The sequence below is a fragment of the Kutzneria buriramensis genome (genome assembly GCF_003387475.1).
GTDB classification, from domain to species: Bacteria; Actinomycetota; Actinomycetes; order Mycobacteriales; family Pseudonocardiaceae; genus Kutzneria; species Kutzneria buriramensis.
In genome coordinates this window covers 849,615-906,568 of the sequence record NZ_QUNO01000001.1, presented here as the reverse complement: position 1 = coordinate 906,568, position 56,954 = coordinate 849,615, and the positions used below count along the sequence as shown (strand labels likewise).

The 56,954-nt window shown below is 70.5% G+C and carries 54 protein-coding genes and 1 pseudogene (2 of these 55 cut by a window edge); 27 read left to right on the top strand and 28 right to left on the bottom strand.

Annotated elements, in window-relative coordinates:
• Positions 1-33 carry the 3' portion of a dTDP-4-dehydrorhamnose 3,5-epimerase family protein gene (locus BCF44_RS04380; protein WP_116172700.1) on the top strand. It extends 573 nt beyond the left edge of the window, so the window shows 33 of its 606 coding nt (coding positions 574-606); its start codon lies off the left edge, out of view; the stop codon is at positions 31-33.
• Here the strand turns inward: BCF44_RS04380 and BCF44_RS04375 are convergent.
• Positions 26-337, bottom strand: a complete 312-nt coding sequence (locus BCF44_RS04375) for a S24/S26 family peptidase (protein ID WP_281283074.1) — start codon at positions 335-337, stop codon at positions 26-28. The two genes, BCF44_RS04380 and BCF44_RS04375, sit on opposite strands and share 8 nt — an antisense overlap.
• An 87-nt stretch (positions 338-424) precedes the next feature.
• Between BCF44_RS04375 and sodN the strand changes: the two genes are divergently transcribed.
• Positions 425-832 carry a superoxide dismutase, Ni gene (gene sodN / locus BCF44_RS04370; protein WP_116172698.1) on the top strand — a complete coding sequence of 136 codons (408 nt, stop codon included), beginning with the start codon at positions 425-427 and terminating at the stop codon, positions 830-832.
• Positions 833-944: 112 nt separating this feature from the next.
• Here sodN and BCF44_RS04365 read toward each other — a convergent pair whose 3' ends face one another.
• The 3 genes from BCF44_RS04365 to BCF44_RS04350 form a co-directional block, all read right to left on the bottom strand.
• Positions 945-1,247: a hypothetical protein gene (locus BCF44_RS04365; protein ID WP_116172697.1), complete on the bottom strand. Its 303-nt coding sequence runs from the start codon at positions 1,245-1,247 to the stop codon at positions 945-947.
• 1,688 nt (positions 1,248-2,935) lie between these two features.
• Positions 2,936-3,826 carry a hypothetical protein gene (locus BCF44_RS54670; RefSeq protein ID WP_147328385.1) on the bottom strand — a complete coding sequence of 297 codons (891 nt, stop codon included), beginning with the start codon at positions 3,824-3,826 and terminating at the stop codon, positions 2,936-2,938.
• The gene (locus BCF44_RS04350; protein ID WP_116172695.1) at positions 3,823-4,143 is read right to left on the bottom strand and encodes a PadR family transcriptional regulator; all 321 of its coding nucleotides are present in this window, start codon (positions 4,141-4,143) and stop codon (positions 3,823-3,825) included. The genes BCF44_RS54670 and BCF44_RS04350 overlap by 4 nt, the downstream gene beginning before the upstream one ends.
• Positions 4,144-6,031: 1,888 nt before the next feature.
• On the opposite strand from BCF44_RS04350, the gene BCF44_RS04345 reads away from it, so the two are divergent.
• The 5 genes from BCF44_RS04345 to BCF44_RS04325 all read left to right on the top strand — a co-directional run bounded on the left by BCF44_RS04345 (position 6,032) and on the right by BCF44_RS04325 (position 12,234).
• The gene (locus BCF44_RS04345) at positions 6,032-8,842 is read left to right on the top strand and encodes an AfsR/SARP family transcriptional regulator (RefSeq protein ID WP_342775555.1); all 2,811 of its coding nucleotides are present in this window, start codon (positions 6,032-6,034) and stop codon (positions 8,840-8,842) included.
• Between the two features lie 106 nt (positions 8,843-8,948).
• Positions 8,949-9,347: a hypothetical protein gene (locus tag BCF44_RS55290; protein ID WP_170217315.1), complete on the top strand. Its 399-nt coding sequence runs from the start codon at positions 8,949-8,951 to the stop codon at positions 9,345-9,347.
• Positions 9,348-9,386: 39 nt separating this feature from the next.
• On the top strand, positions 9,387-10,394 hold the full coding sequence (locus BCF44_RS04335; RefSeq protein ID WP_116172693.1) for an ornithine cyclodeaminase family protein: 1,008 nt from the start codon (positions 9,387-9,389) through the stop codon (positions 10,392-10,394).
• Entirely contained in the window at positions 10,391-11,809 is a 1,419-nt protein-coding gene (locus BCF44_RS04330; RefSeq protein ID WP_116172692.1) for an aromatic amino acid lyase, read from the top strand. The genes BCF44_RS04335 and BCF44_RS04330 overlap by 4 nt, the downstream gene beginning before the upstream one ends.
• A gap of 56 nt (positions 11,810-11,865) precedes the next feature.
• Positions 11,866-12,234, top strand: coding sequence for a hypothetical protein (locus BCF44_RS04325; protein ID WP_116172691.1), 369 nt, complete (start codon positions 11,866-11,868; stop codon positions 12,232-12,234).
• Between the two features lie 14 nt (positions 12,235-12,248).
• Here the strand turns inward: BCF44_RS04325 and BCF44_RS04320 are convergent, their stop codons facing one another.
• Positions 12,249-12,872 carry a hypothetical protein gene (locus tag BCF44_RS04320; protein WP_147328384.1) on the bottom strand — a complete coding sequence of 208 codons (624 nt, stop codon included), beginning with the start codon at positions 12,870-12,872 and terminating at the stop codon, positions 12,249-12,251.
• 126 nt (positions 12,873-12,998) lie between these two features.
• On the opposite strand from BCF44_RS04320, the gene BCF44_RS04315 reads away from it, so the two are divergent.
• Positions 12,999-13,595 carry an acid phosphatase gene (locus BCF44_RS04315; protein WP_379801658.1) on the top strand — a complete coding sequence of 199 codons (597 nt, stop codon included), beginning with the start codon at positions 12,999-13,001 and terminating at the stop codon, positions 13,593-13,595.
• The gene (locus tag BCF44_RS04310) at positions 13,595-14,068 is read left to right on the top strand and encodes a GNAT family N-acetyltransferase (protein WP_116172688.1); all 474 of its coding nucleotides are present in this window, start codon (positions 13,595-13,597) and stop codon (positions 14,066-14,068) included. Before BCF44_RS04315 ends, BCF44_RS04310 begins: the two co-directional genes overlap by 1 nt.
• Here BCF44_RS04310 and BCF44_RS04305 read toward each other — a convergent pair.
• Positions 14,065-14,478, bottom strand: a complete 414-nt coding sequence (locus tag BCF44_RS04305) for a hypothetical protein (RefSeq protein WP_116172687.1) — start codon at positions 14,476-14,478, stop codon at positions 14,065-14,067. The two genes, BCF44_RS04310 and BCF44_RS04305, sit on opposite strands and share 4 nt — an antisense overlap.
• A 265-nt stretch (positions 14,479-14,743) precedes the next feature.
• On the opposite strand from BCF44_RS04305, the gene BCF44_RS04300 reads away from it, so the two are divergent.
• Positions 14,744-15,673, top strand: a complete 930-nt coding sequence (locus BCF44_RS04300) for a diacylglycerol/lipid kinase family protein (RefSeq protein ID WP_116172686.1) — start codon at positions 14,744-14,746, stop codon at positions 15,671-15,673.
• Between the two features lie 250 nt (positions 15,674-15,923).
• Positions 15,924-16,178 (top strand): WhiB family transcriptional regulator, encoded by a 255-nt coding sequence (locus tag BCF44_RS04295; protein WP_043722052.1) that lies wholly within the window; start codon positions 15,924-15,926, stop codon positions 16,176-16,178.
• Between the two features lie 103 nt (positions 16,179-16,281).
• On the opposite strand, the gene BCF44_RS04290 is transcribed toward BCF44_RS04295, so the two are convergent.
• Together BCF44_RS04290 and BCF44_RS04285 are read right to left on the bottom strand one after the other, a co-directional pair.
• Positions 16,282-17,775, bottom strand: a complete 1,494-nt coding sequence (locus BCF44_RS04290) for a sensor histidine kinase (protein ID WP_116172685.1) — start codon at positions 17,773-17,775, stop codon at positions 16,282-16,284.
• 86 nt (positions 17,776-17,861) lie between these two features.
• Positions 17,862-18,077: a biotin/lipoyl-binding carrier protein gene (locus BCF44_RS04285; RefSeq protein WP_116172684.1), complete on the bottom strand. Its 216-nt coding sequence runs from the start codon at positions 18,075-18,077 to the stop codon at positions 17,862-17,864.
• Between the two features lie 84 nt (positions 18,078-18,161).
• On the opposite strand from BCF44_RS04285, the gene BCF44_RS59120 reads away from it, so the two are divergent.
• Positions 18,162-18,236, top strand: a complete 75-nt coding sequence (locus tag BCF44_RS59120) for a 50S ribosomal protein bL37 (RefSeq protein ID WP_096498094.1) — start codon at positions 18,162-18,164, stop codon at positions 18,234-18,236.
• Between the two features lie 69 nt (positions 18,237-18,305).
• Here the strand turns inward: BCF44_RS59120 and rsrA are convergent, their stop codons facing one another.
• Together rsrA and BCF44_RS04270 are read right to left on the bottom strand one after the other, a co-directional pair.
• Positions 18,306-18,614, bottom strand: a complete 309-nt coding sequence (gene rsrA / locus BCF44_RS04275; protein WP_116172683.1) for a mycothiol system anti-sigma-R factor — start codon at positions 18,612-18,614, stop codon at positions 18,306-18,308.
• The gene (locus BCF44_RS04270; protein ID WP_246014836.1) at positions 18,611-19,213 is read right to left on the bottom strand and encodes a sigma-70 family RNA polymerase sigma factor; all 603 of its coding nucleotides are present in this window, start codon (positions 19,211-19,213) and stop codon (positions 18,611-18,613) included. The genes rsrA and BCF44_RS04270 overlap by 4 nt, the downstream gene beginning before the upstream one ends.
• Before the next feature lie 234 nt (positions 19,214-19,447).
• Between BCF44_RS04270 and ybaK the strand changes: the two genes are divergently transcribed.
• The gene (ybaK, locus tag BCF44_RS04265; protein ID WP_116172681.1) at positions 19,448-19,924 is read left to right on the top strand and encodes a Cys-tRNA(Pro) deacylase; all 477 of its coding nucleotides are present in this window, start codon (positions 19,448-19,450) and stop codon (positions 19,922-19,924) included.
• Positions 19,925-19,928: 4 nt separating this feature from the next.
• The gene (locus BCF44_RS04260; RefSeq protein WP_116172680.1) at positions 19,929-20,348 is read left to right on the top strand and encodes a VOC family protein; all 420 of its coding nucleotides are present in this window, start codon (positions 19,929-19,931) and stop codon (positions 20,346-20,348) included.
• A 30-nt stretch (positions 20,349-20,378) separates the two neighbouring features.
• Here BCF44_RS04260 and BCF44_RS04255 read toward each other — a convergent pair whose 3' ends face one another.
• Together BCF44_RS04255 and BCF44_RS04250 are read right to left on the bottom strand one after the other, a co-directional pair.
• A complete protein-coding gene (locus BCF44_RS04255; protein ID WP_116172679.1) occupies positions 20,379-20,993 on the bottom strand; it encodes an alpha/beta hydrolase family protein in 615 nt (204 codons plus the stop codon).
• Positions 20,990-21,742 (bottom strand): SOS response-associated peptidase, encoded by a 753-nt coding sequence (locus tag BCF44_RS04250; protein WP_116172678.1) that lies wholly within the window; start codon positions 21,740-21,742, stop codon positions 20,990-20,992. Before BCF44_RS04250 ends, BCF44_RS04255 begins: the two co-directional genes overlap by 4 nt.
• An 83-nt stretch (positions 21,743-21,825) precedes the next feature.
• On the opposite strand from BCF44_RS04250, the gene aroA reads away from it, so the two are divergent.
• The 4 genes from aroA to BCF44_RS04230 are packed head-to-tail and all read left to right on the top strand — an operon-like array spanning position 21,826 to position 25,731.
• A complete protein-coding gene (aroA, locus tag BCF44_RS04245) occupies positions 21,826-23,100 on the top strand; it encodes a 3-phosphoshikimate 1-carboxyvinyltransferase (protein WP_116172677.1) in 1,275 nt (424 codons plus the stop codon).
• Positions 23,097-24,104: a ribosome small subunit-dependent GTPase A gene (rsgA, locus tag BCF44_RS04240; RefSeq protein WP_116172676.1), complete on the top strand. Its 1,008-nt coding sequence runs from the start codon at positions 23,097-23,099 to the stop codon at positions 24,102-24,104. The genes aroA and rsgA overlap by 4 nt, the downstream gene beginning before the upstream one ends.
• 2 nt (positions 24,105-24,106) lie before the next feature.
• A complete protein-coding gene (locus BCF44_RS04235) occupies positions 24,107-24,910 on the top strand; it encodes a class I SAM-dependent methyltransferase (RefSeq protein ID WP_246014819.1) in 804 nt (267 codons plus the stop codon).
• Positions 24,907-25,731, top strand: a complete 825-nt coding sequence (locus BCF44_RS04230; RefSeq protein WP_116172674.1) for an SCO4651 family lipoprotein — start codon at positions 24,907-24,909, stop codon at positions 25,729-25,731. The genes BCF44_RS04235 and BCF44_RS04230 overlap by 4 nt, the downstream gene beginning before the upstream one ends.
• A gap of 10 nt (positions 25,732-25,741) precedes the next feature.
• On the opposite strand, the gene pruA is transcribed toward BCF44_RS04230, so the two are convergent.
• From pruA to BCF44_RS04215, 3 genes are read right to left on the bottom strand one after another with little or no spacing between them, the layout of a single operon-like run.
• A complete protein-coding gene (pruA, locus tag BCF44_RS04225) occupies positions 25,742-27,370 on the bottom strand; it encodes an L-glutamate gamma-semialdehyde dehydrogenase (protein WP_116172673.1) in 1,629 nt (542 codons plus the stop codon).
• 7 nt (positions 27,371-27,377) lie between these two features.
• Positions 27,378-27,881: a DUF6912 family protein gene (locus tag BCF44_RS04220; RefSeq protein WP_116172672.1), complete on the bottom strand. Its 504-nt coding sequence runs from the start codon at positions 27,879-27,881 to the stop codon at positions 27,378-27,380.
• A complete protein-coding gene (locus tag BCF44_RS04215; RefSeq protein ID WP_116172901.1) occupies positions 27,878-29,275 on the bottom strand; it encodes a WS/DGAT/MGAT family O-acyltransferase in 1,398 nt (465 codons plus the stop codon). Before BCF44_RS04215 ends, BCF44_RS04220 begins: the two co-directional genes overlap by 4 nt.
• Positions 29,276-29,368: 93 nt before the next feature.
• Here BCF44_RS04215 and BCF44_RS04210 point away from each other — a divergent pair, with 93 nt between their 5' ends.
• Positions 29,369-30,103: a TrmH family RNA methyltransferase gene (locus BCF44_RS04210; RefSeq protein WP_246014818.1), complete on the top strand. Its 735-nt coding sequence runs from the start codon at positions 29,369-29,371 to the stop codon at positions 30,101-30,103.
• Here the strand turns inward: BCF44_RS04210 and BCF44_RS04205 are convergent.
• On the bottom strand, positions 30,075-30,302 hold the full coding sequence (locus BCF44_RS04205; protein ID WP_116172670.1) for a hypothetical protein: 228 nt from the start codon (positions 30,300-30,302) through the stop codon (positions 30,075-30,077). The genes BCF44_RS04210 and BCF44_RS04205 overlap by 29 nt on opposite strands.
• A 73-nt stretch (positions 30,303-30,375) precedes the next feature.
• Here BCF44_RS04205 and BCF44_RS04200 point away from each other — a divergent pair, with 73 nt between their 5' ends.
• A complete protein-coding gene (locus BCF44_RS04200; RefSeq protein ID WP_211352874.1) occupies positions 30,376-30,930 on the top strand; it encodes an Imm21 family immunity protein in 555 nt (184 codons plus the stop codon).
• 3 nt (positions 30,931-30,933) lie between these two features.
• Here BCF44_RS04200 and BCF44_RS04195 read toward each other — a convergent pair whose 3' ends face one another.
• Both BCF44_RS04195 and BCF44_RS04190 read right to left on the bottom strand, forming a co-directional pair.
• Positions 30,934-31,518, bottom strand: a complete 585-nt coding sequence (locus tag BCF44_RS04195; RefSeq protein ID WP_116172668.1) for a dihydrofolate reductase family protein — start codon at positions 31,516-31,518, stop codon at positions 30,934-30,936.
• 21 nt (positions 31,519-31,539) lie between these two features.
• A complete protein-coding gene (locus BCF44_RS04190; protein ID WP_246014817.1) occupies positions 31,540-31,968 on the bottom strand; it encodes an HAD-IA family hydrolase in 429 nt (142 codons plus the stop codon).
• 98 nt (positions 31,969-32,066) lie between these two features.
• Between BCF44_RS04190 and BCF44_RS04185 the strand changes: the two genes are divergently transcribed.
• Positions 32,067-32,513 carry an Rv3235 family protein gene (locus BCF44_RS04185; RefSeq protein WP_116172666.1) on the top strand — a complete coding sequence of 149 codons (447 nt, stop codon included), beginning with the start codon at positions 32,067-32,069 and terminating at the stop codon, positions 32,511-32,513.
• Between the two features lie 50 nt (positions 32,514-32,563).
• Here the strand turns inward: BCF44_RS04185 and secA are convergent, their stop codons facing one another.
• Both secA and hpf read right to left on the bottom strand, forming a co-directional pair.
• Complete coding sequence (gene secA, locus BCF44_RS04180; protein ID WP_116172665.1) at positions 32,564-35,374, bottom strand: preprotein translocase subunit SecA; 2,811 nt, start codon at positions 35,372-35,374, stop codon at positions 32,564-32,566.
• Between the two features lie 152 nt (positions 35,375-35,526).
• Complete coding sequence (gene hpf, locus BCF44_RS04175; protein WP_116172664.1) at positions 35,527-36,192, bottom strand: ribosome hibernation-promoting factor, HPF/YfiA family; 666 nt, start codon at positions 36,190-36,192, stop codon at positions 35,527-35,529.
• Between the two features lie 750 nt (positions 36,193-36,942).
• Here hpf and BCF44_RS55285 point away from each other — a divergent pair.
• Positions 36,943-37,605: a ComF family protein gene (locus tag BCF44_RS55285; protein ID WP_170217314.1), complete on the top strand. Its 663-nt coding sequence runs from the start codon at positions 36,943-36,945 to the stop codon at positions 37,603-37,605.
• A gap of 204 nt (positions 37,606-37,809) precedes the next feature.
• Here the strand turns inward: BCF44_RS55285 and BCF44_RS04165 are convergent, their stop codons facing one another.
• From BCF44_RS04165 to mtrA, 3 genes and pseudogenes are all read right to left on the bottom strand, one after another.
• A complete protein-coding gene (locus BCF44_RS04165; protein ID WP_116172663.1) occupies positions 37,810-39,564 on the bottom strand; it encodes an LpqB family beta-propeller domain-containing protein in 1,755 nt (584 codons plus the stop codon).
• Between the two features lie 785 nt (positions 39,565-40,349).
• Positions 40,350-41,951: pseudogene (gene mtrB, locus BCF44_RS04160) on the bottom strand (MtrAB system histidine kinase MtrB); the annotation flags it as partial.
• A gap of 14 nt (positions 41,952-41,965) precedes the next feature.
• A complete protein-coding gene (mtrA, locus tag BCF44_RS04155; RefSeq protein ID WP_116172900.1) occupies positions 41,966-42,643 on the bottom strand; it encodes an MtrAB system response regulator MtrA in 678 nt (225 codons plus the stop codon).
• A 232-nt stretch (positions 42,644-42,875) separates the two neighbouring features.
• Here mtrA and BCF44_RS04150 point away from each other — a divergent pair, with 232 nt between their 5' ends.
• On the top strand, positions 42,876-43,364 hold the full coding sequence (locus BCF44_RS04150; RefSeq protein WP_116172661.1) for a VOC family protein: 489 nt from the start codon (positions 42,876-42,878) through the stop codon (positions 43,362-43,364).
• On the opposite strand, the gene BCF44_RS04145 is transcribed toward BCF44_RS04150, so the two are convergent.
• The gene (locus BCF44_RS04145) at positions 43,361-43,996 is read right to left on the bottom strand and encodes a dTMP kinase (RefSeq protein WP_116172660.1); all 636 of its coding nucleotides are present in this window, start codon (positions 43,994-43,996) and stop codon (positions 43,361-43,363) included. The two genes, BCF44_RS04150 and BCF44_RS04145, sit on opposite strands and share 4 nt — an antisense overlap.
• A 125-nt stretch (positions 43,997-44,121) precedes the next feature.
• Here BCF44_RS04145 and BCF44_RS56495 point away from each other — a divergent pair, with 125 nt between their 5' ends.
• Complete coding sequence (locus tag BCF44_RS56495) at positions 44,122-45,441, top strand: J domain-containing protein (protein ID WP_211352873.1); 1,320 nt, start codon at positions 44,122-44,124, stop codon at positions 45,439-45,441.
• Here the strand turns inward: BCF44_RS56495 and BCF44_RS04135 are convergent.
• Positions 45,431-48,490 (bottom strand): GH92 family glycosyl hydrolase, encoded by a 3,060-nt coding sequence (locus BCF44_RS04135; protein WP_116172659.1) that lies wholly within the window; start codon positions 48,488-48,490, stop codon positions 45,431-45,433. The genes BCF44_RS56495 and BCF44_RS04135 overlap by 11 nt on opposite strands.
• A 203-nt stretch (positions 48,491-48,693) precedes the next feature.
• Between BCF44_RS04135 and BCF44_RS04130 the strand changes: the two genes are divergently transcribed.
• Entirely contained in the window at positions 48,694-49,623 is a 930-nt protein-coding gene (locus tag BCF44_RS04130; RefSeq protein WP_211352872.1) for a hypothetical protein, read from the top strand.
• 151 nt (positions 49,624-49,774) lie between these two features.
• Here the strand turns inward: BCF44_RS04130 and ahcY are convergent, their stop codons facing one another.
• The gene (gene ahcY / locus BCF44_RS04125) at positions 49,775-51,247 is read right to left on the bottom strand and encodes an adenosylhomocysteinase (RefSeq protein ID WP_116172899.1); all 1,473 of its coding nucleotides are present in this window, start codon (positions 51,245-51,247) and stop codon (positions 49,775-49,777) included.
• A gap of 110 nt (positions 51,248-51,357) precedes the next feature.
• Between ahcY and BCF44_RS04120 the strand changes: the two genes are divergently transcribed.
• Positions 51,358-53,574, top strand: coding sequence for a hypothetical protein (locus BCF44_RS04120; protein ID WP_116172898.1), 2,217 nt, complete (start codon positions 51,358-51,360; stop codon positions 53,572-53,574).
• Here BCF44_RS04120 and BCF44_RS04115 read toward each other — a convergent pair.
• Entirely contained in the window at positions 53,564-54,859 is a 1,296-nt protein-coding gene (locus tag BCF44_RS04115; protein ID WP_116172658.1) for a glutamate mutase L, read from the bottom strand. The two genes, BCF44_RS04120 and BCF44_RS04115, sit on opposite strands and share 11 nt — an antisense overlap.
• 98 nt (positions 54,860-54,957) lie before the next feature.
• Between BCF44_RS04115 and BCF44_RS04110 the strand changes: the two genes are divergently transcribed.
• Entirely contained in the window at positions 54,958-55,524 is a 567-nt protein-coding gene (locus BCF44_RS04110; RefSeq protein ID WP_116172657.1) for a hypothetical protein, read from the top strand.
• Between the two features lie 12 nt (positions 55,525-55,536).
• Here the strand turns inward: BCF44_RS04110 and BCF44_RS04105 are convergent, their stop codons facing one another.
• Positions 55,537-56,954 carry the 3' portion of an amino acid permease gene (locus BCF44_RS04105; protein ID WP_116172656.1) on the bottom strand. 64 nt of this gene lie beyond the right edge of the window, so only the last 1,418 of its 1,482 coding nucleotides appear in the window; the start codon falls outside the window, past its right edge — the gene reads right to left on this strand; the stop codon is at positions 55,537-55,539.

Genomic DNA, 56,954 nt, shown 5'->3' with positions numbered 1-56,954 from the left:
GCGTACCGGGACAAGCTCCGCGGCGTCAACTGAGGCGACCCGGGCGTGGCCACAGCCGGAACGTGGCCACGCCCAGCACGTCCGCGGGGCCCAGCTCGCGCGAGTCCGTGGAGGCGAACTGGTTGTCGCCGACCACGAGCCACCGTTCGCCTGCCCTTTCGACCGCGCGCTTGACCGACAGCTGATCCGGTCGCGACGGCCACCGCACCAGCACGATCGCCCCCGGTCGCGCCCGTTTCCGGAAGCTGACCAGCAGCACGTCGCCGTCACGCAGCGTCGGCGCCATGGACGGGCCGCGCACCCGCAGCCGCCGCAGTGGCCAACGATCTATTCCCACCGGTGCCAACGATCACCTCCGCCTGCCCGCTCCGGCCGTCCGGAGTAGGGTTCCGCACGTCGGAGCATTCACTGTTTGGGAGGACCCATGCGACTGCTGTCGCGCATCCTCGGCCCGAGCCTCGAGGCGACGGCGCACTGCGACCTTCCGTGCGGCGTCTACGACCCGGCCCAGGCCCGGATCGAGGCCGAGTCCGTCAAGGCGATCCAGGAGAAGTACCAGGGCAACGAGGACCCCGAGTTCCGGACCCGCGCGATCCAGATCAAGGAGCAGCGCGCCGAGCTCGTCAAGCACCACCTCTGGGTGCTGTGGACGGACTACTTCAAGGCCCCGCACTTCGAGAAGTACCCGCAGCTGCACGACCTGTTCAACAAGGCGACCAAGGCGGCCGGCGCCTCCGGCGCCAAGGGCTCCATGGACCCGGCCAAGGGCCAGGAGCTGCTGGACCTGATCGCCGAGATCGACAAGATCTTCTGGGAGACCAAGCAGGCCTGAGGTCGACGGCCTAAAAACGACGCTGACCAGCGAAGACGCGTTTCGTTGGTCAGCGTCGTTTTTCGTCTCTTGGTGACCTCCGACGGCCCACAGACGGCCCAGCGGAGATCATCTACCGATCAGTCTGCCTCCGGTGATGGCCTCCCAGAGCATCCGCAACCGGAGTGAGCGAAACGGCCTGCATGTGTTGGATCACCGACCGGAACCCAGCGAGTACGCCGTCGGGCAGCGTGGAACCATACGCCCTCCCGATCCCAATGCCGGCGCGCTTCATCTCGCCGACAAGGTGATGAACGCCACGCAGGAACTCGGCGGCTTCGTCGGGACTGGGCATCGGCGCGTCGGGCTGAAGCGCTTGTGCGATCACTTGCGCGTTCGCAACGAGCCTCGTAGACACCTCACGCCAGTAGCTCATGGCTGCCCCCTTCAGTCCCGGTCCGCTCTGGACGGTACGTGACGGCCATCCGTCCGACAGAGAAGCCTGCCATGGCAGCACATCCGGACTGATCGACGAAGCCCATAGACTGCCCGCCAACTAGGCGTGACTCCAGCGGCGTCAAGTTGCAGACGCACTCAACGCCGCCGATCTTCGTGCACCGAGCTTTTACGCTGAAGCGGTCTTCTTCAACTGCTCCGCCAGAAACGGTGTCGCAAGCGTCTTTACCACATCCTTTTGAGCGGGGCACTGACCCAGGTTGGGACAAACGAGAGGTATCAGGACGCGCAACGTGTTCGTCAAGTGGGCAATAGGCGTGTGCCCCAGTGCAATCTTCAATCCGAGTCCAGCACCAGCGCCAAGCACGTTCGCCATAAATCGGGGCGCGCCCAACGCGATCAGACCGGCTCGCGTCGACTTCCGAATTTGCGCCGCATAGGTGCCAGGATCCACACTCTTAGCTAGATCGTTGAGGCGCAGACACAACCAGTGGCCACGTTTACGGCCGCGATGCCAGAGTGGCACATGATCAAGAAGACGCCCGGCCAAGCCGGCGTAGAACCCGTCTCGGTTGAATACATAAGTCAACAACTCATTATTGACGTCTAGGCCACTCAACGCGAGCGTTCGCTTCGCCTGTTCGCGCCTTACCTGGCGTTGCGACAGGTGCCCGCCGGGCCGGGGCGATCCACTAGAACGTTGCGACGACGCCACCGTGGGCGATTTCCCAACAGACTGCGACTGACGGGGCTGTTTGATTCGGACTGTTTGAAGGGTCGGCACAGGCGGCACATAAATCGTTGACCGACGGGTCCTACCACACTCCCGACCCGCCTGAGAGCCATACCGATGACGCCCACCACACCTTGGACAGTCGTACTGATCCCTAGGCTTCGCACGCCTCCGAGCTGCCACCATGACCAGATGTCATACCGCACCAACACATCTCCAACTATGTCATATGACACATTCACCCGTTCAGCCTTAGCATCGTTTGATGACGGAAAGGCATGGAGATGATCTTCGGCTCGCTTGGGGCTCGAACCCAGAACCTACGGATTCGTGATCCACATTTGCCGTTGTCTGCCGTTGCGGCGCTTTTCCTTGTGTCACAAGGTAATCTGGCGGTCGTACGTCGTCCAGCGTGGACCGGCATCCGTGGTCGTTTGGTGTTGAATACGCGGGGTAAGCGCGGGTGATGATCTGGCGTTGACATCCACGGGAGGGGTCTCGGCCCCGCCACCCAGACCACCCTCCGCAGCATCGCAGACAGGCAGAGGCGGTTGCAGTGCAACTAGACCGGGCGACGTACGCCGTGAGACGCTCCGTACGCGTTCCGCGTCCGACTGAGGGCGATGCTGGCTGTGACCACCAACTGTGAGTCCGTCCATGCGATCGGACCGACTGTTCAGGCGTCGCAGTCCAGTCCGCAGCAGCCAGCCGCCGCCCAGAGAACCAGTCGCTGACCACCACAGTGCGGGTGTGGGGATTCCGAACAGGGTCGCGGTTGGGACCAGTAACTGGGTGGCAGCAGCCAGGACTGGAAGGACGATGACCAGCAGTGCCAGGACCCTCCGGGGTTCGTCCACAACGCGATAGATCAGGGCGATCACTGTGGTGGGGTCCCGTTCTGGCTTGCCTGCGGGAACAGCAGTGGGCATTGTTGGTCACCCTCCGCTAGCGGCTCGACGTCGGTGAGCGGGATCGGTTAGGCTGCGGCGCAGCGAGTACGCATGACTGACTAGACGCAGCGCATAGATCACCTGCTTGCGTCGGCCAGCCAATTCGGCCAGCTCGGCGCGGAATTCCTCGCTGTAGCGCGAACGGTCCGCAGTGGGTAGCACACGAACCGCGGTTTCAATCAGACGTACGGCCGAACGCGCTACTGGTGGGGCTGGGACGGCAACAACCTCTGTCGCTCTGAGTGCATTCAAAGACTCGAAGAGGTTGACTGCGATGTCGTAGGCGCGGGCGAGAGAGCCAACATCCGGCTTAGCGAGCTCATGGGTCAGGAGATCGGCGCGGGCGAGGTAAGTGGGATTGACCGGGACGACAGCGAGGGCTTGGGACAGCGCGATGGACATGTTATGTGCGTCGATCAGGGAGTGTTCAATGCTGCGGGCAATGGCTACCTCGCGGGCGCGGTCCTCGGCGTAGGCACAGGCTTTAGCGCGGGCATCAGCTTCGGCGCGAGCTTCAGCCAGCTCGCGGGCGCGGACCTCACCTTCGGCGCGAGCTCGATAAAGCTCGCGGACATGGATCTCATGGGCCTGGGCTTTAGCGCGTGTACGTGTCTCAACTTGGGCGAGCTCACGTGCGCGGACTTCGATGAGTTCCAGGCTGCGTACTGTATCTTCGTACGCTTCAGTACAAGCTCTAGCGTGGGCCCTGGCTTGCGCGAAGGCTGCGGCTGCAGCATCGAGTTCAGCTGTAGCGATAGCGCTGGCGGCGGAGCTATAATGTTGAGCTCCACGGATCTTGGAGACAACACTGCGGGCGTAAAGGCAGACGGTGTCGAGATCAGGTCGCCCGTCGGAGTTGAAGCGGTACTCGCTCACACCGCTCCCCCCGCCAAATCAGGCCTGAGCCGGTGCTGAAGCTTGGCTGTGGCAGCCTTGGCACGAGCTAGAGCGGCGCGAGCACGCACAGCACCGTCAGGTGTGAGCTGGTAATACCGGCGCCGGGGTCGTCCCTCCGTGTGCGGGTCGAGATCTTCCCAGTGACTGACCAGCCAGCCACAAGCTTCCAGACGGGCCAGGATGGGGTGGACAGTGCCGCTTGGCAAGCCTGCTATCGCACCCAACTCCAACCCGTAGAACTCATGGGTGGGTTCGGCGACCAGAGCGCGCAGCACCGCTTGCGTGGGTTGCGTCATCCGGGGTTCACGCGGTGGTCGGGGCATGGGCTTACTCTACCTAGCCCCTAGGTAGAACACAACCAACCGGGCATCCGGCCTGACCGTCGAAGAGAGGTGCTCGGGCTAGGAAGGCAGCGGATGTGCGTCGATACCACGCTGAGATGCGCTCAGCGCGAGTCCTAAGTGACCGTGACTGACCCCACTGACCAGCGCCAATAGCGCGCCGACAACACAACCGACGATCTTGGAAGGTGACTCGTACCTAGGGTGGGGCCTCGCGCCATCCCGTCGACCTGGCTCTGCCCGATCATGCGTGTCAAGGGGGCACCTCCGCCCAGGCCGGCGGCGGACGCTGGAACGGCCCCCTTGACACGCGTGATTGCCCTCGGGGAGGTCGACGGGATGGCGCGGAGCTAGGCCCCTCCCGAACCGCAGCGCGCCCCCCTTCCCACCATCCTGTTGGCCTGCCCGTCCGGCGAGGACATCTCTTCCTCTCAACGCGGCTCGCGGGGGCCGACGGACGCCGGGTGGGTGGCGGAGCCGGGCCCCGACCGAGCGGCCGAGCGGCCCCCGCAAGGGGGCCGCCTTGATGAAGAGAAGAAAGTGTGAACACAGCGCGCCGTGCTGCTGCTGTCGTGGTTCGACCGGTGCACGCACCGGCTTCAACTGATGCGCAACGTGGTCGGACAGCGGTATGCGCCATCTTGAGTTACCGGCGGCCTTCGGAGCGTTGCAAGTTCAACATCTAAGCGGATGACACGCCATCGCTGGTCCATCTGGCGTAACAGTCTCCCTAGGTCCGGAGATTGACTCAGATCTTCTGGGAGACCAAGCAGGCCTGATCCACCCGGGCCTGACGGCGCCGACCAGCGGGGACGCGTTCCGCCGGTCGGCGCCGTCTTGTCCCCTGGTGATCTCCCACGGCCCAAGACCCAGCCGGGTCCAGCCGTATCTGGCGGAGCAGCTGGGGTCCTGGGCGTCCGCATCGGGGGAGCAATCCGCGACGCGGCGCCGACCCGGTCACGATGATCCGATCGCACATCTCGTCGCGACGTGAGCCATCTTGGTTGATCGCTCAACCAACTGCGTCGTCGGGAACTGTCCTTCGTTAGACAGGTACGGCTGCCCGAGTGGCACGCTCGGGCAGCCGTACGAGATGGAGCTGTCTCAACGCATGATCAGCCAGGCAACGGCGTGGCTTGGAACGCCGATGGCGAGGAGGATCAAGCAGAGGCGGACCGTCCGGGACCAGCTTTCCAGGGCAGATCGGACAGTCCGCCATCTCTCGTCCGAGCGCGATGGGGCCATGGACACCCTCCCTTGTCGACACGCGGCCTACGCTGCGTCTGGCGAGGCCGAAGGGCTCGGCACAAGCCCTCACAAGGGAAACGCCCAAGTTCCAAGGGAACCGGGCATCCAGATCAACGAGCGGCGTTTCCCACCGGTTCCCCTCGGTCTCGTCGCGATCTGGTCCAAGCCCCAAATCAGAGTTGTCCCGACCGGCAACCCGGCACCCTGCTGCTGGTCCGTTCTGGTGGCGGAGGTCGCCGACAGAGATCTTGGCCCCGCAGCGGATCGCCGGCGGGACCGGACTCAACCGTCGCACCATCCACCGTGCAAGGCATGGCACACCCCTCGGCGGAAGTCGAACGGGCGCGCCGACGACGCCGATGGTGCACAGAAAGGTTGCCCGGCCAGGAACCCGCAGCTCGTCCGAGACGACGTGGATCGCGGGCGCGGCGATCCTGCACTGGTCCTCCCCCCTTGGTCCCCCCTTGCACCAATGCAGGACCGCCGCATGTAGAACTGTGCTCGACCGATCGTGTGCATCGTTGCCATGTCGATGCCATCCCCTGGTCAGATGCTGTGCGAGAACCCAGTGACACCGGCTGGAAGTGGCGGAGTGGTGGTTCGGTTCAGCCTGCTCGGAGACGTCCGTGCCGATCTCGACGGCCACGCTGTCGACGTCGGACCCGCGCGGCAGCGATGCGTGCTGGCCGTCTTGTTGGTCGATGCCAACTACCCGGTGTCCATCGACCAGTTCGCCGAACGTGTGTGGAGCGGCGCACTCCCGCACCGAGTGCGGGGGACGCTGTCCAGCTATGTCTCTCGGCTGCGCCAGGCCCTGGCCGGCGCTCCGGAGGTGACGATCGCGCGACACCTCGGCGGGTACCTGCTCACCGTCGACCAGCAGGCGGTGGACCTGTACCAGTTCCGCACGCTGGTCGACCAGGCGCGATCCACCGAGAACGGTGAGCAGGCACTGGACCTCTTCGAACAGGCACTGCGACTCTGGCGAGGAGAAGCCCTCAGCGGTCTGGACAGTCCCTGGGTAACCTCGATGCGCGCCACTCTTCTCCAGGAGCGCCTCACAGCCGAACAGGACGCGACCGATCTGCGCCTGCGACGCGGCGAGCACGCCGAACTGCTCGGCATGCTCGCCGCCCAAGCCGGTGAGCATCCACTGGACGAGCGCCTGGCGAGCCAGTTCATGGTGGCCCTGTACCGCAGTGGCCGGCAGGCCGACGCCTTGAAGCACTACGAACGGATCCGACTGCGCCTGTCCGAGGATCTCGGCGCGGATCCCAGCCCGCCGCTGCAGCACCTGCATCGACAGATCCTGACCGCCGACCACACACTGGCGGCTCCCGTATCCGAACCGCGAGTCCAGGCAGTGACCCCGAGGCAGCTGCCCGCGCCACCGGGAGTGTTCGTCGGCCGGGACCGCGAGCTGACCGCGTTGACCAAGGCCGTGGACCAGCAGACCGCCCAGGGCGCCACCGTGGTCGTGTCGGCGATCGGCGGCGGGGGCGGTGTCGGCAAGACGTGGCTGGCCCTGCAGTGGGCCTACCAGAACCTGGACAGGTTCCCCGACGGACAGCTGTTCGTCGACCTGCTCGGTTACGCCCCCGCCGGGAAGCCGATGGAGCCCGGGGAGGCGGTGTGCGGATTCCTCGACGCCCTCGACGTCCAGCCCGCCGCCATCCCGGCCGGCCTGCACGCCCAGACCGCGCTCTACCGCAGCCTGGTCGCCGGCCGGCGGATGCTGATCGTGCTGGACAACGCCCGCGACACCGCCCAGGTGGAACCGCTGCTGCCCGGCAGCCCCGCCTGCGCAGTCGTGGTGACCAGCCGGGACCGGCTGGCGGGTCTGGTCGCCGCGCACAACGCCCGGCCGATCGCGCTGGACACGCTCGACGACGCCGAGGCCCGCGAGCTGCTGGCCGGCCGCCTCGGGCCTGAGCGTCTGGCCGCCGAACCCGACGCGGCCGACGAGCTGGTGGACCGTTGCGCAGGCCTGCCCTTGGCCCTGGGCGTGGTCGCCGCCCGCGCCGCGTTGCGACCTGACACGCTTCTGGCCGCGCTGGCCGCCGAACTGCGGGACACGGCCACCCGCCTGGGAGCGCTGGACACCGGCGACCCGGCCGCCAGCGTCCACGCCGCCCTGTCCTGGTCAGTAGCCGCCATTGAACCGAACCAGGCCCAGGTGTTCATGTTGCTCGGCCTGGCACCCGGCCCGGACATCGCCCTGCCCGCCGCGGAGTCCCTCACCGACCTGCCCGCAGCCGAGGTGAGTGAGGCGCTGCGCGCCCTGGAACGGGTCTCCCTGATCCAGCAGCACCTCCCCGGCCGTTACCGCATGCACGACCTCGTGCGCCTGCACGCCGCCGCGCACGCCCGCCAGCACCTGCCGCTTCCTGACCGGGACGCGGCGCTGCACCGGCTGGTCGACTACTACCTGCACACCGCCCACGCCGCCGACCGGCTCCTCGCTCCGCATCGGGAACCGCTCCAGAGCGGCCCACCCGCCGCCAGCAGCCGTCCCCACCTCCTGGCGGACAAGTCCACGGCGTTGGCCTGGTTCAGCGCTGAAAACCCCAACCTGCTGGCCACCCAACGGCTGGTGATGCGCGAAGGCTGGCACCGCACGGTCGTCCACCTAGCCTGGACGTTGACCACGTTCCACAGTAGGCAGGGCCGCCTGCACGACTACCGCACCGTCTGGGAAGCAGCCCTGGCCACGGCCGCGCGCCTCGACGATCACGCCACCACAGCCATGGCGCATCGGTACCTCGGTGACGCCCATGCCCGCCTGGGTCGACCCGCAGAGGCCCTCGACCACCTTCAGCAGGCACTCGCCGCTGCTGGAGACCGCGGGGACACCCGCGAACAAGCCCATACACACCGGGTTCTCGCGTTCGTCTGGGAACAGCAGGGGGACGACCAGCGGGCCCTGGGCCACGCCACCCACGCCCTGAACCTCTACCGGCCCCTCGGCCAACCGGTGCGCGAAGCAGACGCGCTCAACCAGGTGGGCTGGCACGAGGCTCGGCTCGGCCAGTATGACCAGGCCCACGCCCACTGCCAGGCCGCCCTGGCCCTGTGCCGCCGTCTCCACTACCGCGAGGGCGTGTCGAACGCGTTGGACACCCTGGGCTACATCGCCCACCACACCGGCCAGCACACTCAAGCCCTCGGCTACTACGAGCAGTCGCTCGCCCTGTGCGGCCAGATTGGCGACACCTTCAACGAAGCCGACGTCCTCGACCGGCTCGGCCAAGCCCACGCCGCCCTCGACCAACACGACCAGGGCCGCCATGCCTGGCACCAAGCCCTCGACCTCTACCGGGCCCAGCACCGCTTCGCAGGCGCCGACCGCGTCCAACGACAACTGGATGCCCTCGACCATGCCCCTGCGCCCCACGGCCCCAACTGAGGAGCTTCACGCTCCCCGGAAGCGCCCTACTCACCCCAATCGGCGGCGCTTCGATCTCATGCCGTCCGTCACATACCGTGTGAACCAAGACCGAGGGGGTCACACGATGAACGAGACGACGCTGCTGACGATCGCCGCCGCGCTGGTGGGCGACGAGCGGATCGGCGACGAGGGGTCGTGGCAGCAGCTGCGGGTGGTCGTCGGGGCCAAGGTGGACGTCACCGCGGCGGGGATCGAGCAGGTGGCCGGGCAGCTGGCGCAGGCCTGCGCCGACGACGAGGCGTTCGCCGCCAAGCTGGCCGCGGTGTGGGAGGTCGCCGCCCGCGGCCGCGGGCACGGCGTCCTCAATGTCGCACTGGGCACGCCGACCGGCACCCTCTTCCAGGCCGGCAGTATCAGCGGCTCCGTCGTCATGAGTTCGCCGGAGCCCGAGCCCAAGCCAAAACCGGAGCCCAAGCCCGCGCGGGAGCGACGTGACTGGTTCACGTTCCGCCGCCCGGTCTGACCGAGGGCCCGGAGCCGGCGCAGGCTCTAGGCTGATCACGTGACGACGGTCTGGCTGCGCTACCTGTCCGGGGCGGACATCGAGTCGCTGGGGGTCACCGACGCGGACATCGTGGCGGCGGTGGAGGACGTGCTGGCCGATCACGGGAACGGGCGCGTGGTGTTCGAGCCGCGCACCCACCTGGTGCCGGACAACGGCGGCCGCGGGCACTTCAACGTGCTGCGGGGCAGCCTGACGGACAAGGGCGTGAGCGGCGTCAAGGTGGTGGGCGACTTCGTCGCCAACTACGAGCGCGGCCTGCCCAGCGAGATGGCGCTGATCAGCCTGTTCGACCCGGAGACGGGCATGCCGAAGGCCATCGTGGACGGCACGATGATCACGGAGGCGCGGACCGGGGCGATGACGGCGGTGGGGGCGAAGTACCTGGCCCGCAAGGACGCCAAGGTGCTGGGTCACGTCGGGGCACGCGGCACGGCCTGGTGGAACGTGGTGCTGCTGGACTCGGTGTTCGACTTCACGGAGATCCGCGTGACCAGCCGCCGGCCGGAGTCGCGGGAGCCGTTCGCGGCGAGGCTGTCGGCGCGGCTGGGCAAGCCGGTGACGGTGGCGGCGACGTGGGAGGAGACGCTCGACGGCGCGGACGTGCTGGTGGAGGCGTCCCGGTTGACGGAACCGGAGCCGCTGCTACGCAAGGAGTTCCTCCGTCCCGGGAGCTTCCTCGTGCCGTACGGGACGATCAGCGCGTTGGCCCCGGACCTGCTCGACGACGTGGACAAGATCGTGGTCGACAACTGGCGGGAGTCCCGCTCGGGCGACCCGCGGTTCGGGGCACTCCGCCCGCACCTGAACGCGGGCATCCTGACGGAGGAGCGGATCCACGCGGAGATCGGCGAGATCGTGGCGGGCCACAAGCCCGGCCGCGAGCACGACGCCGAGCGGACCCTGTTCTGGCATCGGGGACTGTCCACAACGGACCTCGCCGTGGCCGCCATGATCCTGCACCGGGCCGAGGCGGCGGACGTCGGCACGATGCTGCCGTACCGGTGAAGGCCCTGGACATCCTGGCCATCGCCAGGGGCGCGCGGGTCGAACTCGGCCCGCTGGACGACGTCGCGGCGAACCGGCGGGCGATGCTCGCCGCGCTGGACGCCGCCGACAAGCCCGTGTACGGCGTCAACACGGGCATGGGCCGCCTGGCCGGGGTCGCCCTGGACGCCGAGCAACAGGCCGCGCACCAACGGAATCTGCTCATCGGGCGCGCGGTCGGCGGCCCGCCGTGGCTGCCGGCGCCGGACGTCCGCGCGCTGCTGGCGGTCAAGCTGCACGGCCTCCTCGCGCCGACCACGGCCGCCAGCCCGGAGCTGGCCACGTTCCTCGCCGACCGGCTCAACGACGGCTTCGTGCCGGCCGTGCCGAGGGAGGCGCTGGGCAGTGCCGGCGAGATCATCCCGCTGTCGCATGCGTTCCAGACCTTCGTCGGCGTCGGAACGGTGCTGGACAAAGGCGTCGAGACGCCGGCGGCCGACGCCCTGAAGCGCCGGCGGCTGAAGCCGTTTCCCTTGGGCCCCAAGGAAGGCGCCAGCCTCATCCAGGGATCGCCGCTGGCGCTGGCGCACGCCTTCATGCGCGGGGCCGAGGCGGCGGAGGCCGTCGAACTGCAAATCCTGGCCGCCGCCATGGCGATCGACGTGCTCGGCGCGCCCCGGACGATCTACGACCCGGCGCTGGCCGGGCCCGACACCGTGCTGGCCAAGGTCCTGAAGGACATCCGTTCCCGCACGACGAATTCCGCCACCCGGTCCGACCTCGTGCAGGCCCCGGTGTCGTTCCGGGTCGCCCCGCAGGCCATCGCCCACGCCCTGCGCACCCTGGACGACCTCGCCGCGGCGCGGGACCTTCTCCTTGCCGCGCCGACGGATTCCCCCTCTTTCCTCAACGGCCGGTTCACCTCCACCGCCGGCTACCACGCCGTCACGGTCGGCCTGCGCCTGGACGCTGTGACGGCGGCCCTCACGCACGTCGCCGAGATCAGCGTGCAGCGCCTGCACCGGTTGATGGACAGCCAGTTCACCGGCCTGAACGCCCAGCTCGCCATGGATCCCGGGCCGCAGGCCGGCCTGTCCCCCATCCACAAGCGGGCCGCCGGCGAGCTGCACGAGATCCGCCGCCTGACCACGCCGGCAACGCTCGGCTCGCTCGACACCTCCGCCGGCCAGGAGGACGTGCAGGCGCACGCCTGGGCCGCCGGCGAGCAGCTCAGGCGGGTGATCGACCACCTGCTGTCGATCACCGCCTGCGAGCTGACCGGCCTCGCCCAGGCGCACCACCTGCGCGGCCTGCCCGGCGCCCCGCGGCTGCGCGAGGCGTACGCCTGGATCGCCGAAACGGTGCCCCCCGTGCTGGTCGACCGACCGCTCGGCGAAGATGTCCGGCGGTTGCGCGCCAAATTCACGTCCGGGTGAAACCACGGGGCGCGACGTGCGTCCAACGGGCAGCAATTCACTCGTACGGAGGAACCATGGGGCGATGGCTGCCGGCCCTGCTCGGCGTCCTGCTGCTGGTCACCGCCTGTGGCGCCGGGCCGACGCACGCCCAGCCGCCGCCGTCCTCCTACGTGCCGCCGGTGGACTGCGGCCTGGTGACGGGCCCCGCCGGCAAGCGGGACGTCGTCTCGCCGGCCCTGCCCGCCGGCACCGCCGACTGCGGCGAGGTGCTCAACGTCCTGTACGACTACTACCGCGACGCCCCGCACAAGGCCCAGGGCACGGCCCGCCGGCTCGTGGTGAACGGCTGGACCTGCGAGGCCGACCTGGACGACCGCAACGCCAGCCAGGTCGGCTGCGACAAGAACGGCGTCGCCTTCCTCACCCAGACGCAGCGGGCCTAAGCGCCGCAACGGTTTCAGGCGATGGCCCGCCAGATCGCGGCCCAGTGCGCGACCACGCCGGCCACGTCCGCGTCCAACCGCTTGTCGCTGCGGCGACGCGAGGGCAGCAGCAGTTTCCCGCGCCGCACATCGAGAATCGCCGGCACGCCGCCGGGCAGCACCTGGTCCATCACGGATCGCATCATGTGCAACGGAACGGCGGCGGCGTCCGGCCGCAGCTCCGGTTCCTTCATGTACAGCTGCACGGCCAGCTTGGGGCCCTTCGCCGGCCGCAGGCCGAGTTGCGGGTGCACGTCGAAGATCGCGTCGTCGCCGATCCAGCTGCCGGCGCCGACGGGCACCAGACTGCCGGCGAATCCCTCGTGCCAGCGCAGGAATCCCTTCTGCAGCTCGACGAAATGGCCGTGCTTGGCCGGTTCCTCCACTTTGGCCACGGCCAGCTCCAACGCGAGCTGCGGCGCCGGATCGGCCAGCGCGCGCCGGATCGCGGCCACCATCGGCCCGTAGTACGCCCACGGCTGGCGCCCCTCGTCGAGGTACATGCGCCGCTGGTCGGAGACGATCCTGGTCTGCGCGCCGGGCACGCAGTTGGCGAAGTCCACCACAACCCCGAGTTTCGGATGACGCACCGCCGACACCGTCCTCTCCCCTGGATTACCTCCAAATTATACCTCATGGAGGCCCAATGTTCGATCGCCTGTTCGATGCAGTGCGATGGGTCACAGGACCTGCCGCGACGGCAGCGCGGGGCTACGATCCGCTGGGTGGCAGACGTGTACGTCATCAGGCACGGGGAAACCGAATGGTCGGTCACCGGCCAGCACACCGGTCGAACCGACGTCCCCCTCACGGCGCACGGCGAGCAGCAGGCCCGCAAGGCCGGCGCCGTCCTGGCCGAACTCCGCGGGACGACCGTGCCCCCCAGACTTGTCCTGGCCAGTCCCCGTTCCCGCGCGGGCCGCACGGCCCAGCTGGCCGGCCTGATCGTGGACGAGGTGACCGAGGACCTCGCCGAGTGGGACTACGGCGACTACGAGGGCCTCACCACGGAGCAGATCCGGGAGTCGGTGCCGGACTGGTCGGTGTGGACGCACGAGATCCCGGGCGGCGAGACCGCCAAGGAAGTCGGCGACCGCGCCGACGCCGTGCTGGACCGCGCCCGGCAGGCGCTGGACCGCGGCGACGTGGTGCTGATCGGCCACGGCCACTTCAGCCGCGTGCTGGTGGTGCGCTGGCTCGGCCTGGACCCGGCCGCGGGCGTCCGGATCGGGTTGGACCCGGCGGGCATCTCGGTGTTGGGTGAGGACCGGGGGCAGGCGCAGATCCGCCGCCTGAACGTGCCACCGCTGGGGGAGATCTGATGATCCGCAGCGTCCGCGAGTCGGATGTCGACGTGGTCGTGCAGCTCGTGCACGACCTCGCCGCGTACGAGCGGGCGACGCAGGAGTGCCACCTGACGGCCGAGCAGCTGCGCGCCGCGCTGTTCGGCCCGTCGCCGGCGCTGTTCGGCCACGTGGCCGAGGCGGACGGCGAAGTCGTCGGAATGTCGCTGTGGTACCTGAGCTTCTCCACCTGGACGGGCACCCACGGCATCTACCTGGAGGACCTGTTCGTGCGCCCGGAGCACCGCGGCAGCGGCCTCGGCCGGGCGCTTTTCCTCGCGCTGGCCAAGGAATCCGCCGACCGCGGCCTCGGCCGGTTCGAGTGGTCGGTGCTGGACTGGAACCAGCCCGCGATCGACTTCTACGAGGCGATGGGCGCGAGCAGGGTCGACAACTGGTACCGCTATCGCCTCGCCGACGAGGCGCTCGCCAAGGCCGCGGCCCGCGTCTAGCGGGGCTGCTGCGACTCCTCTTCGGTCACGCCCATCGCCCACGCGCGGGACGAGGCGCGGAACAGCAGCACCAGCACGGCCAGGCAGTAGGCCGTGAAGAGCAGGTCGACCGGCAGCGACTCGGCCGGGTTGAACTGGTACCAGACGCCGCCCAGCACCAGCAGCTGGAGGAACACCGCGCCGTTGCGGGCGCCGCGCCGCCCCTGCCACAGCAGCAGGCCGGGCGCCCCGAACGCGAGGGCGATCACCGCGAAGATGCCGGCCTCGCCGTAGGCCAGGTCGCCGGGCGCGCCGCCGGCGATGCCGCGCACCAGCGCGATCACGGCGACCACGAGCGCGGCGACGCCCTGCGCGAATACCAGCGCGCCAGCGGCGCGAACGGGTCCGGGAGCGGCGATTTCGCGTGACAACGGACACCTTCCTCGACCTGCTACCAGCGCACATCACGATCCGTGCGCAGCCACGATCGTAGGCCACCCGGACGGCCGGTCGATCGGCGCGGAGGTTGGGGCGATGATTCAGGTGTTGTCGTCGAGCAGACGGTCGTCTGGGTGCACTCGCCGACAACACGGACAGCGAGTTGGAAGGAGACCTGCCTCACTTTCGATGAGCGTCAACCACCCGTACAGAGCCGGACGGCCGGTCGATGGTCACGGCCTGTCTTACTCTGCTGGTGTGCGTGCCCTACTCGTGGTGAACCCGCAGGCGACGGCGACGACCGCCGCCGGACGGGACGTGCTGGCCCACGCGCTGGCCAGCGACGTGCAGCTGGAGATCGTGGAGACCAGCTACCGGGGGCACGCGGCCGACGCCGCCGCGCGCGCCGTGGCGGACGGGGTCGACCTGGTGGTCGCCCACGGTGGTGACGGCACCGTCAACGAGGTGGTCAACGGCCTGCTCGCGAAGGCGCAGGACCCCGCGGACGCGCCGGCGCTGGGTGTCGTGCCCGGCGGCTCGGCGAACGTGTTCGCGCGCGCCCTGGGGCTGCCCAGGGACCCGGTGGAGGCCACCCACCGGCTGCTGCTGGCGATCGAGAGCGGCAGCCGCCGCGAGGTCGGACTCGGCCTGGTCGAGCCGGCCAACTCCGACAGCCGCTGGTTCACGTTCAACGCCGGCCTGGGCTGGGACGCCGACGTCGTCGCCGAGGTGGAGCGCCGCCGCGACAAGACGGCCAGCCCGCTGCTGTACGCGTCCATCGCGCTGGCCAACTACCTGCGGCAGATGATGACCGCCACAGACTTGCAGATCGAACTGCCCGACGGCACCCGCGAGACGACGAGACTGGCATTCGTCTCGAACACCGATCCGTGGACCTACCTGGGCGCGAAGCCGATCCACATGAACCCGGGCTGCTCGTTCGACGGCGGCCTGGGCCTGTTCGCGCTGCGCAGCCTGGCCCCGCCGACCATCGCGCGCACCCTGTCGCAGATCCTGCTGCCGCTCGGCCCGCCCTCGGGCAGCAGCCTGCTGCGGCTGGACGATGTGGCCGAGATCGCGGTCACCGCGGAGCAACCCGTGCGGCTTCAGGTGGACGGCGACGATCTGGGCGAGCACCGTCAGGTAAAGTTCCTGTCAGTGCCGAAGGCGCTGCGGGTCGCGGTGTGATCTGCGCGTTGTCGTGCTGCGTTCGTGACCGGAGCGTAATAAGCTCGTCGTGACGCCGCGACACACGGCATCATTGCTGGTCACGGACCGGAGCCAGTGGTCAGGCCTGCCGATCTTTCGGGTGAGTTCTCTCACCGAGTCGGAGCCGACCCCTTGACATCCCGAGAGTTCGTGAAAGCATTCACAAGCACCCCGACGACCGCTGACGACAACGGCGCGCTCGCAGCGCGCTTAGCGAGGAGCTAGAGAAATGGACTGGCGCCACCGCGCGGCCTGCCGTGACGAGGACCCCGAGCTGTTCTTCCCCGTTGGGAACAGCGGTCCGGCGTTGCTGCAGATCGCCGAGGCGAAGACCGTCTGCCGCCGCTGCCCGGTGGTGTCCGGTTGCCTGTCGTGGGCACTGGAGAGCGGGCAGGACGCCGGCGTGTGGGGCGGTATGAGCGAGGACGAGAGGCGTGCGCTGAAGCGTCGCAACGCTCGTACCCGCGCTCGTAGCAACGCCTGACGAACGCATTTCTTTTCGATTTCTCATCGTGCCAGGGGCTTGGAACCTTCCCCCGAGGTTCCAAGCCCCTTGTACGTCCAAGTCGAATTAATCGACGCGCGATCTAGCGGCTGCGCCGCAGCGGCACCCGCAGCACGGCCTCGGTGCCTTTCTCGTCCCGGCGGCGCAGCGACAGCGATCCCCGCAGCTCGGACTCCACCAGCGTGCGGACGATCTGGAGGCCCAGCCGCTCGGTCCGCTCCAGCGAGAAGCCCGGCGGCAGGCCCCTGCCCTCGTCGGCCACCACCACGTCCAGGTATTTGGCGGACCGCTCGGCACGCACCACCACCTCGCCCGAATTGCCGGCCGGATAGGCATGCTCCAGCGCGTTCTGCACCAGCTCGGTGAGCACCATGACCAGCGGCGTGGCCAGTTCCGCCGGCACCACGCCGAGCTTGCCCTCCTTGCGCACGGCGATGCTGTTCTCCGCCGTCGCCACGTCCGAGAGCATCGGGAACACCTGGTCCAGCACGTCGTCCAGGTTGGCCCGCTCGTCCACCGACATGGACAGCGTCTCGTGCACCAGCGCGATCGAGGTCACCCGGCGCACCGACTCCTGGAGCACGTCCCGGGCCTCGGCGTTGTTGGTGCGGCGGGCCTGGAGCCGCAGCAGCGCCGCCACCGTCTGCAGATTGTTCTTCACCCGGTGGTGGATCTCGCGGATCGTCGCGTCCTTGGACAGCAGGGCGCGGTCGCGGCGCTTGACCTCCGTGACGTCGCGGACCAGCACCAGCGCGCCCGCCGCCTTGCCCAGCGGCCGCAGCGGCAGCGCCCGGAACAGCACCGCAGCGCCGCGGCGGGACTCCGCCTCGATGCGCATGCTCGGATTGCCGTCCAGGGCGGTACGGATCCGCTGCGCGACCTCCGTCGCGTCGAACGGGTCGGCCACCAGCGACCGGGTCAGCGGGGCCAGGTGCACGCCGATCAGGTCGGCGGCGTGGCCCATGCGGTGGTACGCCGACAGTGCGTTCGGGCTGGCGAAGACCACCGCGCCGGCGCTGTCGATGCGGATCAGGCCGTCGCCCACGCGGGGGCTGGTGTGCACGTCGGCGGACGGCTCGACGGCCGGGAACGTGCCGTCGGAGATCATCTGACAGAGGTCGGCGGCGCTGCCCAGGTAGGCGATCTCCAGCGGGCTCGGCACCCGCGGCACGGCCAGGTTGGTGTCCCGGGACAGCACGGCGATGATCTCGCCGTGGAAGCGGACCGGGATGGTCTCCCGGCGCACCGGCACGCCCAGGTGCCAGCGGGGGTCCTCCTCGCGGCAGATCCGACCCTCGACCAGGGCGCGGCGCAGCTGCGGGTGCTCGTCCGCGGTGACCGTGCTGCCGACCATGTCGTCGGGGTGGGAGGTCGGGCCGGTGGTCGGCCGGGCCTGCGCCACGCACAGGTACTTGGCGTCCGGGTCCTGGTGGTCGCCCAGCGGCACCCAGAGCACGAAGTCGGCGAAGGCCAGGTCCGACAGCAGCTGCCACTCCGCGGCCACCATCTGAAGGTGGTCGGCGGCGGCGCCGGGCAGGCCCGTGTGCTCGGCGAGCAGGTCGGTGAGTGTCGACACGCCGCCGACGCTAGTCGGTCCCGCGACTCGGCGACGGCGATCAGGCCGCCATCCCGCACGACATCACTCTCGGGCCAGCCGCGCGGCTACTCCACGACCGCGAGCAGGTCGCCCTCCTGCACGACGTCGCCCTCGGCCACCGCGACCCTGGTCACCCGTCCCGCGTGGTGGGCCACCGCCGGGATCTCCATCTTCATCGACTCCAGGATGACGATCTCCGCGCCGTCGGCCACGGTGTCGCCCTCATGCGCCACGACCTTGCTCACGTTGGCCACCATCTCGGCCCGGATCTCCTCGGTCATCTCGTCATGGAACCACGGATTCGGGGGCGCGCAGCGGACGTGCGACAATCGGGGGACAGACGTTCGGCTTTAGAGGAGACAGCTATGTCCAAGCGTGCCCGCAAGCGCCGCGACCGCAAGAAGGGCGGCGCCAACCACGGGAAGCGGCCCAACGCCTGAGACCCGTGCGTGAACGCGCGAGAAGGCCCCGGTGACGTCGTCACCGGGGCCTTCGCCTGTTCAGGGGGTTCAGCGCTGCTCGATCTCGACCTCGGCCCGGACCGTCACCGTGCGCTCGAGCACCTTCTCCTTGATACACGCCCGCAGCCGCTCCTTGAACTCGGCCGAGGCGTGGTCGCCGCCGCACTTGCGGGCCAGCAGGATCTTCAGGTGCTCCTCGATGCCGTACTGCTCCAGGCAGGGGCTGCACTCGTCGAGGTGCTGGCGCAGGATCTCGCGCTGCTTGCCGTCGCACTCGTTGTCCAGGAAGGCCCAGACCTCCGAGAGCACCTCCGAGCAGCCGGCCTTCTTGTCGTGGAGTTCGCCCTCGCCGCTCACGACCCCGCCACCTCACGCTCGCGGGAGCGCAGGAAGCCGCGCTCCTTGGCCACGTCGGTCAGCAGGTCCTTCAGCTGTCGGCGACCGCGGTGCAGGCGGGACATCACGGTCCCGATCGGGGTGCCCATGATCTCGGCGATCTCCTTGTACGCGAAGCCCTCGACGTCAGCGAGGTAGACCGCGATGCGGAACTCCTCGGGCAGCTGCTGCAACGCCTGCTTGACGTCGTCGTCGGGGAGCCGGTCCATCGCCTCGACCTCGGCCGAGCGCAGGCCCGAGGAGGTGTGGCTCTCCGCGGCCGCGATCTGCCAGTCGGTGATCTCGTCGGCGGAGGTCTGGATCGGCTGCCGCTGCTTGCGCCGATAGCCGTTGATGTAGGTGTTCGTGAGGATGCGGTACAGCCAGGCCTTGAGGTTCGTGCCGCTGGTGAACGACTCGAAGGCGCTGTAGGCCTTCAGATAGGTCTCCTGGACCAGGTCCTCGGCGTCCGCGGGGTTGCGCGTCATGCGCAGCGCGGCCGAGTACAGCTGGTCGAGCAGGGGCATGGCATCGCGCTCGAAGCGCGCGGCCCGCTGCTCGGGAGTTTCCTGCTCGGTGATCTCGTTGTCGTTGACCTGGGCGGAGCTACCCGGCACCTGGCTCCCTCCCCGCCGGCGTGCGAGCCGGGCGGACGCTGTCGACGCTCCCCGTGCGGGAAGCGTGTCGTTCGCCCCTAAGGATACGCGTCGGGCCGTGGACCGGCCGAGCACAGCGCTTGAAGTAGCCACGTCGGCTTCAACACAGCGACCCCCATGGTCATTCCACGGTGAGAGGCGCGTCATAGGGTCTGCGCCATGGCGGGACAGGGAACCCCGGCGACCGCGCTGCTGGCCAAGCGCAAGGTGCCGCACACGTTGCACAGCTACGACCACGACCCCCGGCACGACTCGTACGGCCTGGAGGCCGCCGAGGCGCTGGGCCTGGACGCCGCCCGCGTGTTCAAGACACTCGTCGCCGAGGTCGACGGCAAGCTGGCCGTCGGCGTGGTTCCGGTCACCGGCCAGCTGGACCTCAAGGCCCTCGCCGCCGCGCTGAAGGGCAAGAAGGCGCGCATGGCCGAGGTCGCCGCCGCCGAGCGGGCCACCGGCTACGTCGCCGGCGGGATCTCGCCGCTGGGTCAGAAGAAGCGCCTGCCGGTGGTGCTGGACGCGTCGGCCACCGGGTTCGAGACGGTGTTCTGCTCGGCGGGACGCCGTGGGCTGGAGGTCGAGCTGGCCCCGGCCGCCCTGGCCGAGCTCACCGACGCCGTCGTCGCCCCGATCGCGGGCTGACGCCGTGGCCCTCGGGTTCCAGGTGACGTTCGACGCCGGCGATCCGCAGCGGTTGGCCGAGTTCTGGGCACTGGCCCTCGGCTACGTCCCCGAGCCCCCGCCGCCAGGTTTTGCCAGCTGGGCGGCCTTTGCGATTGCGAACGACATTCCACGGGACCAGTGGCGGGCCGCCGTCGTCGACCCGTCCGGACACGGGCCGCGGCTGTTCTTCCAGCCCGTGCCGGAGGGCAAGACCGCCAAGAACCGGGTGCACCTCGACGTGAACGTCAGGTCCGGCAACCCCGCACAGCGCCGCGCCTTGGTCGCCGACCACGTCGAACGCCTGGTCGCCGCCGGCGCCACCCGGCTGCGCGAGGTCGACGACGAGTTCGGCCACCACGTCGTCATGCAGGACCCCGAGGGCAACGAGTTCTGCGTGCAATGACGTGGCACCGCGAGGGCCGCTGCCTGGAACTCAGGCGTCCAGGGTGTGAAGCACCCGGTTCAGCCACTCGGTCACGGCCTTGGTGACGCCGCTGACGTCAGCCTTGAGCGAGTGGTCGCCGGCCAGCGTGACGACCTCCCGGTGGTGTGCCGGCTCCGGCATTCCGAACGGGTCGCGGGAGCCCTGGACGACCAGCGTGGGCACCTCGACGCCGTCCAACTCGGGCAACCGGGTCTTGTCCGGCTTGCCGGGCGGGTGGACCGGGAACGCGAGGCAGAGGACGGCGACCGCGGAACCGTCGCTGGAGGTCCGGCAGGCGACACGAGCGCCGGAGGACCGGCCGCCGAACAGCAGCGGCAACCCCTCGAACCAGCGTTCGCCCAGGTCCTCGACGACGGCGAGCCACGCGGCGTCGAGCTGCTTGGCGGGCGCGGGGGCGCGGCGGCCGGCGACGCGGTAGGGCTGCTCGACCAGGGCGACGTGCACGCCGGCGGCGGTGGCGGCGCGGGTGGCGGCGACCAGGTCGGGGGCCTCGATCCCGCCGCCGGCGCCGTGGCCCAGCAGCAACGCGGCCCGGCTCTCGGCGGCGCAGTGCAACTCGGCCCGGGCGGGGCCGAAGGGCGTCTCGACCTGGGTCCTGGTCACGAGAACAGGTCCAGCTCGACGGGCTCCGGCTCGGCCTCGGCCAGCAGCTCGGGACCGTTGTTGCGGATGCTGTTGACGGCGGTCGACACGCGCCGCAGCTCGTAGCGGTCGACGATCTCCGGGGACGGCTTCAGCAGGTCGGCGACGTCGTCGCTGCCCAGGTCGGGGGCCAGCCACCGCTCGTAGGCGTCTCGCGGCAGGACAAGGGGCATCCGCTCGTGCACGGAGGCCAGCGGCCCGAACGCGTCGGTGGTCAGCACGGCGCAGGTCACCAGCCACGGCGACGCCGGCTGGTTCGGGTCCCGCCAGGCCGTCCACAGCCCGGCCATGGCCAGGCTCGTGTCATCCGGATTGGTGACGTAGAAGGGCTCCTTGGCGCCGGTCTCGCGCCGCCACTCGAACCAGCCGTCGGCCGGCAGGATGCACCGCCGCCGGGCCATCGACTCGCTGTAGGCCGGCTTCACGGCGGCGGTCTCGGACCGAGCGTTGATCATCTTGACGCCGACGTTGCGGTCCTGGGACCAGGTCGGCACGAGCCCCCACCGCATCACCCGAATGGTGCGCTCCACCGCCGACGGGTCGGGACGGCCGTCGGCGTCACGGGGATGCCGCGCCACGATGGCCAGCACGGGCTTGGTCGGCGCGATGTTGTAGTCCGCGCCGGGGGCCTCCGACGCGGTCGCGTCGACCGCGGAGAACTCGAGCGCCAGCTGCGCCGGGTCCTTCGTGGAGGCATACCTGCCGCACACCCCTGACCACCTCCGAAATCATCGTCGCATGTCACCGGCCCCGAGGGGGAACTGAGCGCGCCGAGTAGGGAATCATCACCCCCATGACGCAGCCGTGGCCCACTCCGTCCGTCACCGAAGCCGTGCGCGCGACCGTCCCCGTGCCCGGTTCCAAGTCGATCACCAATCGTGCCCTGTTGCTGGCCGCCCTCGCCGACGGCTCCTCCACCGTCCACCTTCCCCTCCGCAGCCGCGACACCCAACTGATGGCGGCGGCGCTGCGCTCGCTGGGAGTGCGCATCGCCGACGGCCACCAGGGCTCCTGGGAGGTCACCCCCGGCCCGCTGCGCGGCGACGCCGACCTGGACTGCGGCCTGGCCGGCACGGTGATGCGCTTCGTGCCGCCGGCCGCGGCGCTGGCCGACGGGGACGTGCGCTTCGACGGCGACGAGCAGGCCCGGGTCCGCCCGATGAACACCGTCCTGGACGCGCTGCGCTCGCTCGGCGTGGCGGTCGACGGCGACTCGCTGCCGTTCACGCTGCACGGCCACGGCGGGGTGCGCGGCGGCGAGGTCACGATCGACGCGTCCGGTTCGTCCCAGTTCGTGTCGGCGCTGCTGCTCTCCGGCGCCCGCTACGAGCAGGGCGTCACCGTGCTGCACGACGGCAAGCCGGTGCCGTCGCTGCCGCACATCGAGATGACCATCGAGATGCTGCGGGCCGTCGGCGTCGAGGTGGACGACAGCCAGCCCAACCGCTGGCACGTCGCGCCGGGCGCCATCCGGGCGAAGGACTGGCGGATCGAGCCGGACCTGTCCAACGCGGCGGCGTTCCTGGCCGCCGGCGCGGTCACCGGTGGGTCGATCACCGTGCCGGACTGGCCGCTGGTCACCACCCAGCCCGGCGACGAGATGCGGGACGTCCTCGAACGCATGGGCTGCCACGTGTCGCTGTCGGACAACGGCCTGACCGTCGCCGGCCCCGAGCGCCTGAACGGCATCGACATCGACTTGCACGACGCCTCCGAGCTGACGCCGACCGTGGCGGCGATGGCGGTGCTGGCCGACAGCCCCACCCACATCCGCGGCGTCGCGCACATCCGCGGCCACGAGACCGACCGGCTCGCCGCGCTGACCACGGAGATCCGCGGCATCGGCGGCGACGCCGACGAGACCGAGGACGGCCTGATCATCCGGCCGTCGCAGCCGACCGGCGGCCTCTGGCACGCCTACCACGACCACCGGATGGCCACCGCCGGCGCGATCATCGGCCTGCGGGTCCCCGGCGTCTCCGTGGACGACATCGAGACCACCACCAAGACGATCCCGGACTTCCCCGGCATGTGGGCGGCGATGCTCCAGCTGGCGGAGCGGGTGTGACGCGCGGCGACTGGCGCCGGCTCGACGAGTCCGACGTCAAGGTCCGGCCGGGCAAGGGCTCCCGCCCCCGCAGCAAGAAGCGGCCGGACCACGCCGACGCCGAGTCGGGCATGGTGGTCGGCGTCGACCGCGGCCGCTGGACGATCGCGCTGGACGGCGACCCCGAACGTAAGGTGATCGCCATGCGGGCCCGCGAGATGGGCCGCACCTCGGTGGTCATCGGCGACGAGATCGACCTGGTCGGCGACACCTCCGGCGCGGTGGACACGCTGGCCCGGATCGTGCGCCGCCAGCCCCGCAGCAGCGTGCTGCGGCGCACCGCCGACGACACCGACCCGTTCGAACGGGTGGTGGTGGCCAACGCCGAGCAGCTGATCATCGTCTCGGCGCTGGCCGACCCGCCGCCGCGAACCGGTTTCATCGACCGGTGCCTGGTCGCCGCATACGCCGGCGGCCTGACGCCGGTGCTCTGCCTGACCAAGTCCGACCTGGCCTCGCCGGACGAGATCCTGGGCGTCTACGCCGAGCTCGACCTGCCGGTCGTGGTCACCCGATCGGATCGGGAACCCAACACCCTGGCCGAGCGTCTTGACGGTCGGGTGTCCGCGCTGATCGGCCATTCCGGCGTCGGCAAGTCCACCCTGGTGAACAAGCTCGTGCCGGCGGCCGACCGGGCCACCGGCGAGGTCAGCGGGGTCGGCAAGGGCCGGCACACGTCGACCTCGGCGGTGGCGTTCCCGCTGCCGGCCGGCGGCTGGGTGGTGGACACCCCCGGCATCCGCTCGTTCGGCCTGGCCCACATCACGCCGGACGACATCGTGGCGGCGTTCCCCGGCATGGCCGAGGCCGCCGAGGAGTGCCCGTCGGGATGCGGGCACCTGGGACCGCCCGAGGACCCGGACTGCATGTTGGACACGGTGGTCGCCGAGGGGCTGGCGACCGAGGGCAGGCTGCGCTCGCTGCGTAGGCTGCTGGCCTCGCGGGCGGGGCTGGCCGAGGAGTAGTGGTGGAAGACGAGAAGCTGGCGAAGGTGCTGGTGGCGGTGCGCGACAGCGCCCGCTATCAGAGCGTCGCCGACGACACCGTGCGCCGCATCGCGACCGCGTCCCTGACCGCGGCGCGCGGCGACGTGAACGACGCGGTGAAGCGCACCAAGCGTGGCCTGCACGAGATCTTCGGCGCGTACCTGCCGAGCACGCCCCGGTACGAGAAGATGCTCGGCCTGCTGCGCGACGCCGGCAGCCGGGAGGAGCGGCGGGACGTCCTGTCGCGGACGATGTCCTCGCACGCGTCCACCAAGGAGCGCCTGCCCATCCTGGACGAGTTCTACGCGGCGATCTTCGAGCGGCTGCCGGAGCCGCCGAAGGTGATCGCCGACCTCGCGTGCGGCATGAATCCGCTGACGGTGGAGTGGATGCCGGTCGGCGAGGACGTGCTGTACCGCGCGTCGGACATCGACAGCCGGCTGATGGCGTTCCTCGACGAGGCGCTGACCGTGCTGGGCGTCTCGCACGAGGTCGCCGTGCACGACCTGCTGACCGGCCCGGATCCCGCGCCAGCGGACGTGACGCTGCTGCTCAAGGCCGTGCCGTGCATCGAGACGCAGCAGAAGGAGCTCGGCTGGAGCCTGATCGACGCGATCAACTCGCCGGTGGTCGTGGTCAGCTTCCCGACCAAGTCGCTCGGGCAGCGCTCCAAGGGCATGTACCGGACGTACTCCAGCGGCTTCACCGCGCACGCGGAGGGCCGGCAGTGGCAGGTCGAGGAGCTGGAGTTCGGGAACGAACTGGTCTACGTGGTTCAGAAGTGATCGCCAGAATCGTTGTGGCGGCCGTGGCCCTGTTCGGGCTGTCGGCTTGCTCGTCCGGCCTCGACGGATCCGCCGCGGTCGACCCGGCGATCGCGCCACCCGCCCAGGTGGCGCTGCCGGACCTGGCCAAGGCGGTGTCCGCGAAGCTGTCCGGCCAGGGCTCCGCGAAGTTCACTGTGGACTCCACTACCGAGCTGCTCGCCGCGCACACCGTGACGTCGGTGACCGGCGCGTTTCGCCGTGACGACAAGGGTTTGTGGATGACGGCGACGATGACGACCAAGTCGCCGGACACCACCACGCTGTCGTTCGTGCTCACGCCGACCGCCGTCTACGTTCGACTCCCGGCGGACCAGAAGCTGCCGCCCGACAAGCCGTGGGTGCGGGCGACCGACGGCGGCAGCGACGCCTTCTCCCAGGGCTTCGCGCCGGTGTTCGCGTCGTTGAAGCAGGCCACCTTGGCGCCTTTCGCCGCACCGCTGGATCCTGCGTCGACTGCCGTCACCGGCTCGGACATCCAGCCCGCGGGGGTCGTGCCGGCGCGGCACTATTCGCTCAGGACCGATCTCGCCGCCATGGCCAAGACGCTGCCCGACGGGCCGTTGAAGGACACGACATTGTTGGAGGCCAAGCTCGGCGGCATGGTCGAGGAGCTGTGGGTCGGCGCCGGCAACGTGCCGCTGCGGTCCGAGGCCAGGCTCGACGTGCCCGCCACCACCGGGACGTTGACCGTCAGCCGCAGCTACTCCGACTGGGGACAGCCGGTGGACGTCCCGGTGCCCCCCGACAGCCAGCTGTCCCCGCCGCCGGCCGGCGGCTGACTCCCTGCGTTCAGCCCATGTGCGGATAGCCGTGGTTCGTCGGCGGGACGAGGGTCTCCTTCACCGAGCGGGGGCTGCTCCACCGGGTCAGGTTCAGGATCGACCCCGCCTTGTCGTTGGTCCCCGACGAGCGGCTGCCGCCGAACGGCTGCTGCCCGACCACCGCGCCGGTCGGCTTGTCGTTGACGTAGAAGTTGCCGGCCGAGAACCGCAGCGCCCGGTGCGCCTGCTCGATCGCGGCCCGGTCGGTGGCGAACACCGCGCCGGTCAGCGCGTACGGGGTGGAGGTGTCGACAAGATCCAGCACGTCGCCGTAGCCCCCGTCGTCGTACACGTGCACGGACAGGATCGGCCCGAAGTACTCGGTGGTGAACACGTCGTGCCGTGGGTCCTCGCCGACCAGCACGGTCGGCTGCACGAAGTAGCCGACACGGTCGTCGGCGACGCCGCCGACGAGGATGTCCACCAGTCGCTCGTTGCGCACCCGCTCGAACAGCTCGCTGTGTTTGGCGAACGCCCGTGAATCGATCACCGCGCCGCCGAAGTGGGAGAAGTCGGTGACGTCGCCGTAGCTGAGACTCCTTGCCACGTCGGCGAGTTGCTCGCGTACCCCGCCCTCCCACAGCGACCGCGCGATGTACGCCCGCGACGCCGCCGAGCACTTCTGGCCCTGGTACTCGAAGGCGCCCCGGATCAGGCCGGTGACCAGCGCGTCCGGGTCCGCCGACGGATGCGCGACCACGAAGTCCTTGCCGCCGGTCTCCCCCACGATCCGCGGGTACGACCAGTAGTGGTCGAGGTGGTCGGCCATGGTGCGCCACAGCCGCTTGAAGGTGGCGGTGGAGCCGGTGAAGTGCAGGCCGGCGAAGTCCCGGTCGGCCAGCGCCACCTCGCTCACCGCGGCGCCGTCGCCGGTGACCATGTTGATCACGCCCGGCGGCAGCCCGGCCGCCTCCAGCAGCTGCATGGTGTAGTGCGCCGCCAGCTGCTGCGTCGGCGACGGCTTCCACACCACGGTGTTGCCCATCAGCGCCGGCGCGGTGGGCAGGTTGCCGCCGATCGCGGTGAAGTTGAACGGGGTGATCGCCACCACGAAGCCGTCCAGCGGCCGGTGGTCGAACCGGTTCCAGACGCCCGGACTCGACGCCGGCTGCTCGGCGATCAGCTCACGGGCGAAGGCGGCGTTGAACCGGAAGAAGTCGATCAGCTCGCAGGCCGAGTCGATCTCCGCCTGCTGCACGGACTTCGACTGGCCGAGGATCGTCGCGGCGTTGAGCGTGTCGCGCCACGGTCCGGCGAGCAGGTCGGCGGCGCGCAGCAGCACCGCCGCGCGTTCGTCGAACGGGAGCTCGCGCCAGGCCGGCGCGGCGTCCTTGGCCGCCTGCACGGCGTCGGCGACGTCGTCCTTGCTGGCCTGTGCCGTCACGCCCAGCACGTGGGCGTGATCGTGCGGCTGCACCACGTCGATCGGCGCGCCGCCGGCCATTCGCCGGCGGCCGCCGATCGTCATGGTCAGCTCGTGCTTGTTGCCTTCGAGCTCGGCGACGCGCCGGTGCAGCGACTCGCGTTCGGCGCTGCCGGGGGCGTAGGAGCGAACCGGCTCGTTGTACGGCTGGGGTACCGAGGTGACCGCGTCCATGGACCCATCACATCAGCTCCAGCAGGAATGGCAACTCCTGCGGCGCGTACCAGGCCAGCGCGTGGTCCTCGGCGCTGCCGACGGTGAACTCCGCGTCCGGGTCGCCGAGGTCCGCCGCGTCCACCACCGCCGAGGCCGCCCGCACGGCCGGCTCGGCGTCGGCGGTGTCCACGTGCACGGAGGCGATCATCTTCATGGTCACCGTGCCCGGCACCTTGACCACCGAGTAGTCCAGGTCCGGCCGCAGCTTGACGTCCTCCACGTCGGCGGCGATCACCGCGCGTCGCGGCAGCGCCTCCGGGTTCTCCGACAGCTCCGCGGCCAGCAGCCGCAGCGAGGCGCGGGCCGCGTCGAGCATGGCGATGTACTCCATGTCCTCGGTGTCGCCCGAGGCGTAGGACTCGCGCAGCGCCGGCGTCAGCGCGAACGCGGTGCCGCCCACCGGGCGGAACTCCTCGTCGGACACCAGCTGGTGCAGCATGCCGAGTGTGGCGGGCAGGAACACCCTCATGACGTGGCCACCGTTCCCACGAGTTCTTCCAACGACTCCTCGACCATCCCGGCCACGACGTCCACATCGGACATCGCGTCCCGGTCCGCGTTCAGTCCGAAGTAGACACCCCCGTCGTAGGAGGTGACCCCGATGGACAGCGCCTGGTTCTTGGCCAGCGGGACGATCGGGAACATCTCGATCATCTTCGCACCGGCCGCGTAGAGCGGCACCTGCGGGCCGGGCACGTTGGTCACCACCACGTTGAAGATGCGGCGGGAGAACGAGCTCGCGACGCGGGCACCTAACGCGTGCAGTGTGGGCGGCGTGATGCCGCCGACGCGCACCAGGGCGTCGGCGGCGACCGACTGGCCGGACTCCTTGTGGGCGCGCATGGCGTGGCTGATGTGGTGCAGTCGCACCACCGGATTCGACTCGCCCACCGGCAGATCGACGAGGTAGGCCTGCACCTTGCTGCCGATGCCGTTCTCCGATTCGGTGTCACGCACCGAGAGTGGCACCAGCGCGCGGATCGTGGCGTACGAATTGACTGCCTCGCCCCGGGACAGCAGCCAGGTGCGCAGCGCCCCCGACACCGTCGCCAGCACCGCGTCGTTGACCGTGCCGCCGTGGGTCTTGCGGATGGCGCGGTAGTCGTCCAGCTTGGTGCGCGCCGTCGCGTACCGGCGCTGGTGCGAGATCCGCACGTTGAGCGGGCTGCCCGGCGCCGGCCGCGCCGCCGCCTTCACCGCCGACACCACGCCCGTCACCGCCTCGGCGACCTTCTGCACCGTCGCCGCCGCGTCCAGCGCCGCCGACCGGGCGTTCTCCAGCACCTCGCCGGGGCGCTGCACCATCTCGGCGACGGCGTCGAACACCAGCTGCGTGACGCCCGGTTCCGGCTGCGGCATCCACAGGTTCTCGGTCGGCGGGCGGGGCGTCGCCGACACGTCCAGGATGACCTGGCCCAGCTCGACCGCGCCGATGCCGTCGACCATGGCGTGGTGGGTCTTGGTGATCACCGCGATGCGGTTGCGCTCCAGGCCCTCGACCAGGTACGTCTCCCAGAGCGGGCGGGTGTGGTCCAGCGGCCGGGACATCAGGCGCGCGGCCAGGTCGTTGAGCTGCTCGTCGCTGCCGGGCTTGGGCAGGGCCGAGCGGCGCACGTGGTAGGTGACGTCGAAGTCGGGGTCGTCGGCCCAGACCGGGCGGGCCAGCCGGCCCGGCACCTGGACCACCTTCTGCCGGTATCGGGGGACCAGCGCCAGGCGCTGCTCGATCAGCGCGACCAGGCCGTCGTAGTCGAAGCCGGTCCGGGGCTTGCGGAAGACCGCGATGCCGCCGACGTGCATCGGGGTCGTCTGGTCTTCCAGGTACAGGAACGACGCGTCCAGCGCCGAGAGGCGGTCCGGCATGGTGCCGATCCTGGCACATCCGTACGGCTGTGCCATCCTGCTCGGGTGCGTGAGGTCCCCGGTGTCGACAATGTGTCCCCCAAGGATCGGTTCGTGACGGTTTACGGGCGCAAACCGGTGCTGGAGGCGCTGGCCGACGCGCGCCTGTCCGTGGACAAGGTCGTGCTGGCCGACAGCGCCCGTGGCCCCGCCGCGCGGGAGATCCTCGACGCCGCCCGGGACCGCGGCGTGCAGGTCCAGCGCGCCTCCGCGCAGCGGGTGAAGGTGCTCGCCGGCAACGGCAAGCAGGACCAGGGCGTGCTGGCCGACGTCGTCGCACCGCGAATGCGCACCCTCGCCGCCGCCCTGGGCGACCGCCGCCCGCCCGCCTCCGTGCTGCTGCTCGACGGGATCACCACGCCCGCCAACGTCGGCATGATCCTGCGCACAGCCACCGCCGCCGGCCTCGAGGGCATCGTCGTGCCGCGCAAGGGCGTCGCCACCATCGACCCCCTCGTCGTCAAGGCCTCCGCCGGCGTCGCCTTCACCGCCCCCGTGCTGCGGTGCTACACCGCCGAGGAGGCCGCGTCGTCGTTGCGCGACGCCGGCTACACCCTCGTCGCCATGGACGCCGGCGCCCGCAACACCGTCTTCACGGCCTCGTTCCCCGACAAGGTCGCCTTCGTCATGGGCAGCGAGACCTCCGGCATCACCGACGGCGTGCGCCCCTTGATCAACCGCTGGGTCTCGATCCCCATGGCCGGCGGCGTCGAATCCCTCAACGTCGCCAGCGCCGCCGCCGTCCTCTGCTTCGAACTCGTCAGGCGGTCTCGACCCGATAGTCGATGATCCTGCTTCCCCGGCACAGGGCGGTGGAGCCGTGCCCGCCGGCCCACGCCCCGTACACCGTCCAGCCGCCCTCCGGTCTGTCCGGGTCGCCGCACTTCGCCAGCACCCGGTAGGCCGGCATCGGGCACACCGCCGTCACCTCCTGCCCCTTGCCCGTCGTCGCGAACGTGAAAGTGCAGGCCAGCAGCAGTGCGTCCATGCCTTCGGACGCTAGCGGCGGCGGCTTCCCAAACCCGATCCGTTCCCCCGGTCGAGCGGCCACAATTGCCGTCATGAGCATCTCCGCACCCACGCCGGCATGGGTGGAGTCGATGGGCGGCCCGCTGATCGTCATCCCGGTCTCGGCGGTTGCCGCATGGCACGGCTGCACCGAGACCGGAGTCATCGCCGGCGACGGGACCGCGCCGGACGACTACGACCGCGTCTGCGAGGTGGAGGACCGGGCCGCCGTGATCGCCGTCGGCGGCGCGCAGGCCCTGGTGCTGGGCGACGAGCCGGCGACCACGTGCTATCTGCCCGAGCACCGGGCTTTCCTGCGCTGGCACGCCGCCGACTCCGAGGCCGACCTGATCGCCGCGGCCGAGGCCGTCCTCGCGGATCCCGCGACGGAGTGGGACGACTGCGGCACCTGGTCCACCGACGGCCCGGCCGTGCTCATGGACTCCGCCGTCGCGGGCGCCGACCTGGCCGCCGGCTATCCCGATGACAGCAAGCCCGAGCAGGCGCCGGTTCCGGTGAGCGCCGGCCGCTGGCAGGTCCGAGCCGCCTACGTGGAGACGGCGGAGAACTGGGTCGGTCTGGTCCGACTCCTCCCGGCCGACGGCTGATCCTCAGCGCCGGGTGTACTGGGCGATGATCACGCCCTTGCCGGTGGCGACGCTGCTGACCAGGTCGAACTCCGTCAGCGGCGCGGGCCCCTCGAACAGCCGGGCCCCGCTGCCCAGGGTGAGCGGGTGGATCAGCAGCACGTAGTGGTCGATCAGGCCGGCGGCGTGCAGGGTGCGCACCAGCGACGCGCTGCCGTTGATGGACAGGTCGTTGCCGGGCTGGGCCTTCAGCGAGGCGACGGTCTGCACGGCGTCGCCACGCAGCAGGACCGAGTTCTGCCAGGCGTCGGCGTCGGGCAGCGTCCGGGAGACGACGTACTTCACGGTCGAGTTCATGAGCGCCGTGTACGGGTTGCCGTCGGTGGAGTGCCCCCACGCGGCCTCGAAGTCCTCCCAGGTCCGACGCCCGAACAGCAGGTCGCCGGCCTTGGCCATGCCCTTGCCCATCTCGGCGAACATGACCTCGTCGTTGTAGCGCGGGCCCCACCCGCCGTGGGTGAAGCCGCCGCGGGTGTCCTCGTCGGACCGCCCCAGGCCCTGCACCACACCGTCCAGGCTGATGAACATCGTGGCCGTGATCGAACGCATCGCCGTTCTCCTTCGCTCGGGTCACCCCCTGTACGAAGGACCCCCGGCGAAATCGACACCCAGCAGCACGGAAAGTTCGGCCAGGGTGGCGGCCACCGACGTGTGGTGCACGCCGACGAGCCCGGCCCGCACGGCCCCGCGCACGTTGACGGCCAGGTCGTCGACGAAGACGCACTCCGCCGGCGCCAGCCCGAGGCGCTCGACGGTCAGCCGGTAGATCTCCACGTCCGGTTTGGCCACGCCGACGTCACCGGAGAAGACGAGAACCTGGAAAAGGCGGTCCAGCCAGGGGATCGGCTCACCGGGACCGTCCGCGTTGGACAGCAGCGCGGTCCGGATGCCGGCCTCCCGTGCGGCCAGCACGGCGCCGATGAGCGGCGGCTCGCCGACCCCGTCGGGCCCCCGGTCGGTCAGCACGCCGCCGAAGTCGACGACAAGTCCCCTCATCACCCCATCAGGCTACGGCCGTCCGTCGCTGTCCGATTTGCCGCTCTGTCCGGTCATGGGGGCACGAGAAATCGGGGGCGTCAGTGGGTCAGCCGTGGCGTGTGACCACGATCGAGGAACCGCTCATCCTGCGGGTGTTGCCCGGCTACGAGCCGAAGCCGGGCCCGTCGCCGCACCGGTTCGGCCGGCACCGGCTGCGGCTGGTCGAGGACCGGCCGGACAGACCGCCGGCCGACGACGTGACGCCGGCGCTGTGCAACCGGCTCTGGCACCTGATCAACCAGGTGCTGGAGGCCATCGACGGCCGCCGCCCGCTCGGCCAGCTGCGGCCGCACTTCACGGCCACGGCGCTGTCCTCGATCGAGACGAGGGCCAAGGGCCGCACCACGCAGACCCGCAGCCGGCTGCGCAGCCTGCACGCCCGGCAGCCGACGGACGGTGTCGTCGAGGCGTGCGGGGTGGCCGAGATCGACTACCGCCGGCGGGCCGTCGCGGCCCGCTTCGAGGTACGGGAACCGTTGCGGTGCAGCGTGTTCCGGGTGCTGTGACGCCGAACGGGGCGGGCCCGGAAACCGGACCCGCCCCGTTCGGGACACACTCAGCGACGCGGGCGCTTGCGGTCCTGCTTGGACTGCGTGCGGGCCGCGGCGCGACGCTCGCGGCGGGTGCCACCGCCGTCGCCGTCGGACTTGTCCTCGTGCGAGTCCACGCCGCCGTCCTCGTCGGGACCGCTGTAGGACAGCCGCTGCTGGTTCTGCTGCTGCCCGAGGCCCTTGCCGCGCAGCGCCGGCGGCACCTGGCTGCCCGGGGCGGGCTGCGGCGGCGCCGGCGGCGCGGCCACGGCGCCCTGCTGGGCCTGGGCCAGCGCGATCGGCGGCACGTCGGCCGCGGCGACCTGCACCGGCTCCGGCTCGGCCGCCTCGACCTGCAGGTTGAACAGGAAGCCGACGGACTCCTCCTTGAGGCCCTCCAGCATTCCGTTGAACATGTCGAAGCCCTCGCGCTGGTACTCGACCAGCGGGTCGCGCTGCGCCATGGCCCGCAGGCCGATGCCCTCCTTGAGGTAGTCCATCTCGTAGAGGTGCTCACGCCACTTGCGGTCCAGGACGGACAGCACGACGCGGCGCTCCAGCTCGCGCATCGCGCCCTCGCCGACCTTGCCGTCGATCTCGGCCTCGCGGGCCTTGTAGGCGCGGTGGGCGTCCTCGAGGATGGCCTCGAGCAGCCGCTCGGCGGTGAGGTCGTCGGTCTCGTCCTCGGTCAGCTCGTCCCAGCTCAGCGACACCGGGTACAGCGTCTTGAGCGCGGTCCACAGCTTCTCGTGGTCCCAGTCCTCCTGGTAGCCGCCCTCGGTCGCGCCGTTGACGTACGCGGTGACCACGTCGGTGATCATCTGCTCGACGTTGTCGCGCAGGTCCTCGCCCTCGAGGACCCGGCGACGCTCGGCGTAGATCACCGTGCGCTGCTTGTTCATGACCTCGTCGTACTTGAGCACGTTCTTGCGGATCTCGAAGTTCTGCTGCTCGACCTGCGTCTGCGCGCTGCGGATGGCCCGGGTGACCATCTTGTGCTCGATCGGCACGTCGTCGGGCACCCGCAGCCGGGTCATGACGACCTCGACCATGGACGCGTTGAACCGCCGCATCAGCTCGTCGCCCAGCGACAGGTAGAACCGGGACTCGCCCGGGTCGCCCTGACGGCCGGAGCGGCCGCGCAGCTGGTTGTCGATGCGCCGCGACTCGTGCCGCTCGGTGCCCAGCACGTACAGGCCGCCGGCCTCGCGCACCTCGTCCGCCTCGGCCTTGACCTGCGCCTTGGCCTCCTCCAGCGCGGCCGGGTGGGCGGCGCGCCACTCGTCCGGCGTCTCGTCCGGGTCGAGGCCGCGGGCCCGCAGCTCCTCCTCGGCGATGGACTCGGGGTTGCCGCCCAGCATGATGTCGGTGCCTCGACCGGCCATGTTGGTGGCGACGGTGACCGCGCCCTTGTGGCCGGCCTGCGCGACGAACAGCGCCTCCTTGGCGTGGTTCTTCGCGTTCAGCACGTTGTGCGGGATGCCCCGCTTGACCAGCAGCTTCGACAGGTACTCGGACCGCTCGACGCTGGTGGTGCCGATCAGCACCGGCTGGCCCTTCTCGTGCCGCTCGGCGATGTCGTCGGCGACCGCGTCGAACTTGGCCTCCTCGGTCTTGTAGACCAGGTCGGGCATGTCGCGGCGGATCATCGGCTTGTTCGTCGGGATCGGCACGACGCCGATCTTGTACGTGGTGTGGAACTCGGCCGCCTCGGTCTCGGCGGTGCCGGTCATGCCGCCGAGCTTGTCGTAGAGGCGGAAGAAGTTCTGCAGCGTGATCGTGGCCAGCGTCTGGTTCTCGGCCTTGATCTCGACGCCTTCCTTGGCCTCGATCGCCTGGTGCATGCCCTCGTTGTAGCGGCGGCCGGCCAGCACGCGGCCGGTGAACTCGTCGACGATCAGCACCTCGCCGTCGCGGACGATGTAGTCCTTGTCGCGCTTGTACAGCTCCTTGGCCTTGAGCGCGTTGTTCAGGTAGCCGACCAGCGGGCTGTTCGCGGCCTCGTACAGGTTGTCGATGCCGAGCTGGTCCTCGATGAACGTGACGCCGACCTCGGTGACGCCGACGGTGCGCTTGCGCTCGTCGACCTCGTAGTGGGTCTCGTTGCGCATCAGCGGCGCCATCCGGGCGAACTCCTGGTACCAGCGCGAGGACTGGTCGGCCGGGCCCGAGATGATCAGCGGCGTGCGGGCCTCGTCGATCAGGATCGAGTCCACCTCGTCGACGATGGCGTAGTTGTGGCCGCGCTGGACGCACTCGTCCAGGCTCCACGCCATGTTGTCGCGCAGGTAGTCGAAGCCGAACTCGTTGTTCGTGCCGTAGGTGATGTCCGAGTTGTAGGCGGCCCGCCGCTGCTCCGGCGTCATGTCGGAGATGATCACGCCGACGGTCATGCCCAGGAAGCGGTGGATCCGGCCCATCCAGTCGGCGTCGCGCTTGGCCAGGTAGTCGTTGGTGGTGATGACGTGCACGCCGTCGCCGGAGATGGCGTTGAGGTAGGCCGGCAGCACGCAGGTCAGGGTCTTGCCCTCACCGGTGCGCATCTCGGCGATCTGCCCCAGGTGCAGCGCCGCCCCGCCCATCAGCTGGACGTCGTAGTGCCGCTGGCCGAGCACCCGCTTGGCGGCCTCGCGCACGGTGGCGAAGGCGTCCGGCAGCAGCTCGTCGAGGCTCTCGCCGTCGGCGTAGCGCTTGCGGAACTCCTCGGTCCGGGCCCTCAGCTCATCGTCGGACAGGTCGACGACGTCGTCCTCCAGCGCGTTGATGAGCTTCGCGATGTTGCGCAGGCGCTTGAGCATCTTGCCTTCGCCGGCGCGGAGCAGTCGGGACAGGACCATCCGGGGGACCTCGCTCGTCGGGTTCTCGTCACGCGCCCTGGGTGCGGACGCCCTTTTCCGTCATCGTAGGCTGACCGACCGTCAGCAGGTAACGGCCGGCCCCCACTACAACGTGGAAGCCGGCCGTCGAGGTTCCCGAGTCGCGGTGCGTGTCAGCCCAGCCTGATCACGCCGTAGTCGAATCCCTTCCTGCGGTAGACGACGCTCGCGCACTGTTTGTCGGCGTCGTGGAAGAGGTAGAAGTCGTGTCCGACCAGTTCCATCTCGTAGAGGGCCTGGTCGACGGTCATGGGCTTGGCGGGGTGCTCCTTCTCGCGGACGACCTGTCCGGGGAGCGATTCGTCGACGGCGTCTTCCTCCCACCGCTGAGCCGGCACCTCGGCCAGACCCGGGTCGTAGGCGGGAGCCATCTCCAGCACGGCCGTCGCGGCCGTCTGGGCGCCGTCATCCATGGAGACCAGGGCGCCGATAGCGCCAGTGGCCTCGGCGACCGACGCGGGACTGCGACGGCCGTAGTGCACGCGGCGACGATCATGCATCTTGCGCAGCCGGTTCTCCAGCTTGGTCACCGCGCAGTCGAGCGCTCCGTAGAAGTCGCCGGCGCATGCCTCGGCACGCACCACGGGGCCCCGCCCCTTGGCTGTGATCTCGACCCGCTGGCAGTTCTTGGACTGACGGCGGTTGGGCTCGTGGAACAGTTCCACGTCGAATCGGATGACCTTCTTGTCGTAGCGCTCAAGACGGGCCAGCTTGTCGGCCACGTGCACCCGGTAGTGATCGGGCACCTCGACGTTGCGGCCCTTCACGACGATGTCCATACACGACCTCCCTCGCTGCTGCGAGAACATCAATGCTGGGGGATGTTGTTCGGCGCCGGGTGGTGACCGAGAGGCGGTCGGATGCCGCTGCTCGCCGGCGCCAGGGTCATGGGCTGTTCGCCTCCTCCCCGCGGGCCGGGATTGCTGATAGCGGAGCACGTTAGCCCCGGATTCGCCGTTGCGACAGACCCCGTTGCAGGGGAGTTCAAGCCACTACCTTCCGTGACCGATTCGGACGCCCGCGCGCACCGGGAGCGCACCCACCGCACCGGCCGCACCGAACGGGTGGAGCCCGCTTCACCCCGACGGCGCAGGACCCCGTTCGACCGCGGTCCCGCCGGGACTGCGACGAACGGGCTGGGCAAGGGCCTCATATCGGGGCAACGTGCCAGTCCAGTCGGGGGTTCCCGGTCACGTGTGCGACCGGTCGCCACCGATTCGGGTCGCCCCGATGGTGGTAGTCGCGATGCGCGACGGGCCGGCGGCGGCGATCTTCGCCGGACCAGCCGGAACCGGGGCCGGTGATCGAGTTCGGCTACCCAAGTTCACCCATGTGGGTGGTATCTCTCGATCACGTCCGCCGAAGGCCGTGGCCGAAAACCCGACATTCGCTTCACGTCCACCCCCAGGTGCCGGTGTGAGGTTCTCTCAATCATGCGAAACAACTTCAGGTTTCCGACGTAACCCGAACTCACGAGTAATAAACACGGGCGCCCGGAACTGTCGGGGTCGAGGGCCACGCTGGACCCCATGACGACGAAACTGCTCGATCTTGTTCTGCCGGTCCGCTGCGTGGGTTGCCGAACGGGCGGCCGGCTGTGGTGCGAGTCCTGCGCGGCCGAATTCGGAGGGCCTCTTCCGGTACATCGCGCCCCGATCACGGACGGGCCACCGGCCTATGCGCTGGCCCCATATCGCGGGGCCCCGCGCGACGCCGTGCTGGCGTACAAGGAGCGCGGCCGGCGGGAGCTGGCCGAGCCGCTGGGCGCGGCGGTGGCGAGGGCGCTGCCATGGATCCCGGAGGCGCGGCCGGGGCCGGACGGCGTGTGGTGGCTGGTCCCGGCTCCGTCGCGGCGGCGCACCTCCCGGCAACGCGGCGGCGAGCACATGACGAAGCTGGCCCGGTGGTGCGCCGCCGAGCTGGCGCGGGCCGGTCATGGCGTGGCGGTGGCCCCGATGCTGGAGCTGGCCCGCTCGGCCGCCGACTCCGTCGGGCTGGACCCGACCGCCCGAGCCGCCAACCTCGCCGGCCGGGTGCGGCTTCGACCACGGGCGTCCCCGCCGCGCGGCGCCCCGGTCGTGCTGCTCGACGACGTCATCACCACCGGCGCGACCGCCGCCGCGTGCCACCAGGTGCTCACTGCGGCCGGGTTGGAGGTGACCGCGATCGTCGCCCTCACCAGCACCGACTAGCCGGGACGCCCGCGAGGCCGCGCCGGTGCTTCGCCCGGTTGCTGGATTTCGATCGCCGCCACCCGACGCACCCCACCGCCGAGCCGACGCGGCGGTCGAAATCCGGCAAGGGCGAGGCACCGGTCACGAGCGGCCGAGCCGCGACGCCGAAGGCGGCGCCGAAACACGGCCTCGCCCCGCGCGGAACGCGCGGCAAAGACACTGCTAGCCGGGGTAGAAGGGCACGGCGTTCGACGACTTGCCGACCGCGATGCCCTGGACCCGCCACACCGAACCCGAGTCCGAGGAGGTCCACATACCGCCGGCGTCCACCACGATCACCGGGCGGCTCGGCGCCGCCGTGACCGCCGAGACCGGCGCGGTCAGGTTGGCCGCGTTGTAGCGGACGAACGTCGGGCTGCCGTCGACGGACACCTGCACGACCGGCGACTCCTGGGAGGAGGTCGCGACGACCAGCTGGTCCTGGAGCAGCCAGTCCACGCCGACGACGCTGTTCAGCGTGTCCTGGAGCAGCACCCGGGGCGAGCGCAGCGTCACCGTGTCGGAGTTGGGCGTGCGGACCACGGCGCACACGATGAGCAGCGAGTTCGCGATGACCGCAGCCCGCGTGCCGTCCCGGGACAGCCGCAGGTCGGTGATCTGGCCGAACTGGCTGAGGTCGTTCGAGTTGACCGTGCGCGCCACCCAGGTGCCGTCGGCCGACTTGATCACGCGGGCCACCCGGCTGCCGTCGGCGACGGTCCACACCTCGTTGCTGACGTCGGTGGCCGAGTCGGTCGACACCCACGTCGGCCGGGTCAGTGTGCCCGCGGTCAGGTCGACCACCGGGTTGACCTGGGTGAGGCCCCCGACCCGCAGCTCGGCGGCGCTGGTGCCGGGGGGCTTGCTGACGGTGGCCAGCTCGCTGCCGTCGATGGACTGCGCGGCGGTCGAGACGTAGTAGCCGCCGTTGCCGGCCGGCCCGTTCACGGGCTTGTCGTCGAGCTGCTTGACCCGGCCGTCGTGCACGAGCAGGCCGGTCTGGTCGGGCCCGGGGCTGGTGCCGCTGTCGTACGCCGGCAGGTCGCCGATCCGCCAGTCCAGGCGGTCCGGGGACAGCTGCACGCCGTCCTGCTGGATGCGGATCCGGCTGTTGGTGACCACGGCCAGCGACTGCACGACCTGCGCGATGATCAGCTTCACGTTCGCCGGCGAGGTGTCGCCGACGTGGCTGAGATTGACCAGCAGCGCGCCGTCGCCGGACTCGGTGCCGCCGGTCTGGAGCGCCGCCTGCGCGCCGAGCGCGCTGGTGACCGCGCCCTGCATGCCGTTGGACGGACCGGCCAGCAGCAGGTCGATCACCCGGCTCGGCAGGCTGTAGCTCGGCTGCGACACGATGTAGCGCAGGTCGGGCACGAGCACGCGCTTCTGCGGGTCCAGGAAGTACAGGCGGGTCTGCCGGTAGACCTCGTTGAACCGGTCCAGGGTCATGACCACGCCCGACGGCGGCTGGCTGATCCGCCACTGGCCGTCCTGCTTGTCCACCTGCACGATCAGCGTGCTGGGCGCGGAACTCGGCACGAACGCCTTGTCGGTGCCGAGCACCCCGACCGTCTGGCTGATCACCGTCACCGTGGCGTGGTCGGCCTTGGTCTGCTCCGGCAGCGTGTTGAAGGTGTTCTGGATGATCGTGACCGGCGCGTCGGGCTGCCACTTGGCCTGCGCCGCCTTGGTCAGGTAGGGCCGGCCCGCGGCGTAGCTGTTGGTGGGATCGGCGTTGGCGTCGAGGAACGCCCGCACCAGGTCGGCCGGCTGGAGGTTCGGCTGTGGGTCCGGCGCCGGCGCCACCCGGTCGCCCGCGCCGCCGGCCGCCAGCCCCGCCGCCGGCGTCTCGTCCGGGATCGCCGCACAGCCCGCGACCGTGATCAGGGCCGTGAGCACCGCGATCAGCGTCAGCGCCGGGCGGGACCGCCGGATCACCGGGCCTCCCCGACGGACTGGGAACGAACGGCAGTCTGGGGCACGCCGTCCAGCTCGGGATCGGGGCCGATCACGCCGTCCAGCTCCGGATCCGGGCCCACCTCGCCGGGCCCCGACTGAGCGGCCGTCGAGGGCACGCCCGGCACGCTGTCCAGCTCCGGATCCGGGTCGACCTCGCCGGGCTTCGGCTGGGCGGCCGTCGAGGGCACGCCCGGCACGCCGTCCAGCTCCGGATCCGGGCCCACCTCGCCGGGCTCCGCCTGAGCGGCCGTCGAGGGCACGCCCGGCACGCTGTCCAGCTCCGGATCCGGGTCGACCTCGCCGGGCTTCGGCTGGGCGGCCGTCGAGGGCACGCCCGGCACGCCGTCCAGCTCCGGATCCGGGCCCACCTCGCCGGGCTCCGCCTGAGCGGCCGTCGAGGGCACGCCCGGCACGCCGTCCAACTCCGGATCCGGGCCGACCTCGCCGGGCCCCGACTGCCCTTGGACCGTCGTCGCGGGGAGGCCGGGCACGCTGTCGAACTCCGGGTCGGGTCCGATCTCGCCGTGCTCCACGAGCTCGTCCTCGGTGACGCCGTCGCCGGTTTGCTCGCCGGCGGCGTCGACGGCCTTGGTGTCGGCGGGGTGCCAGGCGAGCTCCGGATCGGCCGCTTCCGGCGCGGGCTCGTCGAGCTCCACGGACTCGGCGGGCTGCCAGGCGATCTCCTCGACCTCGGCGTCGGCCTCGACCTCGGCGACGACGAGGGGGCTGACCTCGCTCTCCTCGGCCTCACGGACCGGCCGCTCCTCGTCGGGCGGCAGCGGGAGCGGGCTGTCGGTGAGCTCGAAGCCCTGCCGGCGCGGCAGCGTGAGCCGGAAGCAGGCGCCCTCGCCGAGTTCGCCCCACGCCTCCAGCCAACCGCCGTGCAGCCGGGCGTCCTCGACGCTGATCGCCAGGCCCAGGCCGGTGCCGCCGGTCCGGCGGTTCCGGGACGGGTCGGCCCGCCAGAACCGGTTGAACACCAGTTCGGCCTCGCCGTCGCGCAGGCCGACGCCGAAGTCCCGGACGACGATGGCGACGGCGTTCTCGTCGGCGGCGACGCGGACCCGCACGGGCAGGCCCTCGCCGTGGTCGACGGCGTTGTTGAGCAGGTTGCGCAGCACGCGTTCGACCCGACGCGAATCGATCTCGGCCGGCACCTCGACGGCCGGCATGTACGTCTCGACCGGGGTGCCGGAGCTGACGGCGACGGGACCGACGGCGGCGACCGCCCGCTCGACGACGCCCCGCACATCGACCAGGTCGGCGGTGAGTTCGTCGACCCCGGCGTCCAGACGGCTGATCTCCAGGAGGTCGCCGAGCAGCGCCTCGAACCGGTCCAGCTCGTCGACCAGCAGCTCGGTGGACCGGGCCAGGCCGGCGGGAAACTGCTCGCGGGAGGCGTGCAGCACGTCGGCGGCCATCCGCACGGTGGTCAGCGGCGTGCGCAGCTCGTGCGACACGTCGGAGGTGAACCGGCGCTGCAACAGCCCGAACTCCTCGAGCTGCCGGATCTGGGCCTGGATGCTCTCGGCCATCTCGTTGTACGACTCGGCCAGCCGGGCCACGTCGTCCTCGCCGACGACGGGCATCCGGTCGTCGAGCTTGCCGTCGGCGAACCGCTCGGCCACCTCGGCGGCCTGCCGCACGGGCCGGACCACCTGCCGGGTGACGAGGTTGGTGATGCCGGCCAGCAACAGCAGCAACACGATGCCGCCGACGATCAGCGTGTTCTGCACGACCCCGGTGGTGTGCTGCTCGGCGGTCAGCGGGAACAGCTCGTACAGCTGGATCGGGTGGCTGGCGCTGGGCACCTGGGCGCCGACCATGAGCATCGTGGTCGGCACGCCGTCGCGGGTGACGGTGTGGATCCGGCTGGCGATCTCGTCGTTGAGCACGAACCGCTTGAGGTCGTCCGGGATGTCGCCGTAGTCGGCGGTGGACACGACGTTGCCGGCGGAGTCCAGCGACCGGGCGTCGGCCAGGATCGGCTCGAAGGCGCCGGCCGACGACCCGTCCACAGTGGCCGAGCCGCTGCTGGTGAGCGCGTTGAGCGCGGCGTTGAAGCGGGTGCTCAGGCTGTCCGGGCCGGGGCTGACGCCGACCAGCTGGTGCTGGACGGCGGTGACGCTGGCCCGGATCTGCGCGGTGGCGGCCAGCTGCTTGCTGCCCAGCATCTGGTCGGTGATCTGCGACTGGAGCACCATGCCCAGCACGAAGACGACGGCCGAGGACAGCGCGAGGGTGCTCACCACCACCCGCAGCTGCAACGACCGCCGCCACAGCTCGCTGGCCCGCTGCCAGCGCTCCCGAACCAGGCTCGGCGCCTCCCGCAGCCACCGAGTCACCGGTCCGGTGTCGAGCCGCATCCGTCAGACCCCGATCACGGAGGGCCGGCCTTGTACCCGACGCCGCGGACGGTCAACACCACCTCGGGGTGCTCCGGGTCCTTCTCCACCTTCGACCGCAGCCGCTGGACGTGCACGTTCACCAGCCGGGTGTCGGCGGCGTGCCGGTAGCCCCACACCTGCTCGAGCAGCACCTCGCGGGTGAACACCTGGCGCGGCTTGCGGGCCAGCGCCACCAGCAGGTCGAACTCCAGCGGCGTGAGCTGGATGGCCTGCCCGTCCCGGGTCACCTCGTGGCCGGGCACGTCGATGGCCAGGTCGCCGATGGCGAGCACCTCGGCGGGCTCGGACTCGGTGCGGCGCAGCCGGGTGCGGATGCGGGCCACCAGTTCCTTGGGCTTGAACGGCTTGACCACGTAGTCGTCGGCGCCGGACTCGAGGCCCAGCACGATGTCCACGGTGTCGCTCTTGGCGGTGAGCATCACGATCGGCACGCCGGACTCGGCCCTGATGGCCTTGCACACGTCGATGCCGTTCATCCCGGGCAGCATCAGGTCGAGCAGCACCAGGTCGGGTTTGAGCTCACGCAGCGCGGGCAGCGCCCGCGCGCCGTCGGCGACGACTGCGGTGTCGAACCCCTCACCGCGCAGCACGATGGTGAGCATCTCCGCCAGGGCCGGGTCGTCATCGACCACCAGGACGCGTGCCTTCATGCCTACCATCGTCGCACTGCTGACCGGGCGGCCGCGCGCACCCCAGCGATCACCGGCGCGGTCGCCACCCGCTGCGACCGGTCCGTTGCGCTCCGCCGTGCTGGTCCAGCGCTCGGTCATGCGCCATCACCACCCTCGTCCCCGTCGAGTTCACGAACTACAGCGTGTAACGCTCACCGTTCGTTACCGAAGGTATAGTTGAATATTGAACAACGATGCCCGGGAGGTAACGATGGCGATCCGCCGGCTCAACCACGCGGTCCTGTACGTGCGCGACACCGAGCGCAGCGTCGCCTTCTACACCGACGTGCTCGGTTTCCGGGTGGTGCACCAGTTCCCAGGCGCCGCGTTCCTCCAGGCCCCGGACTCCGACAACGACCACGACCTGGGCCTGTTCCAGGTCGGCGCGGACGCCAAGCCGTCCGGCGCGGGCCGCGACACGGTGGGCCTGTACCACCTGGCCTGGTCGGTGACCACGCTGACGGACCTCGCCGACCACGCGAACCGGCTGCGCGAGGCGGGCGCGCTCGTCGGCGCGTCGGACCACGTGACGACCAAGGCGCTGTACGCCAAGGACCCCGACGGCATCGAGTTCGAGGTGTCCTGGCTGGTGCCGCTGGACCGGGTCACCGAGGCGATGAAGGAGGCGTCCGCGACCAAGCCGCTGGATCTGGACGCGGAGATCGAGCGCTGGGGCGGCGACCTGGTGGGGGCGCTCTAACCGAGCAGCAGGTCGGCGAGCGCCCCGAAGTCGGCGCCGGCGACGCCGTCCACCACGGTCCACGGGGCCAGCCAGCCCGCCTCGACGAACTGGTCGTAGACCATCGCGCAGCGGGCCTGGAGGCCGTCGTCGGTCTCGTAGCTGTCCCGCTCGCGTTCGGTCTGCTCGCGACCGGCCGCCCGCTGCGCCGCCACCTCCACCGGCACCCGGAGCAGCAGCTGGCGGTCGGGCAGCGGCAGCGCGAACCGACCGACCTCGAGGTCGTGAACCCAGCGCACGAACTCGCCGTTTACATCCTCGTGCAGCCGCGCCGCCCCATATGCCGCGTTGGACGCGATGTAGCGGTCCAGCAGGACCACGTCGTGCGCGGCGAGCGCCTCGGCGATCTTGGGGGCGGCGGCCTGGCGGTCCAGCGCGAACAGGACGGCCATGCCGTGCACCGATTTCACGAGATCGCCGAGCCGCAGGTACATCGCGTCGCGGACGAGGTCGGCGTGCACGTCCTCGCCGTAGCGGGGGAAGGCGATCCTCGTCGCCGTCGCACCCCGTTTGTCCAGCTCCGCGGTGAGCGCGTCGGACAGCGTCCGCTTGCCCGCGCCGTCAAGTCCCTCGATCACGACCAGCCTCGCCACGGGCGTCCACCCTACGGACTTAACCGATCGGGTGACGAAACGGCCCAGGTAAAACGGGACTCTGACGCCGAGGCAACCTATCGTGTTCGTACCCGCGCCAGACGTAGCCGCAGATGGGAAGGGCCGTGGGCGGAGTCGACTACTACGAGTTGCTGGAGATCAAGCCTGGCGCCTCCCAGGCTGAGATCAAGTCTGCCCACCGTTCGCTGGTGAAGGTGCTGCATCCCGACGCCGGCGGCAGCCAGATCATGTTCCGGCTGGTCCAGGAGGCGTACGAGACGCTGTCCGACCCGGCGCGCCGCGCCGCGTACGACGCGCGCCGCTCCCGGGGCGTGCCCGAGCAGCGCCGGCCGGCGCCGGAATGGGAGACCTGGGAGGAGTACCAGGAGGAGGCCGCCTACGCCGAGCAGCAGGAGCGCCCGCCGGAACCGCCGCCGAGGCCGGCCGGCTTCGCGTCCGGGCTGAAGGCCATCCCGCTGGAGAGCATCCCCTGGTGGCGGCGGGTCAACCCGGAGGCCAAGGTGCACTGGCGGCCCGGCTTCGGCTGGGCCCAGCGCTGGTTCTTCATGGTCGCCGCGGTGTGGACGGCGCTGCTCGTCGGCACCGTCGTGCCCATGCTGACCAGCGGCTTCTCCTACGTCGCGGTGGTCGTGATCGTGCCCATCGCGTACGTGGCGGTGACCATCGCCGGCAAGGCCACGCCGAAGTTCCTGGCGGTGATCACCTACATCTGGGCCGCCGGCATGGCCGCGATCGGCGCCTACGCTCTGACAGCCGGGCACCTGTACGGCATCGCGGTGGTGCTGCTGGCCGCCGGCGTGTTCGCACTGCCGCCGCTGGGCCGCTGGTACCTGGCGTCCCGCGTGACCGAGCGGATCTTCACGCACGAGTTCCGCACGTTCAACCTGTTCGGCGCGCCGGGCACCCGGCTGCTGCCGTCCGAGGACGAGCCGGTGAAGGACTGCTCGAAGAGCGAGTGGATGACCCTGGACCTGCTGTCCGGCTACCTGGGCCAGATCCCGGCCGCCCGCATCTTCCACGGCCTGGCCTGGCCCGGGTCGTCCAAGGCCGAGGTGGACCACGCCGTGCTGTGCGGCCGGAAGCTGCTGCTCATCGAGTCGAAGCTGTGGCCGGCCGGGCACTACACCAGCGACGGCAACGGCGGCCTGCTGCGCGACGGCGAGAGCTTCGAGGGCGCGTCGCTGCGGCTGAGCCGGACGGTGGCCGCGTACCAGATGCTGCTGCCGCGGGTGCAGGTCGAGGGCATCGTGCTGGTGCATCCGAAGGAGCCGGGCCTGGTGACGTGCCGGATGCCCGACACCGTGCCGCTGGAGGTCGTCAGCCCGGAGACGTTCGTCTGCCACATCGGCGGCCTGCTCGCGGACGAGCCGCCCGTGGTGGAGCGCGACGTGTTCCTGACCCTGCTGGACCAGGTCAAGGCGTAGCCGTTGGGCACTGCCGAACCGCCAGCACGTCCGGACCGGTCACCGTGACGCCGGCCGACGCTATCGTCTCGGCGCTGGCGTCGCCGGCGCCGTCGGAGGACACCCGGAAGTCGGACTGGCCGTTCTCGCGGTGCCCGAACTTGGCGTCCTTCACGGTGACGGTGACGTCCTTCCACGTGCCGGTGCCGGTCTTGGTGACCCGCGTGGCGTCGACATAGGACCGGTTCACCGAGTCGTACTGGATGGTGAACGTGTCCTTGCCGGCGTCCAGGTACCGCACGGTGATCGTCGCCTCGTACGGCCCGGTGCCGGGAACGGCCCGCTGGTCGGCCTGGAAGTACAGGTACCGGTAGTCGCCCCAGTCGTGGGCCTTCACCATCCGGCGACCTGACACTCCGTCGACTTCCACCGGCGTGGTGGCGCCGTCGGCGGCGTACTCGACCTGGGTGAGCCCGCAGTCGGTGTTGGTCGCGCCGAGGGTGGTGCAGCCGGTGGCGGTGTGATCGGCGCCCGGTACGGCGAGGTACGCGGTGGCGCGCTGCTTGCCGCCGAAGTCGACGTGCACGGGGTAGATCCCGTTGGCCAGCGCGGTCATCGTGACGGGAACGCTCGCGGTTCCGTTCGCCGGCACGGAAAGCTGCCCCTGCGTCAAGGACGCCGTCGCCCCCGGCGGCACGGTCAGCTTCCACGGCATCTGAACCGGCTGGTTCGTTCCGTTGCGCACGCCGACCTGGAACGTGTTCTGAGTGGACACCCCCAGCGGCGTCACGAACCCCAGCGGCGTCTCGCCGTCCCGATAGGACCTCGGCGGCGACGCCGTCCAGGCCGTGCCGTCGCCGAGGCTGTAGGTGACGTGACCGCCCCACGCCAGCAGATCGGCCGGCAGCGAGGACTGGTTCCAGCCGACGCCGTTGATCGCCAGCCCCTGGATGTGTGGGCCGACGCCCTGTGCCTCGATCACGATCTGCCGGCCGGTGCCGGTGCGGATGGCCACGTGCGGGAACACCGGCGTGTTCACGGCCAGGTCGGTGGTGCCGGGCGTGACCGGGTACAGGCCCAGTGCGCACCACACGTACCAGGCGGACTGGGCGCCGAGATCGTCGTTGCCGGGCTCGCCGTCGGGCGTGGCGGCGAACAGTTCCGTCTGCACGCGGTGCACCACGTCCTGGGTCTTCCACGGCTGGTCCAGGTAGTCGTACGCCCACGGCACGCTGAACATCGGCTCGTTGCCGGCCCAGTAGTACGGCTGCACCGGCCCGACGTTGAGCTTGGTGAACAGGTCGTCGAGCCGCTGCACGGCGGCGTCGTGGCCGCCGACCGCGCCGATCAGGCCGGCCGTGTTCTGCGGCACCATCCACGTGTACTGGGCGGGATTGCCCTCGGCGAAGCCGGTCGGCGCGAATTGGTCGGGTGGCGGCGGAACCAGCACGGGGCCGCCCGGGAAAGCGCCATCCGCGGCGTGCGGCCGTACGTACCCGGTGGTCGGGTCGAAGACGTGCTGCCAGTTCTGGCCGCGCGCCGCGAAGGCCGCCGCCGTGTCGTCGTCGCCGAGGGCGTCGGCGAACCGGCCGATGGCGAAGTCGTCGATGGCGTACTCCTCGGTCATGGAGACGCTCTCGTCGGCGCTCGACGGCACGTAGCCGAGCCGCTGGTACGCCACCGTGTTGGGCCGCTCCTGGTAGCCCCAGCCGACGCTGCCGTCCTTGGTGGCCCCCTTGACCAGCTGGGCCAGCGCCTCGGCGGTGTCGAAGTTCCGCGCGCCGAAGGCGTACGCGCCGGCGATGATCGGCGCGACCGAGTCGCCGTTCATCACGGCGGACTCGTCGTTGTACACCGGCCACTTCGGCAGCCAGCCGTACTGGTCGGCGTCGTTGACCAGGGACTGCATCATGTCGGACGTCTCGTCCGGGGCGAGCGTGGCCAGCAGCGGGATCTGGCAGCGGTAGATGTCCCAGCCGGAGAAGTTGGCGTACTGGGTGCGGCCGCCGGTGTTGTGGACTTTGCCGTCGAAGCCCGCATAGCTGCCGTCGACGTCGTTGAAGGTCACCGGGTACTGGAACGAGTGGTACAGCGCCGCGTAAAACGTTTTCAGCTGATCCTGGGCACCGCCGCCGATGGTGATCCGGCCGAGGTAGGACGCCCAGCGGGCCCTGGTCGCCGCGCGCGTGCCGTCGAAGTCCCACGCCGGCGCGCCCGCATCGAGGTTGCGCCGCGCGCCGTCGACCGAGACGAAGGAGATCGCCACCTTCGCGCGGACGGTGGCGTCCTTGCCGGTGTCGAAGTCGAGCGTCGCTCCGACTTGCGGGCCGGAGATCTGCGGGCCGGCGATGCCCCGGTCCGCCTCGTCCGGCGGCACGACGGTCGGGGTCGGCGTCGCCCGGCCGCTCCAGGACGACCTGGCGGCGAACGGCCGGTCGAAGGTGATCACGTAGTAGACGGTGTACTTGTTGCCCTGGCCGCAGAATCCGCCGGAGGTCGCCGAGCCGGTGACGGTGTGGTCGTCGGGGAAGGCGACGGTGGCGGCGGTGTCGCCGTTGAGGCTGCCGCCGGCCTTGACCAGCACGTGCGCGGGGGCGTTCGGCGGGAAGGTGAACCGCCCCTGGCCGGCGCGGAGCGCGGTGGTCAGCTCGGTCTTCACGCCGCCGGCGGTCACCGTGTAGTAACCGGGCGAGGCTTGCTCACCTGCGTGGGTGAACGGCTCCTGCAACGACCAGGGGGTCGCGCCGACGTCGCCGCTGACCGGCAGGATCGGCACGTCGCCGAACTGGCGGCAGCCGACCGAGGCGTGCGTGAGGCTGAAGCCCTTGACGGTCTTGTCCTCGTACGAGTAGCCCGCGTAGTGGTCGGCGGTGTCCGGGCTCCACTGGAGCATGCCGAACGGCGTGCTGGGGCCGGGGAAGTTGTTGATCTCCCCCACCTCCGCGCCTGCGGAACCGGTTCCGATCAACGGATCCGTCAGCGCCACGGGGTCGGCGGCCGGCGGCAGGCCGGCGACCGCGGGCGGCGCGAGCAGCGCCAGCGCGATCAGGATGACGACCACAGGGCGCATCGGACCCCCAGACGGTGACAACGATGACAGCGCCGCCGGGCCGTTGTCGCGAGCCCGACAAGTGATCGTCAAAAACCCGGGTGGAAGGCCGCAAGAGGCACACCGGGGAGGTCACCCGGAGGGGCAACTATCAATCACCAAAACGAGTGACTAATCTAGCGTCCACTTCAGACACGGCAGGCCGGGAGATGGGTGGTGCCGCGTTGGCCGGGGACAGCCTCGACGCCGCGAGTGACAAAGTGCACCCGACTGGCGGACTGCCGCCCACACTAGCCACTGCGCTGCGTGATGGGCCATTCCATCAGGCTCTGCACCAGGCGATCACCCACCGGGGCCTGCCCCTGGCGCGGCTGCGCGCGGCACTGGACGAGGCCGGCACACATATCGGGCAGTCCACCCTCAGCTACTGGCAGCGCGGGCTGCGCCGGCCCGAGATGCCGCGCGCCACCGAGGCCGTGCTGGCCCTGGAGCAGGTGCTGGACCTGCCGTCCAACTCGCTGCTCGGGCTGATCGAGCCGATGGGCGAGCACTCGGGGCGGTCGACCAGCCTGGCCGCCGAGGAGTTCGAGGCCGACTTACGCAACCCGCACCTGGACGTGCTGGCGCTGCACGAGGTCGTCACGATCAACGCCGCCCGGACGCGGCGGTCGGTGCTGAGCCGGCTCGTCGTGCGTGGCCGGGCCGAGGGCGCCGACCGGTACCTGGCGCTGCACCCCGCCGACGAGCAGGGGCACGTCGAGCACTCCGCCGTGCACACCGGCGAGGGCTGCCGCGCCGGCCGCATGCGCAAGCGCGGCCCCGACGGCTCCGTCGCCTTCGAGCTGCTCTTCGACCGGCGGCTGCTGCCCGGCGAGACGCTGGTGTTCAGCTACACGGTGATCGACACCGCCGTCGGGCAGACCGGCGGCCACCTGCGGCGCTTCCCGTCCGTGGCCGGCAACTACCTGCTCCAGCTGCGGTTCCACCGGGGCGTGCTGCCGGCGCGGTGCTTTCGGGAGCAGCACGGCGACGACATCCAGCACGAGGAGCTCAGCTACGGGCTGGACGGCGTGGTCAGCGCCTACTTCGAGCCGGTCGACTGCGACCGCGCCGGCATCACCGTGCACTGGGGCTCGGCCGCCGGCGGCAGCTGACCACAGCTCGCCGCCGGCAACCTACGCGGGTTCGCGCCGGTGCCTGGACCGCGGGCTCAGCTCGATCGAGTCTTTCCATCGATCGAGCTGAGCCAAGGGAAGGCACCGGCTTAAAGGCGAACCCGCACCGCGCGGAACGCGCGGCAAAAACTCAGTACCTGTAGGCGTTGGGCTTGAACGGCCCTTCCACGTCCACGCCGATGTACTCGGCCTGCTCCTTGGTGAGCTTGGTCAGCTCGCCGCCGAGCGCCTCCAGGTGGATCTTGGCCACCTTCTCGTCGAGGTGCTTGGGAAGCACGTAGACCTCGTTGTCGTACTCCTTGTACTTCGTGAACAGCTCGACCTGGGCGATCGTCTGGTTCGAGAAGGAGTTGGACATCACGAAGCTGGGGTGGCCGGTGGCGTTGCCCAGGTTGAGCAGCCGGCCCTCGGACAGCACGATGATCGACTTGCCGTTGGGGAACACCCACTCGTCGACCTGCGGCTTGATGTTGATCTTGCGGATGCCCGGGACCTTGGCCAGGCCGGCCATGTCGAGCTCGTTGTCGAAGTGCCCGATGTTGCCCAGGATCGCCAGGTGCTTCATGTCGGACATGTGGTGGGCCATCACCACGTCCTTGTTGCCGGTGGTGGTGATCACGATGTCCGCGATCGGCAGCACCGTCTCCAGCTTGGCCACCTGGTAGCCGTCCATCGCCGCCTGCAGCGCGCAGATCGGGTCGATCTCGGTGACGATCACCCGCGCGCCCTGGCCGGCCAGCGACTCGGCCGCGCCCTTGCCCACGTCGCCGTAGCCGCAGACGACCGCGACCTTGCCGCCGATGAGCACGTCGGTGCCGCGGTTGATGCCGTCGATCAGCGAGTGCCGGATGCCGTACTTGTTGTCGAACTTCGACTTGGTCACCGAGTCGTTGACGTTGATCGCCGGGAACAGCAGCTCGCCGGCGGCGGCCATCTGGGTCAGCCGCAGCACGCCGGTGGTGGTCTCCTCGGTGACGCCGCGGATGCCCTGACCGATCTTCGTCCACTTCTCGGTCTCGTTGTCCAGGCTGTTGCGCAGGACGTCGAGGACGACCTTCCACTCCTCGGAGTCGTCCTCCTCCGCCTGCGGCACCACGCCGGCCGCCTCGTACTGGGTGCCCTTGTGCACCAGCAGCGTGGCGTCGCCGCCGTCGTCGAGCAGCATGTTCGGGCCCTGGCCGTCCGGCCAGGTCAGCATCTGCTCGGTGCACCACCAGTACTCGGGCAGGGTCTCGCCCTTCCAGGCGAACACCGGCACGCCCTTGGGCTCCTCCTCGGTCCCGTGCGGGCCGACGACGATCGCGGCGGCCGCGTGGTCCTGGGTGGAGAAGATGTTGCACGAGGCCCAGCGCACCTCGGCACCGAGCGCGACGAGCGTCTCGATGAGCACCGCGGTCTGCACGGTCATGTGCAGCGAGCCGGAGATGCGCGCGCCCTTGAGGGGGTACACCTCCGAGTACTCCCGGCGCAGCGCCATCAGGCCGGGCATCTCGTGCTCGGCGAGCCGGATCTCCTTGCGGCCGAACTCGGCCAGCGACATGTCCGCGACGGCGAAGTCGACACCATTGCGGGTTTGCAGCTTCGGCGGGGCGATCGCCGTCATCGTGGGATCCTCCAGAACCAGTTGGTCGTCGGCAATGCACACTAGTCGGTCCGCCACGCCGGAGGTTCAGACGCGGGTCAAGAGCCGGTCGATGGCCCAGGATGGCCCCCGTGCTGATAGCAGGACCCGACACCCGTGTCATCGAACTGCGGGTGCACGGTGTTATGGGGACCACACCGGAATCACTGGTCGACGCGGTCGTCGCCGTGGACGTCGCGGGTGACGGCGTGGGCCGTCTCGTGCGCCCGGCGGACCGGCTGCGCAGACCCGCGCCCGGACCCGTGCTCCAAGCGGGTGGTCGTCCCGTGCCGCGCACGGTCGAGGGATACCTGTGGAGTGCCATGACCTCCGGTGGCGCGGCCAAAGCCGCATGGGCGCTGCTGCTGCCGTTCTCGCTGGCCAACATGACGCACTGGATGCTGCCGCCGACGGGCCGGGTGCTCGGCGGCACACTGCGATCCCTGGTGCGGCTGGCGGCGCTGGTGCTGACGATGCTGCTGGTGACGCAGGTGACGGTGGTGAGCCTGGATCTGGTCGCCGGGCAGTGGCTGGACCAGTTCTCGCAGCTCAGGCCGTGGCGGGCGCCGATCGGGCTGGCGCCGGTGGTGGTGATCGTGGCCGTGCTGCACAAGCTGTCGGCCATCGACTGGAAGGTGCTCGGGACGCAGCCGACGCCGCGTCGGGACCTGTTGCCGGGCACGCGCATCGCCGCCGACCCGGACGCGCCGGCGTTGCATGTGCTGCACGCCACAGCGGGGCTGGCCTGCGCGGCGCTGCTCGCGGTGGGCGGCCCGTTCGGCCCTTCGTCGGATCGGGTGACGACGGCGTGGATCGTCGCCTGGGTGCTGATCGGCGCGAGCGTGCTCATCACGTTGGCGCTGGACGCGCCGACCGAGGGCCGCTGGTTCAAGCCGTGGGCCCGGCGGACGCTGGTCGTGCTGACGCTGCTGGAGCTGGCCGCGGTGGCGGCGCTGACCCCGATGCCCAGCAACGGTCTGCATCTGCCCGGCACGGATCCAACCGTGGAGTCGATCGTCGCCGTGCTCGGGTTGACGTGCATCGCGTTCGGGCTGGTGTTGATCCCGGCGGCCGTGCTGGCGCGCGGCGGCTGGTCGGAGCTGCCGGCGTCGCTGCGGCCCTGGGCCGGCGGCTGGATGGCCGCGCCGGTGCTGGTCATCGCGTCGCTGCTGGGCGGCGGGTTCGGGGCGGGCGTGGCGATCACCGTGCAGAAGGCGCTCGGGGACGACTCGTTGCAGCTGCCGCCCGGATATCGTTACGTGACAACGCTCTGGGGCGTGGCCGCCGTGCTGGCGGTGGTCGTCGCGCTGATCGGCGCGGCGGTGTTCGTGCTGCCGCGAGGGAAGAAGCCGGTCGAGATCCCGTTGCTGCATCAGGGCAAGCCGGAGGATGCCGAGCCGGCGGCGAAGGCGTGGCGGGCGGCGCGGCTGCGGCGCAACCACGGCCACCACGCGGTGCTCGCGACCGCCGGCGTGCTGTCCGCCGGCGCGGTGGTGTCCGTCCTGATGCAGGTGCGGGGCGTCGACCTGCCGTGGTGGGCGCAGCCCCTGCCGGGCATCGGGATCACCGCGCTCGGGGCGTTCGCCCTCGGGGCCCTGCGGCAGGTGTACGTCGCGACGAAGTCCCCCGACGCCGCTCGTCAAGTGGGTCTGCTCAACGACATCGCCGGGTTCTGGCCGCGCGAGGCGCATCCGCTCGTGCCGCCCTGCTACGCGCTGAAGGCGATTCCCGAACTGGTCGCCCGCGCGCGGGAACACCTCGCCGAGCCGGGTGCCCGCGTGGTGCTGGCCGGGTACAGCCAGGGCAGCTTGCTCGCCGCGATCGCCGTGGCCCGGCTGCTGGACACACTGCCGGCGCACGAGCGGGAACGCGTGGGTCTGGTCACCGCCGGCTCGCCGCTGCAATGGGCGTATCCACGGGCGTTTCCGGCCATCGTGTCGCACGATTCGTTGGCGGAGCTGGCAAAGGCGATGGGCGGCCGCTGGCGCGCGGTCTGCCGGGGCACCGACGCCATCGGCGGCGGCGTCACGACGTGGGATCGGCAGGCGTTCGACGGCCAGCTACTGGGTGTCGGGTTCGAGGGCGCGCTGCCGGCCGCCGAGCGCAGCGCCACCGGGGCGCTGGTGCTCGGCGGCGATCACTGGCTGCCCGATCCGCAGCGCGGGCCGATCGCCGGACGCCGTTGGCGGCCGGGCATTCTCCGGCACAACGACTACACCTCCGACCCGGAATGGGACCGCGCGATCGCGGCCGCAGCCGGCCTGGACGTCGCCGAGCCGCCGCTGACGCTGTGGAACTTCAAGCACTGAAGTGGTTGTCCAGCAACGCATCGGCGGTCTCGGTGTGCCCGGCGTCGGCCAGCAGGCCGGCCGGCGCCAGCACGTAACGTCGATCGACGACCACGTGGGCGTTGCGCAACACCGGCCGTAGCACGGAATCCGCCCGCAGCCGGTCCTCGATCGCCTGGAGGCGTTCGGGGGTGGCGTGCCGGAACACGCCGCCGGACAGCACGAGCAGGCCGGCGCCCTTGGGCCCCAGCTGGCCGTCGACGAGCCGCAGGTGCCGGCGGACCGCCAGCACCGCGGCGAGTCCGGCCAGGGCGGCGTCGGTGTCGCGGCCGTGCTCGTCGTCCGGGATCCAGTCGACGTTCGCCGCCCGGTGCCGCGCCTCCTCGATCGCCGGCGGGTCAAGGCGTTCCACGTGCGCCTCGGCGATGATGCCCGGCGCGGACCAGCGCATGCCGAGGTCACCCTCGACCGTGCGGCGATCGGCCGGCAGCGCCACCGTGCGCTCCATCGCATTTTCATCCACAGTGGACACCGCCGAGTAGACGTCCGTCGTCGCGCCGCCCACGTCGACCACGAGCACCGCGCCCGCCTCGCGCTTGGCCAAGATCGCCGCCAGCCGCGAGACTCCGATGAGCACGGCGTCCGGCGTCACCGCGCGGACCAGGTTGCGGAAGGCGTGTCCTTTGGACAGTCCCTTACCGCCGATCACGTGCCGCAGGAACAGCTCCCGGATCGCCGCCCGCGCCGGCCCGGGGGCCAGCTCGCCCACGTCCGGCAGCACGTTGTCGGTCGCCACCACGGTTCGTCCGGTCGAGTGCAGCAGCGCCTCCGCCTCGGCCCGGGCCTCGGCGTTGCCCGCCAACACGATCGGCGGCCGCAGCCGGTTGGCCGCGATGCGCTTCGCGTTGTGCAGCAGCACGCTCCGGTCGCCACCGTCGGTGCCGCCGGCCAGCAGCACCAGATCCGGTTCGGTGGCACGAAGTTCACGAATAGCCGCGCCGTCCAGTTGCCCCGCAACCACATGCACGATCTTGGCGCCGGCCGACAGCGCCACCCGGTAGCCGGCTTCCGCGCTCACCAACCGTTCCTGGCCCACGACCGCGAGCCGCAGGCCGCCGCCGGCGCTCGAACACGCCAGCACCGGGACGCCTTGAGCGCCCAACCGGGTGGTGACCGATGCAATCCCATCAAGCACTTCCGGCGGAGTGGTGGGATGTTGTGCCGTCCCCACAAGGGCGCCGTCCGATGCGACCAGGGCGCCCTTCGTCCAGGTCGAACCGATGTCCAGGCACAGCAGCGTGCTCATAACAGACAAGCTACGTTGTGCCCGCGCACTGGCGTGAACGCGGGCGCTGCCTCATTCTGTGTGTGGAAGATCACCTTCCCCGCTCGAGGGAGGTCGCCATGCTCGCCGAACGCCAACCCACCTGGACGTTGCAGATCGGGGTCCGACCGGACGTCCGCACCGCCCTCTTCCTCCGGGACGTGCTCGCGCTGAGCGTGCCGGACGACCCCTACCCGCTGACCGACCCGTGGGTGCCGGTGCTGCCCGCGCCGGGGGTGGACCGCGCCGCCGTCGAGGCCGAGTGGCTGCACTGGTTCGACGGCGTGCTGGACGGCATGCCGATCGGCGACGACCGGTGGATGTCGCGCTGGCCGGCGGTGTGCCGGGCGCTCGGCGCGCTGATCGAGCCGATCCGGCAGTGGGACGCCCAGCTGACCCGGCACGAGCTGCGGCACGGCCGGCACCGGGACAGCTCCCGGATGTGGATCACCGATCTCGTCAGCGACGTCGGCACCGAGCTGGAGCGGGCCGTCCGGCCGTTCCACCTGACCATCACCGAGCTGCCGGTCCGCGGACAGTTCTGGATGCGGCGCGGGTTCAACCAGGTGCTGGCCTCCCCCGCGCTCATCGACAACACCGCGGCGTTCAGCTGGGCCCTGCGGCCCGTGCTACGCGAGATCGCCTGACCCGCGCGGGCGTCAGACCCTCGCCGAGGCGGCGAGGGTCGACTTCCGCACGCCGTACGCGAAGTAGACGACCACGCCGATGGCCATCCAGATGACGAACCGCACCCACGTGAAGACGGCCAGGTTCAACATCAGCCAGAGGCAGGCCAGCACGGCCAGCACCGGCACGAGCGGCACCAGCGGCGTGCGGAAACCGCGCTGGAGGTCGGGCCGGGTGCGGCGCAGCACGATCACGCCCAGCGACACCAGCACGAAGGCGAACAGCGTCCCCACGTTGACCATCTCCTCCAGGTCGCCGGAGGGGAAGAAGCCGCCCGCGATGATCACCGCGACGACGACCAGCACGGTGGCGCGCACGGGCGTGCCGTGGCGGCCGGTCCTGGCCAGCCCGCGCGGGATGAGGCCGTCACGGCTCATCGCGAACAGGACCCGGGTCTGTCCGAGCAACAGCACCATGACCACGGTGGTGAGGCCGGCCAGCGCGCCGATGGCGATCACCGTCGCGGCCCAGTGGACACCGTTGTCGGCGAAGGCGGTCGCCAGCGTCTTCTTCACGCCGTCGGCGCCGGTGGCGAGCTTGGTGTACGGCTCCATCCCGGTCACCACCAGCGACACCGCCACGTACAGCACCGTGACGATGGCCAGCGAGCCGAGGATGCCTCGCGGCACGTTGCGCTGGGGATTGCGCGTCTCCTCGGCCGTGGTGGCAACGATGTCGAAGCCGATGAACGCGAAGAACAGCACCGAGGCGGCGGCCAGCAGGCCGAACACGCCGAAGGAGCTGGAGCTGCCGCCGGCGATCAGCGAGAACAGCGACTGGTTCAGGGATCCGGACGACGACGGCTGGGACGGCGGGATGAACGGGGTGTAGTTCGACGCCTTGATGTACCCGATGCCGACGATGATCACCAGCAGCACCACCGCCACCTTGATCGCGGTGATCACCTGGCTGAACCGCGACGACAGCTTGGTGCCGACGGCCAGCAGCGTGCCCAGCACGAGCACGATCAGCACGGTGCCCCAGTCGAAGTCGACCGACCCCAGCGCGACGACGGTCGGCACGTCCAGCCCGAACAGGGCGAACACCTGCGACAGGTACGCCGACCAGCCCTTGGCGACGACGGCCGCGGCCAGCGCGAACTCCAGCACGAGGTCCCAGCCGATGATCCACGCGACGAACTCGCCGAAGGTGGCGTACGAGAACGTGTACGCGGAGCCGGCGACCGGCACGGTGGAGGCGAACTCGGCGTAGCAGAGGGCGGCCAGCCCGCAGGCGATGGCGGCGATGACGAACGAGATCACCACGGACGGCCCGGCGACGTTGCCGGCGGTGCTGGCCGTCACGGTGAAGATGCCGGCGCCGATGACCACCGCGACGCCGAACACCGTCAGGTCCCACGCGGTGAGGTCCTTGCGGAGCTTGGTCTCCG

Coding starts and splice junctions, on each gene's coding strand:
- sodN (WP_116172698.1), top strand. CDS start 425: ATGCGACTGCTGTCGCGCATCCTCGGCCCGAGCCTCGAGGCGACGGCG.
- BCF44_RS04365 (WP_116172697.1), bottom strand. CDS start 1,247: ATGAGCTACTGGCGTGAGGTGTCTACGAGGCTCGTTGCGAACGCGCAA.
- BCF44_RS04350 (WP_116172695.1), bottom strand. CDS start 4,143: ATGACGCAACCCACGCAAGCGGTGCTGCGCGCTCTGGTCGCCGAACCC.
- BCF44_RS55290 (WP_170217315.1), top strand. CDS start 8,949: ATGAACGAGACGACGCTGCTGACGATCGCCGCCGCGCTGGTGGGCGAC.
- BCF44_RS04325 (WP_116172691.1), top strand. CDS start 11,866: ATGGGGCGATGGCTGCCGGCCCTGCTCGGCGTCCTGCTGCTGGTCACC.
- BCF44_RS04310 (WP_116172688.1), top strand. CDS start 13,595: ATGATCCGCAGCGTCCGCGAGTCGGATGTCGACGTGGTCGTGCAGCTC.
- BCF44_RS04295 (WP_043722052.1), top strand. CDS start 15,924: ATGGACTGGCGCCACCGCGCGGCCTGCCGTGACGAGGACCCCGAGCTG.
- BCF44_RS04285 (WP_116172684.1), bottom strand. CDS start 18,077: ATGACCGAGGAGATCCGGGCCGAGATGGTGGCCAACGTGAGCAAGGTC.
- ybaK (WP_116172681.1), top strand. CDS start 19,448: ATGGCGGGACAGGGAACCCCGGCGACCGCGCTGCTGGCCAAGCGCAAG.
- aroA (WP_116172677.1), top strand. CDS start 21,826: ATGACGCAGCCGTGGCCCACTCCGTCCGTCACCGAAGCCGTGCGCGCG.
- pruA (WP_116172673.1), bottom strand. CDS start 27,370: ATGGACGCGGTCACCTCGGTACCCCAGCCGTACAACGAGCCGGTTCGC.
- BCF44_RS04220 (WP_116172672.1), bottom strand. CDS start 27,881: ATGAGGGTGTTCCTGCCCGCCACACTCGGCATGCTGCACCAGCTGGTG.
- BCF44_RS04215 (WP_116172901.1), bottom strand. CDS start 29,275: ATGCCGGACCGCCTCTCGGCGCTGGACGCGTCGTTCCTGTACCTGGAA.
- BCF44_RS04205 (WP_116172670.1), bottom strand. CDS start 30,302: ATGGACGCACTGCTGCTGGCCTGCACTTTCACGTTCGCGACGACGGGC.
- BCF44_RS04200 (WP_211352874.1), top strand. CDS start 30,376: ATGAGCATCTCCGCACCCACGCCGGCATGGGTGGAGTCGATGGGCGGC.
- BCF44_RS04195 (WP_116172668.1), bottom strand. CDS start 31,518: ATGCGTTCGATCACGGCCACGATGTTCATCAGCCTGGACGGTGTGGTG.
- secA (WP_116172665.1), bottom strand. CDS start 35,374: ATGGTCCTGTCCCGACTGCTCCGCGCCGGCGAAGGCAAGATGCTCAAG.
- hpf (WP_116172664.1), bottom strand. CDS start 36,192: ATGGACATCGTCGTGAAGGGCCGCAACGTCGAGGTGCCCGATCACTAC.
- BCF44_RS55285 (WP_170217314.1), top strand. CDS start 36,943: ATGACGACGAAACTGCTCGATCTTGTTCTGCCGGTCCGCTGCGTGGGT.
- mtrA (WP_116172900.1), bottom strand. CDS start 42,643: ATGAAGGCACGCGTCCTGGTGGTCGATGACGACCCGGCCCTGGCGGAG.
- BCF44_RS04150 (WP_116172661.1), top strand. CDS start 42,876: ATGGCGATCCGCCGGCTCAACCACGCGGTCCTGTACGTGCGCGACACC.
- BCF44_RS04135 (WP_116172659.1), bottom strand. CDS start 48,490: ATGCGCCCTGTGGTCGTCATCCTGATCGCGCTGGCGCTGCTCGCGCCG.
- ahcY (WP_116172899.1), bottom strand. CDS start 51,247: ATGACGGCGATCGCCCCGCCGAAGCTGCAAACCCGCAATGGTGTCGAC.
- BCF44_RS04115 (WP_116172658.1), bottom strand. CDS start 54,859: ATGAGCACGCTGCTGTGCCTGGACATCGGTTCGACCTGGACGAAGGGC.
- BCF44_RS04110 (WP_116172657.1), top strand. CDS start 54,958: ATGCTCGCCGAACGCCAACCCACCTGGACGTTGCAGATCGGGGTCCGA.